General features: G+C 55.3%; 51 protein-coding genes, 2 tRNA genes and 1 pseudogene (2 of these 54 cut by a window edge). 35 read left to right on the top strand and 19 right to left on the bottom strand.

From position 1 onward, the window contains the following. The 5 genes from OB87_RS00490 to OB87_RS00470 all read left to right on the top strand — a co-directional run. On the top strand, positions 1-1,319 hold the 3' portion of the coding sequence (locus OB87_RS00490) for a M20 family metallopeptidase (RefSeq protein ID WP_033567489.1). 136 nt of this gene lie to the left of the window's left edge; 1,319 of the gene's 1,455 nt are visible here — the last part of the coding sequence; the start codon falls outside the window, past its left edge; the stop codon is at positions 1,317-1,319. A gap of 244 nt (positions 1,320-1,563) precedes the next feature. Continuing rightward, positions 1,564-3,087 (top strand): p-aminobenzoyl-glutamate transporter, encoded by a 1,524-nt coding sequence (gene abgT / locus OB87_RS00485; protein ID WP_033567488.1) that lies wholly within the window; start codon positions 1,564-1,566, stop codon positions 3,085-3,087. 197 nt (positions 3,088-3,284) lie between these two features. Further along, positions 3,285-3,755 carry a MarR family winged helix-turn-helix transcriptional regulator gene (locus OB87_RS00480; RefSeq protein WP_033567487.1) on the top strand — a complete coding sequence of 157 codons (471 nt, stop codon included), beginning with the start codon at positions 3,285-3,287 and terminating at the stop codon, positions 3,753-3,755. 130 nt (positions 3,756-3,885) lie between these two features. After that, a complete protein-coding gene (locus tag OB87_RS00475) occupies positions 3,886-4,311 on the top strand; it encodes an organic hydroperoxide resistance protein (protein WP_033567486.1) in 426 nt (141 codons plus the stop codon). Positions 4,312-4,380: 69 nt separating this feature from the next. Beyond that, positions 4,381-5,391, top strand: coding sequence for an alpha/beta hydrolase (locus OB87_RS00470; RefSeq protein WP_033567485.1), 1,011 nt, complete (start codon positions 4,381-4,383; stop codon positions 5,389-5,391). Positions 5,392-5,453: 62 nt separating this feature from the next. On the opposite strand, the gene OB87_RS00465 is transcribed toward OB87_RS00470, so the two are convergent. The 5 genes and pseudogenes from OB87_RS00465 to OB87_RS00445 all read right to left on the bottom strand — a co-directional run. Continuing rightward, complete coding sequence (locus OB87_RS00465) at positions 5,454-6,272, bottom strand: amino acid ABC transporter ATP-binding protein (protein WP_033567484.1); 819 nt, start codon at positions 6,270-6,272, stop codon at positions 5,454-5,456. An 18-nt stretch (positions 6,273-6,290) separates the two neighbouring features. Then, positions 6,291-7,232, bottom strand: a complete 942-nt coding sequence (locus tag OB87_RS00460; RefSeq protein WP_033567483.1) for an amino acid ABC transporter permease — start codon at positions 7,230-7,232, stop codon at positions 6,291-6,293. Between the two features lie 4 nt (positions 7,233-7,236). After that, positions 7,237-7,767 (bottom strand): GNAT family N-acetyltransferase, encoded by a 531-nt coding sequence (locus tag OB87_RS00455; RefSeq protein WP_033567482.1) that lies wholly within the window; start codon positions 7,765-7,767, stop codon positions 7,237-7,239. A gap of 28 nt (positions 7,768-7,795) precedes the next feature. After that, positions 7,796-8,716 (bottom strand): ABC transporter substrate-binding protein, encoded by a 921-nt coding sequence (locus tag OB87_RS00450; RefSeq protein ID WP_395856239.1) that lies wholly within the window; start codon positions 8,714-8,716, stop codon positions 7,796-7,798. 73 nt (positions 8,717-8,789) lie between these two features. After that, positions 8,790-10,110 (bottom strand): annotated as a pseudogene (locus OB87_RS00445) (LLM class flavin-dependent oxidoreductase); the annotation flags it as partial. A 425-nt stretch (positions 10,111-10,535) separates the two neighbouring features. Here OB87_RS00445 and OB87_RS00440 point away from each other — a divergent pair. Next, complete coding sequence (locus OB87_RS00440) at positions 10,536-11,531, top strand: MsnO8 family LLM class oxidoreductase (RefSeq protein WP_033567479.1); 996 nt, start codon at positions 10,536-10,538, stop codon at positions 11,529-11,531. Here OB87_RS00440 and OB87_RS00435 read toward each other — a convergent pair. Beyond that, on the bottom strand, positions 11,515-12,192 hold the full coding sequence (locus OB87_RS00435; RefSeq protein ID WP_033567478.1) for a hypothetical protein: 678 nt from the start codon (positions 12,190-12,192) through the stop codon (positions 11,515-11,517). The two genes, OB87_RS00440 and OB87_RS00435, sit on opposite strands and share 17 nt — an antisense overlap. A 603-nt stretch (positions 12,193-12,795) precedes the next feature. On the opposite strand from OB87_RS00435, the gene OB87_RS00430 reads away from it, so the two are divergent. The 3 genes from OB87_RS00430 to OB87_RS00420 all read left to right on the top strand — a co-directional run bounded on the left by OB87_RS00430 (position 12,796) and on the right by OB87_RS00420 (position 14,211). Beyond that, positions 12,796-12,871: transfer RNA gene (locus OB87_RS00430), tRNA-Gly, on the top strand. Between the two features lie 123 nt (positions 12,872-12,994). Continuing rightward, positions 12,995-13,921, top strand: coding sequence for a D-2-hydroxyacid dehydrogenase (locus OB87_RS00425; protein WP_033567512.1), 927 nt, complete (start codon positions 12,995-12,997; stop codon positions 13,919-13,921). Positions 13,922-14,135: 214 nt separating this feature from the next. After that, positions 14,136-14,211: transfer RNA gene (locus OB87_RS00420), tRNA-Gly, on the top strand. 284 nt (positions 14,212-14,495) lie between these two features. On the opposite strand, the gene queG is transcribed toward OB87_RS00420, so the two are convergent. After that, on the bottom strand, positions 14,496-15,650 hold the full coding sequence (gene queG / locus OB87_RS00415; protein WP_033567477.1) for a tRNA epoxyqueuosine(34) reductase QueG: 1,155 nt from the start codon (positions 15,648-15,650) through the stop codon (positions 14,496-14,498). Positions 15,651-15,807: 157 nt separating this feature from the next. On the opposite strand from queG, the gene nnr reads away from it, so the two are divergent. From nnr to OB87_RS00360, 11 genes are all read left to right on the top strand, one after another. After that, a complete protein-coding gene (nnr, locus tag OB87_RS00410; protein WP_033567476.1) occupies positions 15,808-17,349 on the top strand; it encodes a bifunctional ADP-dependent NAD(P)H-hydrate dehydratase/NAD(P)H-hydrate epimerase in 1,542 nt (513 codons plus the stop codon). After that, positions 17,346-17,828 (top strand): tRNA (adenosine(37)-N6)-threonylcarbamoyltransferase complex ATPase subunit type 1 TsaE, encoded by a 483-nt coding sequence (gene tsaE / locus OB87_RS00405; protein ID WP_033567475.1) that lies wholly within the window; start codon positions 17,346-17,348, stop codon positions 17,826-17,828. The genes nnr and tsaE overlap by 4 nt, the downstream gene beginning before the upstream one ends. Continuing rightward, positions 17,825-19,501: an N-acetylmuramoyl-L-alanine amidase AmiB gene (amiB, locus tag OB87_RS00400; RefSeq protein WP_033567474.1), complete on the top strand. Its 1,677-nt coding sequence runs from the start codon at positions 17,825-17,827 to the stop codon at positions 19,499-19,501. The genes tsaE and amiB overlap by 4 nt, the downstream gene beginning before the upstream one ends. A 26-nt stretch (positions 19,502-19,527) precedes the next feature. Next, the gene (mutL, locus tag OB87_RS00395) at positions 19,528-21,468 is read left to right on the top strand and encodes a DNA mismatch repair endonuclease MutL (RefSeq protein ID WP_033567473.1); all 1,941 of its coding nucleotides are present in this window, start codon (positions 19,528-19,530) and stop codon (positions 21,466-21,468) included. Next, positions 21,461-22,402 carry a tRNA (adenosine(37)-N6)-dimethylallyltransferase MiaA gene (miaA, locus tag OB87_RS00390; protein WP_033567472.1) on the top strand — a complete coding sequence of 314 codons (942 nt, stop codon included), beginning with the start codon at positions 21,461-21,463 and terminating at the stop codon, positions 22,400-22,402. Before mutL ends, miaA begins: the two co-directional genes overlap by 8 nt. A 126-nt stretch (positions 22,403-22,528) precedes the next feature. Then, on the top strand, positions 22,529-22,828 hold the full coding sequence (gene hfq, locus OB87_RS00385; protein ID WP_033567471.1) for an RNA chaperone Hfq: 300 nt from the start codon (positions 22,529-22,531) through the stop codon (positions 22,826-22,828). An 89-nt stretch (positions 22,829-22,917) separates the two neighbouring features. Next, on the top strand, positions 22,918-24,198 hold the full coding sequence (gene hflX / locus OB87_RS00380) for a ribosome rescue GTPase HflX (RefSeq protein WP_033567470.1): 1,281 nt from the start codon (positions 22,918-22,920) through the stop codon (positions 24,196-24,198). A 72-nt stretch (positions 24,199-24,270) separates the two neighbouring features. Further along, positions 24,271-25,536, top strand: coding sequence for an FtsH protease activity modulator HflK (gene hflK / locus OB87_RS00375; RefSeq protein WP_033567469.1), 1,266 nt, complete (start codon positions 24,271-24,273; stop codon positions 25,534-25,536). A 3-nt stretch (positions 25,537-25,539) separates the two neighbouring features. Continuing rightward, positions 25,540-26,535 carry a protease modulator HflC gene (gene hflC / locus OB87_RS00370; RefSeq protein ID WP_033567468.1) on the top strand — a complete coding sequence of 332 codons (996 nt, stop codon included), beginning with the start codon at positions 25,540-25,542 and terminating at the stop codon, positions 26,533-26,535. Between the two features lie 60 nt (positions 26,536-26,595). Beyond that, positions 26,596-26,796 (top strand): DUF2065 domain-containing protein, encoded by a 201-nt coding sequence (locus OB87_RS00365; RefSeq protein ID WP_033567467.1) that lies wholly within the window; start codon positions 26,596-26,598, stop codon positions 26,794-26,796. Positions 26,797-26,895: 99 nt separating this feature from the next. Beyond that, complete coding sequence (locus tag OB87_RS00360; RefSeq protein ID WP_033567466.1) at positions 26,896-28,194, top strand: adenylosuccinate synthase; 1,299 nt, start codon at positions 26,896-26,898, stop codon at positions 28,192-28,194. Positions 28,195-28,299: 105 nt separating this feature from the next. Here OB87_RS00360 and mpl read toward each other — a convergent pair whose 3' ends face one another. Continuing rightward, on the bottom strand, positions 28,300-29,682 hold the full coding sequence (gene mpl, locus OB87_RS00355) for a UDP-N-acetylmuramate:L-alanyl-gamma-D-glutamyl-meso-diaminopimelate ligase (RefSeq protein ID WP_033567465.1): 1,383 nt from the start codon (positions 29,680-29,682) through the stop codon (positions 28,300-28,302). Between the two features lie 170 nt (positions 29,683-29,852). Here mpl and fbp point away from each other — a divergent pair, with 170 nt between their 5' ends. Next, the gene (fbp, locus tag OB87_RS00350) at positions 29,853-30,857 is read left to right on the top strand and encodes a class 1 fructose-bisphosphatase (RefSeq protein WP_033567464.1); all 1,005 of its coding nucleotides are present in this window, start codon (positions 29,853-29,855) and stop codon (positions 30,855-30,857) included. Between the two features lie 101 nt (positions 30,858-30,958). Here fbp and ruvX read toward each other — a convergent pair whose 3' ends face one another. The 8 genes from ruvX to OB87_RS00310 all read right to left on the bottom strand — a co-directional run bounded on the left by ruvX (position 30,959) and on the right by OB87_RS00310 (position 36,924). Next, positions 30,959-31,390, bottom strand: a complete 432-nt coding sequence (gene ruvX, locus OB87_RS00345; protein WP_033567463.1) for a Holliday junction resolvase RuvX — start codon at positions 31,388-31,390, stop codon at positions 30,959-30,961. Then, the gene (locus OB87_RS00340; RefSeq protein WP_033567462.1) at positions 31,390-31,953 is read right to left on the bottom strand and encodes a YqgE/AlgH family protein; all 564 of its coding nucleotides are present in this window, start codon (positions 31,951-31,953) and stop codon (positions 31,390-31,392) included. Before OB87_RS00340 ends, ruvX begins: the two co-directional genes overlap by 1 nt. A 104-nt stretch (positions 31,954-32,057) precedes the next feature. Further along, positions 32,058-33,011 (bottom strand): glutathione synthase, encoded by a 954-nt coding sequence (gshB, locus tag OB87_RS00335; protein WP_033567461.1) that lies wholly within the window; start codon positions 33,009-33,011, stop codon positions 32,058-32,060. An 11-nt stretch (positions 33,012-33,022) separates the two neighbouring features. Further along, a complete protein-coding gene (rsmE, locus tag OB87_RS00330) occupies positions 33,023-33,757 on the bottom strand; it encodes a 16S rRNA (uracil(1498)-N(3))-methyltransferase (protein ID WP_033567460.1) in 735 nt (244 codons plus the stop codon). Positions 33,758-33,889: 132 nt separating this feature from the next. Further along, entirely contained in the window at positions 33,890-34,588 is a 699-nt protein-coding gene (gene endA / locus OB87_RS00325) for a deoxyribonuclease I (protein ID WP_033567459.1), read from the bottom strand. A 99-nt stretch (positions 34,589-34,687) separates the two neighbouring features. Continuing rightward, complete coding sequence (locus OB87_RS00320) at positions 34,688-35,200, bottom strand: SprT family zinc-dependent metalloprotease (protein ID WP_033567458.1); 513 nt, start codon at positions 35,198-35,200, stop codon at positions 34,688-34,690. 111 nt (positions 35,201-35,311) lie between these two features. Next, positions 35,312-36,466, bottom strand: coding sequence for a methionine adenosyltransferase (metK, locus tag OB87_RS00315; RefSeq protein WP_033567457.1), 1,155 nt, complete (start codon positions 36,464-36,466; stop codon positions 35,312-35,314). Positions 36,467-36,582: 116 nt separating this feature from the next. Then, complete coding sequence (locus tag OB87_RS00310; RefSeq protein WP_033567456.1) at positions 36,583-36,924, bottom strand: hypothetical protein; 342 nt, start codon at positions 36,922-36,924, stop codon at positions 36,583-36,585. Positions 36,925-37,100: 176 nt separating this feature from the next. On the opposite strand from OB87_RS00310, the gene OB87_RS20805 reads away from it, so the two are divergent. The 10 genes from OB87_RS20805 to OB87_RS00265 all read left to right on the top strand — a co-directional run bounded on the left by OB87_RS20805 (position 37,101) and on the right by OB87_RS00265 (position 49,691). Then, positions 37,101-37,259 carry a hypothetical protein gene (locus OB87_RS20805; RefSeq protein ID WP_161556312.1) on the top strand — a complete coding sequence of 53 codons (159 nt, stop codon included), beginning with the start codon at positions 37,101-37,103 and terminating at the stop codon, positions 37,257-37,259. Further along, positions 37,252-39,228, top strand: a complete 1,977-nt coding sequence (gene speA / locus OB87_RS00305; RefSeq protein WP_033567455.1) for a biosynthetic arginine decarboxylase — start codon at positions 37,252-37,254, stop codon at positions 39,226-39,228. Before OB87_RS20805 ends, speA begins: the two co-directional genes overlap by 8 nt. 219 nt (positions 39,229-39,447) lie before the next feature. Next, positions 39,448-40,641, top strand: coding sequence for an MFS transporter TsgA (tsgA, locus tag OB87_RS00300; RefSeq protein ID WP_033567454.1), 1,194 nt, complete (start codon positions 39,448-39,450; stop codon positions 40,639-40,641). A gap of 449 nt (positions 40,642-41,090) precedes the next feature. Beyond that, positions 41,091-43,085 carry a transketolase gene (gene tkt / locus OB87_RS00295; protein WP_033567453.1) on the top strand — a complete coding sequence of 665 codons (1,995 nt, stop codon included), beginning with the start codon at positions 41,091-41,093 and terminating at the stop codon, positions 43,083-43,085. A gap of 322 nt (positions 43,086-43,407) precedes the next feature. Next, a complete protein-coding gene (gene epd / locus OB87_RS00290) occupies positions 43,408-44,424 on the top strand; it encodes an erythrose-4-phosphate dehydrogenase (protein ID WP_033567452.1) in 1,017 nt (338 codons plus the stop codon). 67 nt (positions 44,425-44,491) lie between these two features. Further along, positions 44,492-45,655, top strand: a complete 1,164-nt coding sequence (gene pgk, locus OB87_RS00285) for a phosphoglycerate kinase (protein WP_033567451.1) — start codon at positions 44,492-44,494, stop codon at positions 45,653-45,655. Between the two features lie 186 nt (positions 45,656-45,841). Next, positions 45,842-46,918 (top strand): class II fructose-bisphosphate aldolase, encoded by a 1,077-nt coding sequence (gene fbaA / locus OB87_RS00280; RefSeq protein WP_033567450.1) that lies wholly within the window; start codon positions 45,842-45,844, stop codon positions 46,916-46,918. An 82-nt stretch (positions 46,919-47,000) separates the two neighbouring features. Beyond that, positions 47,001-47,882 (top strand): small-conductance mechanosensitive channel MscS, encoded by an 882-nt coding sequence (gene mscS / locus OB87_RS00275; RefSeq protein ID WP_033567449.1) that lies wholly within the window; start codon positions 47,001-47,003, stop codon positions 47,880-47,882. Between the two features lie 157 nt (positions 47,883-48,039). Beyond that, on the top strand, positions 48,040-48,840 hold the full coding sequence (locus OB87_RS00270) for an IclR family transcriptional regulator (protein ID WP_167334377.1): 801 nt from the start codon (positions 48,040-48,042) through the stop codon (positions 48,838-48,840). 122 nt (positions 48,841-48,962) lie between these two features. Next, on the top strand, positions 48,963-49,691 hold the full coding sequence (locus OB87_RS00265; protein WP_033567448.1) for an oxidative stress defense protein: 729 nt from the start codon (positions 48,963-48,965) through the stop codon (positions 49,689-49,691). 39 nt (positions 49,692-49,730) lie between these two features. Here OB87_RS00265 and OB87_RS00260 read toward each other — a convergent pair whose 3' ends face one another. Continuing rightward, positions 49,731-50,624, bottom strand: coding sequence for a LysR family transcriptional regulator ArgP (locus OB87_RS00260; RefSeq protein WP_033567447.1), 894 nt, complete (start codon positions 50,622-50,624; stop codon positions 49,731-49,733). Between the two features lie 195 nt (positions 50,625-50,819). Between OB87_RS00260 and rpiA the strand changes: the two genes are divergently transcribed. Continuing rightward, positions 50,820-51,482: a ribose-5-phosphate isomerase RpiA gene (gene rpiA, locus OB87_RS00255; protein WP_033567446.1), complete on the top strand. Its 663-nt coding sequence runs from the start codon at positions 50,820-50,822 to the stop codon at positions 51,480-51,482. A gap of 303 nt (positions 51,483-51,785) precedes the next feature. Then, positions 51,786-53,018, top strand: coding sequence for a phosphoglycerate dehydrogenase (gene serA, locus OB87_RS00250; protein WP_033567445.1), 1,233 nt, complete (start codon positions 51,786-51,788; stop codon positions 53,016-53,018). A 106-nt stretch (positions 53,019-53,124) separates the two neighbouring features. Here serA and OB87_RS00245 read toward each other — a convergent pair whose 3' ends face one another. Then, positions 53,125-54,126, bottom strand: coding sequence for a zinc-binding alcohol dehydrogenase family protein (locus OB87_RS00245; protein WP_033567444.1), 1,002 nt, complete (start codon positions 54,124-54,126; stop codon positions 53,125-53,127). Between the two features lie 110 nt (positions 54,127-54,236). Between OB87_RS00245 and OB87_RS00240 the strand changes: the two genes are divergently transcribed. Together OB87_RS00240 and OB87_RS00235 are read left to right on the top strand one after the other, a co-directional pair. After that, positions 54,237-55,133, top strand: coding sequence for a LysR family transcriptional regulator (locus tag OB87_RS00240; RefSeq protein ID WP_033567443.1), 897 nt, complete (start codon positions 54,237-54,239; stop codon positions 55,131-55,133). 462 nt (positions 55,134-55,595) lie between these two features. Then, a complete protein-coding gene (locus OB87_RS00235; protein WP_033567442.1) occupies positions 55,596-57,302 on the top strand; it encodes a methyl-accepting chemotaxis protein in 1,707 nt (568 codons plus the stop codon). 182 nt (positions 57,303-57,484) lie between these two features. Here the strand turns inward: OB87_RS00235 and ettA are convergent, their stop codons facing one another. Then, positions 57,485-57,671, bottom strand: partial view of an energy-dependent translational throttle protein EttA gene (gene ettA / locus OB87_RS00230; protein ID WP_033567441.1) — the end only. The gene runs 1,478 nt beyond the window's last position; the window shows 187 of its 1,665 coding nt (coding positions 1,479-1,665); the start codon falls outside the window, past its right edge; its stop codon occupies positions 57,485-57,487.

Here is a 57,671-nt window from a genome sequence, read left to right as displayed (position 1 = left end):
CCAGTGCGTTGGAAGCGGAGGGGTTTTGCGTGCAGCGCGGCATCGCGGATATTGATACCGCATTCGTCGCCAGTTTTGGCCGTGGTCAGCCGGTGATAGCTCTGCTGGGCGAGTTCGACGCGCTGGCTGGGTTGAGCCAGCAGGCCGGTTGCGCTGCGCCATCGCCGCTAGCCGCGGGTGGTAATGGACACGGCTGCGGCCACAACCTGCTCGGCACCGCTGGGTTGGGTGGCGTGCTGGCGGTGAAGGCCTGGCTGGAGCAGCATCCACAGTCAGGCACCATTCGTTTTTATGGCTGCCCCGGTGAGGAGGGCGGTTCCGGCAAAACCTTCATGGCGCGCGAAGGCGTGTTTGATGACGTGGATGCGGCGCTGACCTGGCATCCGGAAACCTTCAGCGGCATGTTTTGTACCCCGACGCTGGCCAACATTCAGGCCGCTTTTCGTTTCAAAGGCGTGGCGGCGCACGCGGCGGCTGCGCCGCATCTGGGGCGCAGCGCGCTGGATGCGGTCACGTTGATGAACACCGGCGCTAATTTCCTGCGCGAACACATCATTCCCGACGCACGGCTGCATTACGCCGTGACTGACACCGGCGGCCATTCGCCCAATGTAGTGCAGGCAGACGCCGAAGTGCTGTATCTGGTGCGCGCGCCGCAGATCGATCAGGCGCAGGCCATCTACGAGCGGGTAGTGAATATCGCCCGCGGCGCGGCGCTGATGACCGACACCACCCTGACGGTGCGCTTTGACAAAGCCTGTTCCAACTATGTGCCGAACCGGACGCTGGAACAGGCGATGTATGGCTTTGTCACGGCGTTTGGCGTGCCGACGTACAGCGCACAGGAGCAGGAGTACGCCGCTGAGATAGCCCGGACGCTGAGCGCCGAGGATATCGCCAGCAGTCTGGCGACCATTGTCCGCACCGGCGGCGCGGACGGCCAGGCGTTCAGCCACACGCTGAAAGGCCAGGTGCTGACCTCGCAGGTTGCGCCCTATGCGCCGACCGAATCGTTGCTTTCCGGTTCCACCGATGTGGGGGATGTCAGTTGGCTGGTGCCGACCGCTCAGTGCTTTAGCCCCTGCTACGCGCTCGGCACGCCGCTGCATACCTGGCAGGCGGTGGCACAGGGCCGCACTTCGCTGGCACACAAGGGCATGGTACTGGCAGCGAAGGTGATGTCCGCCACCGCGCTGGCGCTGTTGACCGATAGCGCGTTGCTGCAAGCCAGTCAGCAGGAGTGGCGGCAGCAACGGCAGGAAACGCCGTACCGTTGTCCGATCCCGGCCGGTATCCAGCCATCGCCGTTGCAAGGCTAATGCTCCCGGTTTGTTGACCGTAGTCCGGCAATCGTTTGCTGCCGTTGCGCCGTTCCCGCAACCGCCGCAAACGTCGGAGAAACCGAGCAGGGGAGGGTCGCTATTACCCGACGGCAGGGTTTGGGGGCGAGTCAACGATGTGTTCAGAGAGATACACGTGAATCACCGCCCGATACCTGACCGTGTTTTACCTATAAATCACAACAAAACAACCACATAAGAATTCAGTACAGAGGGGAAAACCATGAGTGTGACCGCGGAAAACCGCCAGCCGCCGCCGAGCGGGCTATTTCAGTGGGTAGAGCGGGTGGGAAATAAAATCCCCAATCCGTTTCTGCTGTTTGTATACCTGATTGCTGCGCTGATGGTAGCCAGCGCGCTATTTTCCTGGTTTGGTATTACCGCCACCAACCCAGCTAACGGTGACGTCGTGCGGGTGAAAAACCTGCTCAGCGTAGAAGGGCTGCAATGGATGTTGCCCAACATCATCAGGAATTTCAGCGCCTTTACCCCGCTAGGTGCCATTCTGGCACTGGTGCTGGGAGCCGGGCTGGCGGAGCGCGTTGGCCTGCTACAAACGTTGATGTACAAGATGGCCTCGCGCGTCAGCGCCCGTTACGCCAGCTACATGGTGCTGTTTATTGCGTTTTTTAGCCACATCTCGTCGGATGCCGCGCTGGTGGTGATGCCGCCGCTGGGGGCGCTGATTTTTCTGGCGGTCGGCCGTCATCCGGTGGCCGGTCTGTTGGCGGCGATCGCTGGCGTCGGTTCCGGTTTTACCGCCAACCTGCTGATCGTCACCACCGATGTGTTGTTGTCCGGGTTGAGTACCGAATCGGCCAAGGTCATCAATCCGGCGGTACATGTCAGCGTGATTGATAACTGGTTTTTCATGGCCGCGTCGGTGGTTGTGCTGACCATTACCGGGGCGTTGCTGACGGACAAATTCATCGAGCCGCGTCTGCCGCCTTATCAGGGCGAGCGTAACGAACATCTGTCCCAACTGACGCCGGAACAACAGCGCGGCCTGCGCGCCAGTGGTATCGCCGCGCTGGTGTTCATCGCTATCGTCGCGTTGCTGGTGGTGCCGGAATGGGGGCCGCTGCGCGATCCGGTCAAGCATACCGTGATGCCGTCGCCGTTTATTCAGGGCATCGTGCCGTTGATCATTGCGTTTTTCTTTGTGGTGTCGATTCCTTACGGCATGGTGACCGGCCAAATCAAATCCCAGAACGATCTGCCGCAGTTGATGGTCGACCCGATGAAGGGCATGGCCGGTTTCATCGTCATGGTGTTTCCGTTGTCGCAGTTCGTGGCGTTTTTCAACTGGAGCAACATGGGCAAGTTTATCGCCATCGGGCTGACCGACGTGCTGGAGGCGCTGGGGATGACCGGGATACCAGCGTTTGTCGGGCTGATCTTCCTGTCGGCGTTTCTGTGCATGTTTATCGCCAGCGGGTCGGCCATCTGGTCGATTCTGGCACCGATTTTCGTGCCGATGTTCATGTTGCTGGGCTTTCATCCGGCCTTTGCCCAGATCGTATTTCGGGTAGCGGACTCGTCAGTGATCCCGCTGGCACCGGTGTCGCCGTTCGTTCCGCTCTTCCTCGGCTTTCTACAGCGCTATAACAAAGAGGCGCGGCTGGGCACCTATTACTCGCTGGTGCTGCCGTATCCGCTGGTGTTTTTTACTGTCTGGCTGGCGTTGTTGCTGGTGTGGTATCTGCTGGGCCTGCCGATCGGGCCGGGTGTTTACCCGCATTTATAATCGCCACGGCATAACGTTGGCTGTAACCGGAGTTGGCTGTAACCAATGTTGGCTGTCACCATATCTGACGGTAAACCGGTGGTGTTATCCACCGGTTTTCTTTTTTATCAATACATTAGGTTTTTTTCTTCAGGTCTTTGTCATTTTTTAATCTAAATCGTTTGCTATTTAATTTTGAGCGATGTAGAGTGGCGTCCATGAACAGAAAAGATACCGACACCAAACCGACACTGAGTGATGACGCCCTCCGGCTGGACGGCCAACTCTGCTTTGCGCTCTACTCGGCGAATCTGGCGATGAACAAGTTGTATCGCCGCTTGCTGACTGAGCTGAACCTCACCTATCCCCAATATTTGGTGATGCTGGTGTTATGGGAGCGCGACGGGGTAACGGTATCTGAACTGGGTGAACGTCTGTTCCTGGACTCCGCCACCCTGACGCCGCTGCTCAAGCGCCTGCAAACCGCAGGGCTGGTGACGCGCCGCCGCGGTACTGAAGACGAACGTCAGGTGTTGATTGAACTGACCGATGACGGTCGTGAATTGCAGAATAAGGCGAAAGCGGTGCCGGAAGGCGTGTTCTGCGCGGCGGAATGCAATATCGAGCAGTTACGCGCCATCAAAACGGATCTGGAAACGCTGCGTGCCAGCCTCATCAGACATATTTGATGATGGATAGGGCGTGTGTTTGTTGACGATGTTTTTTTATATCCAATTAAGTAGTGTGCGATTTAATTTTTGACGATTTAAATTGCTCAATCAATCCACTCAAAACGATCGACTCAAAAGGAGTTACACCATGTCTATTGAAAACGTTCTCTATGTTGCTCATGCCCAGGCTAACGGCGGTCGTGACGGACGTGCCGTCTCTTCCGACCAGCAACTGGATGTCAAACTGACTACCCCGCGTGAGCTGGGTGGCGCAGGTGGTGAAGGCACCAATCCGGAGCAACTGTTTGCCGCCGGTTACTCTGCCTGTTTCCTGGGGGCGCTGAAGTTCGTCGGTGCGCGCGACAAAGTATCGATTCCGGCGGCGACCACCATCAATGGCAGCGTGGGGATCGGCGCGATTCCGAACGGTTTCGGTATCGAAGTTGAACTGAAAATCTCTCTGCCGGGTCTGGACCGTGCGGTAGCGGAAGATCTGGTACAGAAAGCGCACATCGTTTGCCCGTATTCCAACGCCACGCGCGGCAATATCGATGTAACACTGACCGTTATCTGAGTCAGTGCGAAGTAAGTGTAAATAAATAAAAAATAAATTCTTTTTCGCTTAGCACCAGGGTAATTCATCATGAGAAAGTATCTTGTCGCGGCCTTGCTGGCCGCTATAACAGGCCATGCCGCCGCTGCGGATAACAACGCGCCGTATGCCGAACGTCATGTACGGGCGTTTCTGGACAAACTAAACGCGGGCGGTGGCAAGCCGATTGAACAGCTGTCGCCGGCGGAAGCACGCGAGGTGTTGGTGGCCGCACAAGCAGGCGCAAAGCTACCGGCGGCTGACGTCACCCAAAAAACCATTACTGTCGATGGTCAGAAAATACCGCTGATTATCGTGAAACCGGCGGGCAGCACGGGTGTGCTGCCAGTGTTCATGTTCTTCCACGGCGGCGGCTGGATTCTGGGGGATTACCAGACGCATGAGCGTTTCGTGCGGGATCTGGTGGTACAGTCCGGTGCGGCGGCGGTGTTCGTCGATTATTCGCCATCGCCGGAAGTGCATTATCCGGTGGCGATTCGTCAGGCGTATGCCGCGACCCGCTGGGTGGCAGAGCATGGTAAAGACATTGGCGTTGATGGTTCTCGCCTGGCGCTGGCGGGCAACAGCGTGGGCGGCAACATGGTGGCGGCAGTGGCGCAGCAGGCCAAACAGGCGGGTACGCCGCGTATTCGTTATCAGGTGCTGTTCTGGCCGGTGACCGACGCCAATTTTAACACGGCGTCTTACCAGCAGTTCCAGAATGGCTACTTCCTGAGCCGCAACATGATGGAATGGTTCTGGGACGCCTACACCACCGACAGCAAGCAGCGCCGTGATATTCTTGCCTCGCCGCTGCAGGCGACCCGCGAACAACTGACCGGTTTGCCGCCTGCGCTGATTCAAACCGCTGAACTGGACGTGCTGCGCGACGAAGGCGAAGCCTACGGCCGTAAGCTGGACGCTGCCGGGGTGGATGTGACCGTCACACGCTATAACGGCATGATCCATGACTTCGGTCTGCTCAATGCGCTGAGCGATGTACCGGCCACCCGTGCCGCGCTGTTACAGGCGTCCACCGAACTGCGTGAACGACTGAAATAACCCTCTCTCCCCCGGCGTCTGCCGGGGAATCGGGACACAATCTATAGCACCTTGTTTTAAAGCTAGAGCACCTTGTTTAAAAAGCTGGCGGTGCGCGGATGGGCCGGATGGTTCAGCACCTGATGCGCGTCGCCGCTTTCCACGATTTTGCCGTCCACCATAAACACCACCCGATCCGCCACTTCGCGCGCGAAGCCGATCTCATGGGTAACGATCACCATCGTGACGCCCGATCGTGCCAGATCCTTGATCACGTCCAGCACTTCGCCCACCAGTTCCGGGTCCAGCGCCGAGGTCGGTTCGTCAAACAGCATCACCTTGGGGTTCAGCGCCAGCGCGCGGGCGATGGCGATGCGTTGTTGCTGCCCGCCGGACAGGTGGCGTGGGTAAGCATTCGCTTTGTGGCGTAACCCAACCCGGTCCAACAGTGCCAGCGCCACGCTCTGAGCCTGCGCGTGGCGATACAACCGGTGTACCCGCGGCGCTTCGATGATGTTCTCCAGCACCGTCAGGTGCGGGAACAGGTTGAAGTTCTGGAATACGTAGCCGACGCCGAGGCGCTGGCGCAGGATCTCCCGTTCTTTCAGTTCGTACAGCGTATCGCCTTCGCGGCGGTAGCCAATGTAGTCGCCGTCGATGCGGATGGTGCCTTCGTCCACCCGCTCCAGATGGTTGATGGCGCGTAGCAAGGTGGATTTGCCGGAACCGGACGGCCCGATAATCACCGTGACCGAACCGGGCGGCAGCGTCAGGCTGATGTTATCCAGCGCCCGGTGCGCGCCGAACCACTTGCCGACCCCCTGAATATCGATCCGGCCTTGTTCGGTCACGGCGCGGGGCGCGGTACGCGGGATGGAATAGAGATCAATGGCTTCAGACATGGTGCTTCTCCCGGAAAATCAGTGTTGGCGGCGTGTGCTCAGGTGCCGGAATAGCCGTTGCAGCGGATGAGGCGCTATTTCCCGCACCGCACCGCGGGCGACGTAACGCTCCACGAAATACTGCAGCACCGACAGTACGCTGGTGATCACCAGATACCAGACGGTGGCGACCATCAGTAGCGGAATCACCTGCTGGGTGCGGTTGTAAATCACCTGCACGGTGTAAAACAGCTCTGGCAGCGCCAGCACGTACACCACCGAGGTGCCCTTAGCCAGGCTGATAATTTCGTTGAAACCGGTCGGCAGAATTGAACGCAACGCCTGCGGCAGAATAATCCGCCAGGTGCGGCGGTAGCCCGGCAGGCCGAGCGCGGCGGCGGCTTCAAATTGTCCGGCGTCGACGCCGAGGATGCCGCCGCGGATGATTTCGGCGGTATAGGCCGATTGCACCAGCGTCAGCCCCAGCACCGCCACGGCGAATGGGCCGAACACATCAATGGTCGGATAACGGAAAAACTCGACGGATGTGAAGGGGATGCCCAGCGCCAGCGCGTCGTACAGGTATGAAAAGTTGTAGAGGATAATCAGCACCAGAATCAGCGGTAGTGATCGGAACAGCCAGATGTACAGCCAGGCCAGCGTGCTGAGTAACGTGGACGATGACAGCCGCGCCAGCGCCAGCCCGGTGCCAGCGATAATGCTGAACAGGGTGCCAAGCAGCGTCAGCAGCAGCGTGCGCACCAGCCCTTCCAGAATCACCGGATTAAAGAAATAGCTGGCGAACACCGGCCATTCCCAGCGGCTGTTGAGCGCTACCGACTCGGCGATACCGGCGAAAATAAATAGCGAAAACAGCGCGCCTGCGATACGCAGCGGATAACGCGCTGGCACCACGCGCAGCGGTGCGGCGGGGACATCGGCCGGATGCTGGGACAATGAAGAAGGGATGGATGGCGTCATAAACTTATACCTTTACCTGTTCCTGTTGCGCCGTTCGGTTAGACAGCAGGCCATACAAGGGTTTGCGAAACGGCAAGCGTCCATCGTGCGGCGGCAGGCTGTAGTATTCCGGGTCGACCTGGGTATCGAACTGCGGTTGATAGCCTTCGCTCAGATACAGGCCGACCGCTTCCGGCTGGCGGAAACCGGTGGTCAGGAATAAATCCCGGTAGCCCAGCCGACGGGCGTGCTGTTCCAGCTCACGCAGTACCCGTTTAGCTAACCCCTGACGGCGCAGGGTTTTGTCGGTCCAGATCCGTTTAAGTTCGGCGGTCGTCGCGTCATAACGCTTGAACGCGCCGGTGGCGATTGGCTGCTCGTTACTCAGCAGCACAATGAAGATACCGTCCGGCTGCAAATAGAGTCCTTCCGGTTCTGGATCATGATGGGCGAAGTAATCGCCGTAGCGTTGGCGGTACTCGGCAAATAAACCGTCCAGTACCGGCGCAATGCGGGCGTCTTCCGGGTCAGTGATAATGAAGCGTTCGTCAGACATGTGTCCTCCCTGTTCAGCCAGATACGGGTTACAGCGATGCATCACCCAGGCCCGGCGGGTTAATCTCCGAGCGGCTGATGCGTTCTACGCTTTCTCCCCAGCGGTTTAGCACCTGGTCGTACTCGCCGCCCTGAATCACGCCGTTGAGCGCGGTATTGAGGGCGCTCACCAGCCCGTTACCTTTACGAGTGGTCACCGCGATGTGCGCCACCTGCGGCCAGCCGCCGTTGACCGTGCCCACCAGCCGGGTTTGGCCGTCCAGTGCGGCTTTATACGCGCCGGTGACGTTCGGGCCGAACGTGGCGTCGGCGCGACCGGACTGAATGCTCAGGTTGGCGGCGGCGGCATCGGTGACGTAGACCGGTTGAAACGGGGGCAGGCCGACGGCGTGATTCTGTTTGTCCCAGTCGAGCAGGATAGCCTCCTGATTGGTGCCGGAGCCGACGATGATCCGCAGCCCGGCGATGTCTTTCGCGTTTTGGATCGATTGGATCTTGCTGCTGGATTTCACGTAGAAGCCCAGCGTGTCGGCGCGGTAGGTGGCAAAGTCAAAACGTGCTTTGCGCGCTTTGGTCACCGTCACGTTGGTGATGGCGACATCGTACTTGCCTGAAGCGACGCCCAGCGGCCAGTCTTCCCACGACGTCGACACCAACTTCAGCTCCAGCCCGAGGCTGTCGGCGACCAGCCGGGCGATGTCCGGCTCACTGCCGATGACGCTTTTGTTGTCGTCCGCCAGAAAGGCCAACGGCGGCGAGGAACCCAATGCCGCGACCGCGACGGTGAGTTTGCCGGGTTCGGCAAAGGTAAACCCGGCCGGGATCTCGGCGATGGCCTGTGGATTTTTGGGCGCATGGATCGGTTGCTGATTAGCCTTCAGGTCGATGCGCCCGCCGGTGGCGGGTTCGGTGTGCCCGACAGAGCTGAACAGCAGTGCGGCAAGCAACAGCGTGGTGTGGCGCGCGTTCACGGTGTCGTTTCCTCTGTCGGCTGGTGGGAGATGGCGTAACGATGGGTCGGATAATCCAACGCCAGGCTTTCCCGCAGCGTGTAGCCGGGGTATTCCCGGCGGAACAGGCCACGCTGTTGCAGTAACGGCACCACCTGATCGACAAACCGGGTGAAGTTATCCGGCGTGGCACTCTGGATGATGAAGCCATCGGCGGCGTGCTGCTCAAACCACCCTTGCAATCCATCCGCCACCTGTTGTGGTGTGCCGCTGAATAACGGTCGCGGGGTGGTGGCTTCCAGCGCCGCCTGGCGCAGCGTCAGCCCGCGTTCTCGGGCGTTGCGCTTGATTTCATCCGTGGTGCTGCGAAAACTGTTCTGGCCCAGCGTGCCGATATCCGGGAAGGGGGCGTCCAGCGGGTGCTGTGAGAAGTCGTAGTGTTCGAAGTAGCGGCCGAGGTAATTCAGCGCGTCTTTTATGGTGACCAGCGCGGCGGTGTCCTGATACTGGCGCTCCACGTCTTCTGCGCTGTCGCCCACCAGCACGCTGACGCCCTGAAAAATGTGCAACTGGTCTTCGCGCCGCCCTTGTTCCACCAACTGCTGTTTGACGTCGCGGTAAAACGCCTGCGCTTCCGCCAGTGTGTGCTGGTGGGTGAAGATGGCATCAGCGTGGCTGGCGGCCAGTTTCTTGCCGTCATCCGATGCACCGGCCTGAAAGATAATCGGGCGGCCCTGCGGCGTGCGGCCGATGTTTAGCGGTCCGGCGACCGAGAAAAATTCCCCTTGATGATTCAGGGGATGCAGTTTCTGCGGGTCGAAGAAGCGACCGCTGGCCTTGTCGCGGATAAACGCGTCGTCTTCCCAGGAGTCCCACAGTCCTTTCACCACCTGCAGAAATTCATCGGCGATGCGATAGCGCAGGGCGTGTTCCGGGTGCTGGGCGCGCGAGAAGTTTTTCGCCGAACCTTCCAGCGGCGAGGTCACCACGTTCCAGCCAGCGCGGCCGTGGCTCAGGTGGTCGAGGCTGGCGAATTGCCGCGCGGTGGTGAACGGCTCGCTATAGGAGGTGGACAGGGTGCCGACCAGGCCGATGTGGTGGGTTGACGCCGCCAGCGCCGACAGCAGCGTCAGCGGTTCAAATCGGTTGAGAAAATGGGGAATGGACTTTTCGTTGATGTATAGGCCGTCAGCCACAAAGGCGAAGTCGAATTTCCCCTGTTCGGCTTTTTTCACGGTATCCAGTACGAACCCGAAGTTGATGCTGGCGTCCGGCACCACACTACGGTGTCGCCAGGCCGACATGTTTCCGGCTGCACCTTGCAATATCACCCCCAAACGTAGTTGGCGTTGGTCTGGACGGGTCTTTGGTCGGGGAATCGTTTTTTCACTCATTAGTCTGCTCCCTACAGCGAATTTAGCGAAAAGAAGCTTGTCTCCGGCACGCTAAGGTGCTGGAGAAATCTCATGCTCAGATGGTTAATAGCGAGTTAGGAAAACTGAAAAGTACTATTGATGAGGGGCTACGGGATGTAAAACAACAAAATTGAATATGCCAAAGCCAAAAAATGTCTCAGGGAGTTTTGTGATTTGTTTATTCAGAAGATGGAATTGAAACCTATGGCAGCTAGTTATTTTTAGAAATAGTTCAGGATGTAAATAAGTCGAAAAACCATGCAATTAATTACGTTGATTATTGTGATTCTCATTTTGTTTATAGTGTGAATTTGTGCTAACCAAATCCTGTTTTGTTATTTATGGTTTTTTCCTGTCTATGAAAATATGCGGGAAGTTTAGGTTGGATCACAGAAGGGAAATATATGGGTTATCGTCTTGGCTTGTTGGATCAAAGCCCGATTGCGCAGGGGATGACTGCCGCTGATGCGCTGGCCCGGACCGTCGAGCTAGCTTGCCTCGCCGAAGCGTCGGGGTATTCCCGTTTCTGGGTGTCTGAGCACCACAACGCCGATGTACTGGCGGGATCGTCGCCGGAAGTGTTGATTGCCTGGCTGCTGGCCCATACTCGACATATCCGGATTGGTTCCGGCGGGGTGATGTTGCAACATTACAGTCCCTATAAGGTGGCGGAGAATTTCCATGTACTGTCGTCGCTGGCACCGGGTCGGGTCGATCTGGGTGTTGGCAAGGCACCGGGCGGTTTTCCCCTGTCGACTCGTGCGTTGCAACAGGAGGTTGACCCCGCGCGTCAGGTGTCGTTTGCCGATAAGCTGCGGCAATTGCACGAGCTGCTGGAGCCGGGAACAGCACAGAATGCCGACTTGCGCGCAACGCCGTTACCACCCGCACCACCGGCGCGTTTCCTGCTGGGGGCCAGTGCGGAAAGTGCCCGTCTGGCGGCGTCGCTGGGCTGGAATTTTGTGTTCGCCGGGTTTATCCAGCCCAGTGAAACGCTGCTGACGGAAGCACTGTTGACCTGGCGAGAGTACCAGCCTGAGCAGACGGAGGCATTGTTGTCGTTGTCGGTGATCGTGGCGGACAGCCATGATGAGGCGAAAGCGCTGGCGGGTGAGCGGTATAACTACAAGGTATATATCGGGGACCGGGCACCGCTGAACGTGCTGTCGCAGGAGCAGGCGGATACGCTGGTGCAGCAGTCTGGCGGCGCGCCGTTTCGTATCGAGAAACAGGCGCAGAACATCCTGTATGGCACGGCGGCGGAGGTCCACCGCCAACTGCAGCATTACCATCGGCGCTTTGGCGTCAGCGAGTTCATTATTCACACCCCAGTTAACGACCCGGCCGCAAGGGTTGCGTCGATCAGCGGACTGGCTAGCGGGTTTAAAGCACAGGATTGACGGTAGCCGACGACACTTCCCTTCTGGAGCTGTCCTGCCGGATGGCAAGCAGCATTTCCAGCAGGCTTGGGCAATCGGCAAGGCCGGAAAAGTCGAAGGGGTGAGTGCCGTCGCGGTGAGGCAGCAGGTGACATTGTAATTCCCGTTCGTAGTAACGCGGGTATTGCGCTTTTTCAATTGCCGACAGCGCCCGATAATTTTTCAAAACCTCGGTAAAAAAGCGTATTTGCCACTGAGGATGGCAGTAGTTCAGGCGGGCTTGCGTGACGATGTGCTGTCTCCAGGCTTGATCCTGGGCGTAAGCTTCGCTCCAGGCGGCCCGGCGTTCATTCAGGGTAAACACGCCGCTTTCATCGTAGACAATCAGCGATAGTTGCTGATAAGTCAGACCGTTGAACGGGTTTCCGCCGTTATTGTTGACGAAGGCGGAAGCCTGCCGGGCGCGTGCCAGACGTTCCGGAGTGCCGTCTGCAAGGGTGCTGGAGTGGTCACCCTGATAACGCCTGTCGCTGTTGATCCCGGTGAGCTGGTCAAGCAGCGCGCGGGCTTTCTGATGCAATTCCTGACGGCTCAACGCTACCTCACGGGCACGGGCGCGCCTGGCTGCATCGTGTAATTGCCGTTCGAGTAGGGAAGAGCAAAATATATTGATATCTGGCATACGCGTTCTCTCCAGAAATGAGCCAGCAACCTGCTTCTCAAAATCCAGCATAAAGAAGAATGAAATAGTGGTTGTGGTGTTGTCGAGTAATAACGCTATTTGAATTTAACGGCTTTATTTTTAATCTATGACATCAACAGTGATTGATGCGCCATTGGTGCTGATTTAATTTGCCAGAATGATAGCGCGTGCTCAATCTGATTTTATAGCTACAGCATATTATTTATTTTCTTCGTCGGTCATAGCCGATAAAACAGGTGTGATGACCGGCGTTATAAAATGACAATTATTCCTTGGTGATATTATGACGCTGTGCAATAGATGATTATTTCAAGTTGCAGGTGCGTTGGTCGATTCTGAACGATGTGGATAGCGAGGAAAAAGGGACGGGGAAGGATAGTGGCACCGCGCCGCTAACCTCGGGGGAGCATGGTTGTCGATATTATAAGCAAACAAAACAACGGGTATGAAAAAGCACTTGCCAGAGTAAGTAAAGCGGTCCATAATCAGCGCCATTCCAAACGCCTTAAAGTGTTAAAGCCTTTATAATCAATTGGTTACAAAGAATTAGATGCTTCTAGGCGCTTTGAATAACCTTCCTATGCGGGAATAGCTCAGTTGGTAGAGCACGACCTTGCCAAGGTCGGGGTCGCGAGTTCGAGTCTCGTTTCCCGCTCCAAGTTTTCTTTCTTTATCTTTTATTCTCCTTATTTCCAATATCGACTCAGCCATAAGCTACCGTTATTTGGCGTTATGCTGATTTCATATATTATCGTCGCATGATTTTCCATTGATGACGAACATGACACCTATTCTGTTGTTGGACTCCCGTGCGGATGAGCTACGTGATGTACTGCATGACGCGGCACCTGACTTACCGTTGCTGATCGGCTCAGGTGAGGTTGCTCAGGCTGCGGCCTGTGATATTTGGGTGGGTGAGCCAGACCGGGTTGCACTGTTGCTGGGGCAAGGGGTAAAACCGCGCTGGTTACAATCGACCTGGGCCGGTTATAAACCTTTACTTGCCGCAGGATTACCACGTGATTATCGGCTGAGTCGGGCCGTCGGGGTATTTGGGCAACCTATTGCTGAGTACGTGCTGGCTTACTTGTTGCAACATGAGCTTCATTTAGCGCAACGCTTGCAGAGTCAGCAAAGCGGAGAGTGGAAAAAGATATTGCCGGGGTCGTTGTTCGGGCGTCGGGTATTGATTGTTGGTGCGGGGGATATTGGCCGGGAGGTGGCGACCTTTTTGCAGCCGTTTGGCGTGGAGCTGTCCGGGGTTGCTTATTCACCGCGTGAGATGCCGATGTTTGCACGGGTAGAAGGGCTGTCATCGCTTGAACAGGCGGTAGCGTCTGCGGATTACGTCATTAACATTTTGCCGGATACGCCAGCGACAACGGATATCTATCACGCCGACGTGTTTGCAGCGATGAAGCCTTCAGCGTTGTTTATCAACGTTGGCCGTGGCACCGCGGTGGTGGATGCGGATTTGTGCGCCGCTTTGCACGAGGGAAAGATTGCCGGAGCCGTGCTGGATGTGTTTCGGCAGGAGCCTCTGCCGGGTGATCATCCGTTCTGGCGGACGCCAAACCTCACCATCACGGCACATGTTGCCGGGCCGCTGGTGCCTGCCCGGCTGGGTAAACTGTTTTTGGACAACCTGCCGCGCTTCCGACAAGGGCTGGCGTTAGCAGGAGAAGTGGATTTTTCTCAGCCTTATTGAGAATAAAATGTTCGCTTTCGACGAAAACAATAAAATTGTTTATCTCCCCTTGTCAGAATGGGCAGATTGGTTCATAATGCTGCCCTCTTTGCAATACAGCTTTCAAAATACAGTCAAATCAATGACTTATCTGTAATGCGAAAAAAGAAGCGCAAAATGTGATCACATCAGTTTGCGTTTGGCGAAAAAACGTCGATACTTAGGCGTTGCGTGTGCGGGAATAGCTCAGTTGGTAGAGCACGACCTTGCCAAGGTCGGGGTCGCGAGTTCGAGTCTCGTTTCCCGCTCCAGTTTTTTACACTTCTCCGTCTCTTCATTGTCATACAGTTTTTCTGCATGTGTTCATACTTTTCTGAACAGACTTATCCACAGCCTGACTATGAGCTATCTCCGGTTTCCTGAAAAAATCATTGAAAAGACATCATTTCAAGATATTGAAATAAAAAGATAAATTTATGATAAAAAACGCTATCCGGATCACTTGTACTTTTTGTGATGATTGATTGACAACGTTTTTTTAAAATTATCCACAGCCAAATGGTTCAGGATCTTCAAACAATCACCGGGTAAAATTTCAGGCGTCTCTTGGTAAACCTTTCTCGATTGCGCGGATGAGGCGCTTTTTTTGCGGGGGCTGAACGTCAATCGTCTGAACGTTAATCGATTGCTGGCTGCGCCGGGTTAGCTGTTGGTCGATGGCCCAATAAATATGCTCGTCCAGCAAGGTGCTTTCTCCCAACCGGCCCTGTAGTGCCAGGACGATCCTGTCTTCATAGGGCGCGTTGCCCAGTGCAACAGCGATATTCCGCAGCCAGCGCTCGTGACCGATGCGCCGGATGGCAGAGCCTTCGGTTATTCGCAAAAAACGGCTTTCATCCCAACCAAATAGCGCCAGTAACTCCGGTGCATGTAATGCGACACGAGGACTGAAATCGGGTTCGTCGGTAAGCTGCGAGAAGCGGTTCCAGGGGCAAATCAACTGACAATCATCACAGCCGTAGATGCGGTTTCCCATCAACGGGCGCAGAGGTTCCGGAATGGCACCTTCCAGCTCAATGGTCAGATAGGAAATGCAGCGGCGGGCATCAACAGTGTAAGGCTCGACAATGGCGCCGGTCGGGCAAGTGGTCATACAGGCTACACATTTCCCACACTGCTCAGCGAGTGGCTGATCTACCGGTAAGGGCAGGTCAATAAGCAGTTCCCCCAGGAAAAACCAGGAACCGGCTTCCCGATTCAAAATCAGTGAGTGCTTGCCAACCCAGCCAATCCCGGCTTTCGCGGCTAGAGGCCGTTCCATGATGGGGGCAGAATCGACAAAGGGACGAAACTGCAACTCACCGCAGTGCGCTTGAATTCGGTCGCCCAGCTTTTTCAGACGTTGACGCAGTAACTTATGATAGTCGCGCCCCAGGGCGTAGCGGCTGACATACCCGAGGTGCGGGTTTTTCAGCGTACTGGCAAATGCGGCTTTGGCTGGCAGATAGTTCATGCGCACGCTGATGACGCGTAACGTGCCGGGCAACAGCTCATGCGGACGGGCTCGCATCATGCCGTGGCGCGCCATCCATTCCATTTCGCCGTGATATTGCTTGTCGAGCCATGCCTGAAGACGGGGTTCTTCATGAGACAAATCCGTGTCGCAAACCCCTACTTGCTGGAAACCTAATTCAAGCCCCCATTGTTTGATGAGCTGAGCGAGTTCGTTGAGGTCGTAGGGGTATGTCATGCGTAACCATTGAGAAGAAACCGGGCGTCTGATTTTATCACATTGTTCCAGTGTCGTTCGCGGCGAGTCGGTGAGCCAGGATTTCTCCACATATGGCGCTTCCCGGCAGACCTTGCTAAGTTGAGGCGCACAATCCTGCTACCGATGGAGGGATGACATGCATCAAGACCATCGTGTGTACCAGCCTGGCGGATCATTACCCGACCTGCCTCATACTGTTTTTTTACCCGACTGGCTGCGCCGTGAGGAGCCTCACGCCGCGAACTATGCCGGTGTTTCATTGAATACGCTTATGCAGCGTGCGGGTGATGCGGCTTTTCGTATAGCGCAACAGCAATACCCGACTGCCCGGCACTGGCTGATTCTGTGCGGACATGGCAACAACGGCGGTGACGGCTATGTGGTCGCCGCTCTGGCGCGTGCCGCAGGGATTGCGGTCACGGTGGTGGCGGGAATTATCGAACGACCGCTGCCAACAGAAGCGCATCTGGCGCGTCAGGCATGGTTCGATGCCGGGGGGCGTGAGCAGCCTGTCGATGTGCCGTGGCCTGATGATGTTGACCTGATCATCGACGGCCTGCTGGGAACCGGGCTGACGTCCGCTCCTCGCGCGCCTTATGACGCCCTGATCGCTCAGGCCAACCGCCACGCGGCACCGATTATCGCGCTCGATATTCCTTCCGGATTGAATGCACTAACCGGCGCTTGTGCCGGGGCGGCGATCCACGCTGCTCACACGGTGACGTTTATTGCGCTCAAGCCCGGTTTATTAACCGGGCAGGCGCGGGATGTTGTCGGACGGCTTCATTACCATGATTTGGGGCTTAGTGACTGGCTGGCGCAACAATCAGCACCGATTGCGCGTTTGACCGCAGCGTCGCTAACGCAATGGTTGAAACCACGACGTCCGGGAGCGCATAAAGGCGACCACGGTCGTTTATTGATTATCGGCGGCGATGAAGGCACCGGCGGTGCGATTTTTATGGCAGGAGAGGCGGCACTACGCAGTGGTACAGGGCTGGTGCGAGTGCTTACTCACAAAAGCTATCTGGCCGCTTTGCTGGTGGCTCGTCCGGAGCTGATGGTGCAGGAACTGACCACCGATTCGGTTAAGGCTGGCGTTGAATGGGCGGATGTCGTGGTGATCGGGCCGGGGCTTGGGCAGCGCGAATGGGGGAAAAACGCACTGCGAATCGCAGAAAATTGTAACAAATCCATCTTATGGGATGCTGATGCGCTCAACCTGCTAGCAATCAGCCCGCATAAACGTCAGAATCGCGTGTTAACGCCTCATCCCGGCGAGGCCGCCCGTCTGTTGAACTGTCGGATTGCTGATATTGAAAGTGATCGCTTACTTGCTGCACAACGTCTGGTGAAACGCTATGGCGGCGTGGTGGTGCTAAAAGGTGCCGGTACGGTGCTGGCAAGCGAGCAGGGCGAATTAGCGATCGCCGATGTGGGAAATCCCGGCATGGCGACCGGCGGTATGGGCGACGTGCTGGCAGGCATGATCGGGGCGATGCTGGCACAAGGGCTGTCGTTGTATGACGCCGCCTGTGCAGGTTGTGTGGCCCACGGTGCAGCAGCGGACTGGCTGGCGCAGCGGCAGGGCACACGCGGGATGTTGGCAACCGATTTGATGGCGGTATTGCCGCAGTACGTAAATCCTGAGCGGATATCCTTAGAAAACACAGAATGAAGACGCTTTTGTTACCTTTGCCGGACGAGGCAGCCACGATTGCGCTGGGCGCGGCGTTAGCCCGCGCCTGTGAGCACACCACCATTATTTATCTGCTGGGCGATCTGGGGGCTGGGAAAACCACGCTGAGCCGTGGATTCCTGCAAGCGTTGGGGCATCAGGGCAATGTGAAAAGCCCGACCTATACGCTGGTAGAACCCTATGCGCTGCTGCCGCGCCCGGTATATCACTTCGACCTTTATCGCCTGGCGGATCCTGAAGAACTGGAGTTCATGGGGATTCGTGACTATTTGTCGCAGGATGCTCTCTGCCTGATTGAATGGCCGCAACAAGGCACCGGCTTTTTGCCACAAGCGGATGTTGAATTGCATCTTGGCTATCAGGGCATGGGCAGACGGGCAGAAATCAACGCCCGTACACCGCAGGGTGAGCAGATTGTAGCGGCGCTGGCCGCCCAGCCAAAGCAGGACGCACCATGACTGTGTGGTTGAAGCAGGCCCTGCTGGGGCTATTACTGATGCTGTCATGGCCGCTGTGGGCGAGCAACCTGACCGATATCCGGGTGAATAATGCTGCCAGCGAGGCGGTTGTTACGCTGAGTTTTGGCGGACAACCGGTGTATGAATACTTTTCGCTGAGTAACCCAAACCGGGTAGTAATTGATATTACCCAGTCCGGTGTGATGAAAGGACTGCCGCTCGCCTTTAACGGCCAGAATCTGATCGCCCGCATTCGCACCAGCAACGCCAAAGACCCGAAAAGCCTGCGGCTGGTGCTGGACCTGACCCAAAAGGTACAGGTGCAGGCGGTGAAAGACGGTAATAGCGCCGTCTTTACGCTGACGGGCGAGCGCAAACCGGTGGTCCGCAAACCAGTGGCCCAGCCCGTACAACCCTCGGCGCAGAGCGGGCGCAATCCTCTCGTTCCCCAGACTGCGGCGGTAGCGGCTGCGCCGACTCGGGTATCGGGGCGGGCGGGCAACGGTGAGAAAATCATTGTGGCGATTGACGCCGGTCACGGCGGTCAGGACCCTGGGGCGACCGGGCCGGGCGGGCTACATGAAAAAAATGTCACCATCTCGATAGCCCGTAAACTGCGGGCCATCATGAGTGCCGATCCAGCGTTTAAGCCGGTGCTGACCCGTGACGGCGACTACTTTATTTCGGTGATGGGGCGTTCCGACGTCGCGCGTAAACAAGGGGCTAACCTGCTGGTATCCATCCATGCGGACGCTGCGCCTAACCGTGGGGCAACGGGCGCATCCGTATGGGTACTGTCCAACCGACGCGCCAACAGTGAAATGGCCAATTGGCTGGAACAGCATGAAAAACAATCCGAGTTGTTGGGCGGCGCTGGTGATCTGCTGGCGAATAGCGCGGCTGATCCGTATCTGAGTCAGGCGGTACTGGATTTGCAGTTCGGGCATTCACAGCGGGTGGGATATGATGTGGCGGTGAAAGTACTACGCGAATTGCAGCGTGTCGGCAGGCTGCATAAGCGGCGACCGGAACACGCCAGTCTGGGCGTATTACGTTCACCGGATATTCCGTCTTTGTTGGTAGAAACCGGGTTTATTTCTAATCCGAGCGAGGAGCGGCTGCTGGGCAGCAACGAGTATCAGGAAAAGATTGCGAACGCCATTTATCAGGGGTTGCGCAGCTATTTCCAGACTCATCCGTTACAAAATATCCCAAAGCAGGAAAACCGTCCGCTCGGCTCGCAGACGGTGAAAAACGCAGCAGCCACTGAGCCCGCTCAGATCGCAACAGGAGCAACGGTACGTCATACCGTCGCGACCGGCGAAACATTATCGGGGATTGCCGCGCATTATGGCGTCAGCATGGACGCCATTCGTGAAACCAATCGCCTGAAAAAAGATGTGGTCTGGGTAGGACAGCGGCTGAGGATCCCGTCCGGTGCTTCACCGACAGCCAGGGCGGCCTTGGCGACGAAGGCTAAACCTGTTGTGGCCGCACGCACGTCGGGCGTGAAGAAAAGCGCAACCGTGATAAAACACAAGGTGGTGCGGGGCGATACGCTGAGTGCCATTGCCAGCCGCTATGGCGTGAGTATGAAAGCGATCCAGCAGGCGAACAACATGTCTTCCGGAAATGTACAGTTGGGGCAGACGTTGATTATCCCTTCTGCCTGATCCGGGCGATAAAACGAGGAGAGTCCATGCCGATTCAGGTGCTGCCACCCCAGTTGGCGAACCAGATCGCCGCCGGTGAGGTGGTGGAGCGGCCTGCTTCCGTCGTTAAGGAGCTGGTTGAGAACAGTCTGGATGCGGGTGCGACGCGCATCGATATTGAAATCGAGCGTGGCGGCGCAAAGCTGATTCGTATTCGGGATAACGGCTGTGGCATTGGTAAGACGGAGCTGGCGTTGGCGCTGGCTCGTCACGCTACCAGCAAGATCGCCACACTTGATGATCTGGAAGCGATCGTCAGCCTGGGATTTCGAGGGGAAGCGCTGGCCAGTATCAGTTCGGTTTCACGCCTGACGCTGACTTCCCGTACCGAGGCTCAGGCAGAAGCGTGGCAGGCTTACGCGGAAGGGCGAGAGATGGCGGTGACGGTCAAACCGGCGGCGCATCCGGTTGGCACTACGCTGGAAGTCCTGGATCTGTTTTACAACACCCCAGCCAGACGCAAGTTTCTGCGCACTGAAAAAACGGAATTCATGCACATCGATGAAGTGGTGCGACGCATTGCACTGGCGCGCTTCGATGTGGCGATCACACTGCATCACAACGGTAAGCTTATCCGGCAATATCGTGCCGTGTCGGAGTCAAGTCAGCGAGAAAGGCGGCTTGGCAGTATCTGTGGCGCGGCATTTTTGCAACATGCGCTGGCGGTTTCCTGGCAACATGGTGATCTGAACATTCACGGTTGGGTGGCAGATCCGGCCGGGTCGCGCCAGTTGCCGGAAATGCAGTATTGCTACGTTAATCAGCGCATGATGCGTGACCGCTTAATCAACCATGCAATTCGTCAGGCTTATCAGGATCAACTGCGTGATGAACAGCAGCCAGCCTATGTGTTGTATCTGGACGTTGACCCCCACCAGGTGGATGTCAATGTGCACCCGGCCAAGCATGAGGTTCGCTTCCATCAGGCCCGGCTGGTGCACGATTTTATCTATCAGGCGGTGATAACGGTATTACAGCAGGCGGCATCGCCGGGCCTCAATGGTGTTAGTGATACGCCAGCGACGGCATGGCAGCCGGAAAACCGGACTGCTGCAGGTGAAAACCAGTTTGCCCGACCAGCAGGGACCGCACCGCAGACACCGAGAACGGTATTGTCGGGGAATTCGGGGCAGCAGCTTCAGGTAGACAGTTACCGTGCTCGGGAACGCCAGCCAGCGCGAAACGAGGCGACGGGTTATCAAAAGAAACAAGGCGAGCTGTACCAGCAATTACTCGATACTGAATCATCGCAGCAGCCCACGGTTGCTCGGGAAACGCCGCCGCTCAGGGACGTACCGGCGGGGCAGCACGATGTGACAGTAAACGCTGCGGTGGTAGTTGGTGAAGCGCCGTTGGAGAGTCATGCTCTGGGGCTGGGACGTGTGTTGACGGTGTATCCGCCCAGTTATGCGCTGGTGGAGTATCAGCATGGCCTGGCATTGTTGTCGTTGACCGTGGCGGAACGTTACCTTCGGCAAGCTCAGTTAACGCCGTTGGAGGCTGGAGAAGGCTTACGACCACAGCCGTTGTTGATTCCGCAACGACTGACGTTGAACTCATCCGAGCTGGCGGTGATGCAGCAGCAACAACCGTTATTGACGCGTATGGGGATAGAGGTAGAACTGGCACCGCCGCGCGCTACGCTGCGGGCTGTACCTTTACCATTGAGACAACAAAATTTACAAAACTTGATTTCTGACCTGCTAGGCTATCTCGCTGATTCTCATGACGTGAAGCCTGATGCGGTGGCGGCGTGGATAGCAGGGCGACTTGGCAGCGAGCGTGAAAACTGGACGCTGGCTCAGGCCGTGCAACTGCTGTCTGATGTGGAGCGTTTATGTCCTTTGCACGTAAAAACGCCGCCGTCAGAATTGTTATATGTGATGGATATTGAATCCGCCATCAGGGCGTTGAAGAAACATGAATGAGTTTGAAACGGCGCAGCATCCGCCCGCTATTTTTATCATGGGGCCGACGGCATCCGGGAAGACCGCGCTGGCGATGGCATTGCGTGAGCAACTTCCTGTAGAGCTGATTAGCGTGGATTCGGCGCTGGTCTATCGCGGTATGGATATTGGCACCGCCAAGCCGGGTCCGGAAGAGCTGGTGCGGGCTCCACATCGCCTGCTCGATATTCTTGACCCGGCAGAGGCTTATTCCGCTGCGGATTTCCGGCGTGATGCGTTGCAGGCGATGGCGGAAATCACTGCCGCCGGGCGCATTCCGCTGCTGGTGGGCGGCACCATGCTATATTTCAAGGCGCTGCTGGAAGGGTTGTCGCCGCTACCCTCGGCGGATGTGCAGGTACGGCGGGAAATCGAAGAACGTGCGCGGACCGAGGGATGGGATGCGTTGCATCGTCAGTTGAGTGCCATCGATCCGGTATCGGCGGCTCGGATTCATCCAAATGATCCGCAGAGACTGTCTCGGGCACTGGAAGTTTTTTTCGTTTCAGGTAACACTTTAACCGAGTTGACAAAGACATCCGGTGAAGCATTGCCCTATCGTGTTCATCAGTTTGCGATTGCTCCGGCAACGCGTGAGTTGTTGCATGAACGGATAGCGTTGCGTTTCCGGCAGATGTTGGAATCGGGTTTTGAAACAGAGGCTCGGGCGCTGTTCGCCCGGCCGGATTTGAATCCTGCGTTGCCGTCAATCCGTTGTGTTGGGTATCGCCAGATGTGGTCATATTTGTCGGGCGAGATCGATTACGATGAGATGGTGTATCGTGGCATTTGCGCCACCCGGCAACTGGCAAAGCGCCAGATGACCTGGTTGCGTGGCTGGGACGATGTTTGCTGGCTTGACAGCGATCAGCCCGGAGAGGCGTTACGCAAGGTGATTCAGGTTGTTAGTGCATAGGTTAGACGATTGTGTACAATTGCCTGTGTCTACAATTGACTGATTCTCGGCACAAATTTTTATAACGTTATTTTAGGGCCGCAGGGTTCTTTGTTACAAATAACAAGCAAATAAGGAAAATATAGAATGGCTAAGGGGCAATCTTTGCAAGATCCGTTCTTGAACGCTTTGCGTCGTGAACGTGTTCCGGTTTCGATTTATTTGGTTAATGGCATCAAACTGCAAGGTCAGATTGAGTCTTTCGATCAGTTTGTGATTCTGCTGAAAAACACAGTTAGCCAGATGGTGTACAAACACGCCATTTCTACGGTAGTTCCGTCTCGCCCGGTATCGCATCATAGCAATAACCCTGGCTCAAATAACTACCATGCCAATAACCAGTCTGCGCAGCAACAGCCGCAGCAGGAAAGTGATGACGCTGAATAAGGCGTCCTTACCCGTTTACCACGGTGGGAAAAGCGCTGAGTGCAGCGGCTTTCACTGCCGTGGTTGCTTTTTTCTGAGAGGGTGCCCGGTTGTTTGACCGTTATGAAGCCGGTGAACAGGCCATACTAGTTCATATTTACTTTTCGCAAGAGAAAGATACTGAGGATCTGCTGGAGTTTGAGTCTCTGGTGTCTTCAGCCGGAATAGACGCGTTGCAGGTAATTACCGGCAGCCGCAAGGCACCGCACTCTAAATATTTTGTCGGTGAAGGCAAGGCGGAAGAGATCGCTGCGGCGGTCAAAGCAACCGGTGCCTTTGTCGTGTTGTTCAATCATGCGTTGACGCCTGCCCAGGAGCGTAATCTGGAACGGCTGTGCGAATGCCGGGTTATCGACCGAACCGGGTTGATTTTGGATATCTTTGCTCAGCGTGCTCGTACCCATGAGGGGAAATTGCAGGTTGAGCTGGCGCAGTTGCGCCACCTGGCAACGCGTTTGGTGCGTGGCTGGACCCATCTTGAAAGACAGAAGGGCGGGATCGGTTTGCGCGGGCCGGGTGAAACCCAGTTGGAAACCGACCGGCGCTTGCTGCGTAACCGCATCAGTCAGATCTTGTCCCGCCTGGAAAGGGTGGAAAAGCAGCGTGAGCAGGGGCGTCGGGCGCGAACCCGAGCCGAAGTGCCGACGGTTTCGCTGGTGGGATACACCAACGCCGGGAAATCGACCCTGTTCAACCATATGACATCGGCAGATGTCTATGCCGCCGACCAACTGTTTGCCACGCTGGATCCGACCTTGCGACGCATCAATGTGGATGATGTCGGTGACACCGTACTGGCGGATACCGTCGGTTTTATCCGTGAGCTGCCGCATGATCTGGTCGCGGCATTTAAAGCGACGTTGCAGGAAACCCGCGAAGCGACGTTGCTGTTGCATGTGGTGGATGCTTCTGACGCTCGCATCGATGAAAACATTGATGCGGTGAATGACGTATTGGCTGAAATTGAAGCAGACGACATTCCGTTCCTGCTGGTCATGAACAAGATAGACCGGCTGGAAAACATTGAACCGCGTATCGACCGTGATGAAGAGAACCGACCGATCAGGGTATGGCTTTCAGCCCAGACCGGAGAAGGGATTCCATTATTATTCCAGGCGTTGACTGAACGGCTTTCCGGAGAGATTGCGCATTATTCTCTGCATCTTCCGCCGCAGGCCGGGCGCCTGAGAAGCCGTTTCTACCAGCTTCAGGCAATAGAAAAAGAATGGATTGAGGAAGACGGCAGCGTAGGGTTGGTGGTCAGAATGCCCATTATCGACTGGCGGCGCCTGTGTAAACAGGAGCAAAAATTGCAGGATTATATTGTCTGAGCGACACAGACAGTCTCATAACTCTGGGACATTGACCCCGAAAAATACCTATCATAATGAATGGAGCTAAACATGGCGTGGAATCAGCCCGGTAACAACGGACAGGACCGCGACCCGTGGGGGAGCAGCAATAACAATAGCGGCAACTCTGGCGGAAACAATAAAGGCGGACGAGATCAGGGGCCGCCTGATCTTGATGATATCTTCCGTAAGTTGAGCAAAAAGCTCGGCGAACTGGGTGGCAAGTCGTCTGGTTCCGGTACGGGTTCTCAGGGAGGCGGTGGCAACAATGGCCGTATTCTGGGACTGGTCGTGGCGGCGGCTGTGGTGGTTTGGGGCGTCAGCGGTTTCTATACCATCAAGGAAGCCGAGCGCGGCGTGGTCACCCGTTTTGGTAAGTTCAGTCATCTGGTTGGTCCGGGCCTGAACTGGAAACCGACCTTTGTTGATTCGGTACGTGCCGTCAACGTGGAGTCCGTCCGCGAATTGGCGACGTCTGGCGTTATGTTGACCTCCGATGAGAATGTGGTGCGGGTGGAGATGAACGTCCAGTACCGCGTCACCCAGCCGGACAAGTATCTGTTTAGCGTCACCAATGCTGATGACAGCCTGCGTCAGGCCACCGACAGCGCGCTGCGTGGGGTGATCGGCAAATACACCATGGATAAAATCCTCACTGAAGGGCGCACCATTGTGCGTACGGATACCCAGCGCGTGCTGGAAGAAACCGTGCGTCCTTATGACATGGGGATTACCCTGCTGGACGTGAACTTCCAGACCGCTCGTCCGCCTGAGGAAGTTAAAGCGGCGTTCGACGATGCGATCGCCGCTCGTGAAAACGAGCAGCAGTACATTCGTGAGGCGGAAGCTTACGCCAACGAAGTCCAGCCGCGTGCCAATGGTCAGGCACAACGCATTCTGGAGGAATCCCGCGCTTATAAAGATCGTACCGTGCTGGAAGCGCAGGGCGAAGTTTCTCGTTTCTCGCGTCTGTTGCCGGAATACAAAGCCGCACCGGAAATTACTCGTGAGCGCCTCTACATTGAGACGATGGAACGCGTGCTGAGCCACACCAACAAAGTGTTGGTGAGCGACAAGAGCAACAATCTGATGGTGCTGCCACTTGATCAAATCATGCGTGGTCAGGGAGGCGTTGCAGCCGGTGCACCGACGAGCGGCAATGCTGCCAACCCAGCTCCGTTGCGCCTGCCGTCAATCTCATCAAACAGTAGTGGTGTCGGCTATGCGCCGCGTTCTTCCGGCAGCAACGGCAACATTATGGATCAACGCCGCGCCAACGCGCAGCGTGACGAGAACATTCGCGTAGGGAGAGAATAATCAATGCGTAAGTCAGTCCTCTTTATTCTTGTCCTGTTACTGCTGGTGGTCTATGCCTCACTGTTTGTGGTGCAGGAAGGTCAGCGCGGTATCGTGATGCGCTTTGGCAAGGTTCTGCGCGACAATGAAAACAAGCCACTGGTGTATTTACCTGGCTTGCATGTGAAAATTCCGTTTCTGGAGTCGGTAAAAATGCTGGATGCCCGCATCCAGACCATGGAAAACCAGGCTGATCGCTTTATTACCAAAGAGCAGAAAGACCTGATTGTCGACTCTTATATCAAATGGCGTATCAGCGATTTCAGCCGTTACTACCTGGCTACCGGTGGTGGCGATGTATCTCAGGCGGAAGTCCTGTTGAAACGTAAGTTCAGTGACCGTCTGCGTTCCGAGATCGGTCGTCTGGATGTGAAAGGTATCGTGACCGATTCTCGCGGTCAGTTGATGTCTGATGTGCGTGAAGCGCTGAACGCCGGTACGGGCGAAACCACGGAAGCGGATAACGCGATTGCTTCAGCAGCAGCGCGCGTGGAACGCGAGACATCCAGCGGTGGTCCACGGGTTAACCCTAACAGTATGGCGGCGCTCGGGATCGAGGTGATCGACGTGCGTATCAAGCAGATCAACCTGCCAACTGAAGTATCGGACGCGATCTTCCAGCGTATGCGTGCGGAGCGTGAAGCGGTTGCTCGCCGTCATCGTTCTCAGGGTCAGGAGCAGGCCGAGAAAATCAAGGCAGCAGCCGATTATGAGGTTACTCGTACACTGGCGGAAGCTGAGCGTCAGGGGCGAATCCTGCGCGGTGAAGGGGATGCTGATGCAGCCAAACTGTTCGCCGGTGCGTTTAGCCAGGATCCGGCATTTTATGGCTTTATCCGTAGCCTGCGAGCTTATGAGAATAGCTTTAACAGCACCAATCAGGATGTGCTGGTGCTGAGCCCCGATAGTGATTTCTTCCGTTATATGAAATCGCCCGAGAAAAGCCTCTCTACTCGTTAAACGTATTTATCGCCATTACCAAGCCCGTGTTTACGGGCTTTTTTCTGTCTGGAGTTTTTTATGAATGTGAGCATCTGGCTGGCGTTGGGATTGGTGCTAATCATGGAAGGGTTGGGGCCGTTGCTGTTTCCACGTATTTGGCGGCGGATGATCCTGACCATGGCACAATTGCCCGATAATGTATTACGTCGGTTTGGTGGTGGGATTGTGGTTGCAGGCTGTGTGATCTACTACATGTTGCGTAGTCGGGCAGGCGGCTGAAACTTCCGCTAAAAATGTGCGCAAACGTGTGCTAAAAGTACTGAAAGCCGAAAGATGAGATGCTAGAATCCATTTTTAACCAATCTGGTGATTCTTGAGATGGGTAAGAACGTTGTCGTACTGGGCACCCAATGGGGTGACGAAGGTAAAGGCAAGGTCGTAGACCTGCTGACTGAACGGGCCAAATATGTTGTGCGCTACCAGGGTGGTCACAATGCTGGTCACACGCTGGTTATCAACGGTGAAAAAACCGTTCTCCATTTAATTCCCTCAGGTATTCTGCGCGAAAATGTCGTCAGCATCATCGGTAACGGTGTCGTGCTGGCACCGGATGCGCTTCTGAAAGAAATGACCGCACTTGAAGCACGTGGCGTGCCGGTGCGTGAGCGTCTGTTGCTTTCCGAAGCCTGCCCGCTGATTCTGCCGTACCATGTGGCGCTGGATAATGCCCGTGAAAAAGCGCGCGGTGCTAAAGCTATCGGCACCACCGGTCGTGGTATCGGCCCGGCATATGAAGATAAGGTTGCGCGTCGTGGTTTGCGTGTTGGCGACCTGTTCGATCGGGAAAGTTTTGCCGCCAAGCTGAAAGAAATTATGGAATACCATAACTTCCAACTGGTGCATTACTACAAAGCTGATGCGGTGGATTACCAGAAAACACTGAGCGACGTGCTGGCGGTTGCTGACATCCTGACCGCGATGGTTGTGGATGTGTCCGATCTGCTGCATAAAGCGCATCAACGTGGTGATCTGGTGATGTTTGAAGGCGCGCAGGGCACGCTGCTGGACATCGACCACGGTACTTATCCGTATGTAACCTCTTCCAACACCACCGCTGGTGGCGTGGCGACCGGTTCTGGTCTGGGGCCGCGTTATGTAGATTACGTGCTGGGTATCGTTAAAGCCTATTCCACCCGTGTTGGTGCAGGCCCGTTCCCGACCGAGCTGTTCGATGACGTTGGCGAGCACCTGTCGCAGAAAGGCAACGAATTTGGCGCAACGACTGGCCGCCGCCGCCGTACCGGCTGGTTGGATGCGGTTGCAGTGCGTCGTGCGGTGCAGATTAACTCTCTGTCGGGTTTCTGCCTGACCAAGCTGGACGTTCTGGATGGCTTGAAAGAAGTGAAAATCTGCATTGGCTACCGTATGCCTGATGGCAGCGAAGTCGATGTGACCCCGCTGGCTGCCGATGGCTGGGAAGGCATTGAACCGATTTATGAAACGCTGCCGGGTTGGTCTGAAAGCACCTTTGGTGTGAAAGAGTACAGCAAATTGCCGCAGGCTGCGTTGAACTACATTAAACGCATTGAAGAAGTAACCGGTGTGCCGGTGGATATCATTTCTACAGGCCCAGACCGTGAAGAAACCATGATTCTGCGCGATCCTTTCGACGCGTAATATCGATGGTCGCTGCATGAAAAAGGACGGGCTTGCCCGTCCTTTTTGCTATCTGCTCGCCGACAAACAGGTTGTCGGCGATGCACGCAGCCTGCAATAACCCCGTTAGTCCGCGTTGTCTGTTGCCTGCGCTTTGGCGTTCAACGCATCCAGCAGTTTGTTGTGAATATTGCCGAAGCCACCGTTGCTCATTACCAGTATATGGTCGCCAGGCTGAGCGGTTTTGCTGATCATCTCCACCAGTGTGTCGATATCTGCGCTCCAGTAAGCTGGTTGAACGCAGGCATCAGCCACTTCAGCCACCTGCCAGGGAATATGCTGGGGCTGGAACAGGAAGACACCGTCAGCGCGGCCCAGCGCCGGTGCTAACTCGTTTTTGCAATGACCCATTTTCATGGTGTTGGAGCGAGGTTCCAGCACGGCGAGAATCCGCGCGGTGCCTCCCACCTTGCTGCGTAAGGCGGCCAGCGTAGCGAGGATCGCGGTTGGGTGGTGGGCAAAATCGTCATAGACCGACACGCCGTGCGCGCTGCCACGCAGTTCCAGCCGCCGACGGGCGTTAATGAAACCGCTCAGTGCGCGGCAGGCTTCTTCTGGCGGGACGCCAACATGACGCGCTGCGGCAATCGCCATCAGGCCGTTATGCATGTTGTGTTCGCCCACCATATTCCAGGTGACTTCCCCAACCAGTTGCTCGTTGAGATACACCTGAAACACACTGGCGTCGGTGGTGACTTTTTTCGCTTTCCAGATGCCTTCTTCCCCGACCAGCTCTTGCTCGCTCCAGCATCCCATGCTCATCACCTGTTTCAAATGCAGGTCGTGAGACGGAACGATGATGCGGCCCTTGCCTGGAACCAAGCGCACCAGATGGTGGAACTGTTTCTGGATGGCCTTGAGGTCGTCGAAGATATCCGCGTGGTCAAATTCCAGATTATTCAGAATTAACGTGCGCGGACTGTAGTGCACGAATTTGGAACGCTTGTCGAAGAAGGCGCAGTCATACTCGTCCGCTTCGACCACGAAGAACGGGCTTTCACCCAGGCGCGCAGAGACGGTGAAGTTGCCCGGTACGCCGCCGATGACGAATCCCGGCTGGTAGCCGCAGTCTTCCAGAATCCAGGTCACCATACCCGCAGTAGTGGTTTTGCCGTGAGTACCGGCAACGGCGATCACCCAGCGTTCGCGCAGAACGTGATCATGAAGCCATTGCGGACCGGACATATACGGGATATTTTGTTCCAGCACCGCCTCAACGCAGGGGTTGCCACGGGTCATGGCATTGCCAATGATGACCAGATCCGGAGCCGGGTCCAACTGCGCTGGGTCGTATCCCTGGATAAGGGTAATCCCTTGTTCTTCCAGTAAGGTACTCATTGGCGGATAGACGTTAGCATCCGAACCGGTTACCTGATGTCCTTGTGATCGGGCCAGCAACGCCAGTCCTCCCATGAAGGTGCCACAGATTCCTAAAATATGAATACGCATACGTTTTCCATCTATATTCAGAGAGTCTGCCGTCCATTCTAACGCCTGGAATACGTCATAAGAAATGGATTTGCTAGGTACTCGCTTTCTCTTTGGGCTACACTGCAGACGCAAACGCTGGCGGTACAAAAATGAAACCGCTTTTCATTCGTAGATTCTGGAATAGTGTTATGAAAACGTTAGGCGAATTTATCGTCGAAAAACAGCACGATTTCTCTCACGCCACTGGTGAGCTGACTGCGTTGCTGTCGGCCATCAAACTGGGTGCGAAGATTATCCACCGCGACATCAACAAAGCTGGTCTGGTGGATATTCTGGGCACCAGCGGCGTTTCCAACGTTCAGGGCGAAGTGCAGATGAAGCTCGATCTGTACGCCAATGAAAAGCTGAAAGCGGCGCTGAAAGCACGTGGCGAGGTAGCAGGGATTGCTTCCGAAGAAGAAGACGAAATTGTTATCTTCGACGGTGAGCGCGCTGAAAACGCCAAATACGTGGTATTGATGGACCCGCTGGACGGTTCTTCCAATATTGACGTTAACGTCTCTGTCGGAACCATTTTCTCCATTTACCGCCGCATCACCCCGCTGGGTATGCCGGTGCGCGAAGAGGATTTCCTCCAGCCTGGCCACAAACAGGTGGCTGCCGGTTATATCGTGTATGGCTCTTCTACTATGCTGGTGTACACCACCGGTCACGGTGTTCATGCCTTCACTTATGACCCGTCGCTGGGGGTATTCTGCCTGTCTCACGAACGTGTATGTTTCCCAGAGAAAGGCAACATGTACTCCATCAACGAAGGGAACTACATTAAATTCCCGCAAGGTGTGAAGAAGTACATCAAATACTGTCAGGAGCAGGATGAGGCGACTCAGCGTCCGTATACCACCCGTTATATCGGTTCGCTGGTGGCAGACTTCCACCGTAACCTGTTGAAAGGCGGTATTTATCTCTATCCGAGTACGGCCAGCTACCCGGAAGGGAAACTGCGTTTGCTGTACGAATGCAACCCGATGGCGTTTTTGGCTGAACAGGCGGGCGGTAAAGCCAGCGACGGCAAAAACCGTATTCTGGATATCATGCCGCAGAAACTGCATCAGCGTGCGCCGTTCTTCGTCGGCAATACGTCGATGGTGGAAGATCTGGAAGGATTCCTGCGCGACTACCCGGACGCGTAAATTCACGCCAGCAGTTAATTCAGGCCCGCGAATGCGGGCCTGAATCGTTTATGGCATTGGTAGCATTAGGAAAGGGCGTGGTGTGAACCACGGTGTCTGATTTATTGCGGTCTGTCGAGTTGCTGCTCGAACCAGCTTTCCAGAATAATCACAGCGGAGGCAGCATCCACACTGCTTTTGTCCAGCGCCCGAAACCCGCCACGTTCGAACAAATCCGCCCGCGCTTCCACCGTGCTGAGTCGCTCATCGTGCAGCTCAACCTTGACGCCGAAACGGCCATGCAGGCGTTGGGAAAATTTGCGCGCCCGAGCGGTCAGCGGTTGCTCGGTGCCGTCCATGTTCAGCGGCAAGCCGACGATAATCAGCGAGGGCTGCCACTCGTTGAGCAACTTTTCCACTTTCTGCCAGTCGGGCACGCCATCCTGCGCTTTCAGTGAGGTTAGCGGGCGGGCAGTGCCAGTGATTTCCTGGCCGATAGCGACGCCAATGCTACGGGTGCCGAAGTCGAAGGCCAGTAAAGTTCGATTTCCCATCAGGCGTGCCCCGCTTCGGCGGCGATATTATGAATATCTATGCCCAGTTTTTTGGCGGCGGCGCGCCAACGCTCGGCTATCGGGGTGTGGAACAGCAGATGATGATCTGCCTGTACCGTTAGCCAGGCATTTTCCAGCAGCTCGTTTTCCAACTGACCACTTTCCCAGGCGGAATACCCCAGCGCTACCAGTGTATTGCTCGGTTGTTCCGGTGTCCCAAGCGTTTCCAGCACATCCTTTGAGGTGGTGATCATGGTTTCGTCGGAAATGCTGATGCTGGATGCGAAACCAGGGTGTGGCGTATGCAGGATAAAACCACGGTCGTCCGCCAGCGGACCGCCGGAAAAGACCGGCTTGTCGAGCCGAATGGCCATATCCCGTGGATTAGGCGTGATTTTCAGTTTTTTGAGGATATTTTCGACGGTGAACTGTTCCATTGGCTTGTTGATGATAAGGCCCATGGCGCCGTCCTCATTGTGCTCGCAGATGTAAATCACCGTCCGCTTGAACACGGGGTCCAGCAGAGAGGGCATCGCAATCAGAAAATGGTGCTGTAAATTCATTGTCTTATTATCGCTTCTCTGTCGGATTGGATGTTTCTGGTTCGCTGCCGGGCAGCGAACCAGGTAGGGATACATCACCGACCGGGATACGGTCCATGTATCAGTTAACGCTGAGCTAGTCGGCGTTCAATGGCGTCCATCAGCATACCGGTAATAGAAACATCCGAGTAAGCCGCTTCGATTTCACGCACGCAGGTCGGGCTGGTGACGTTGATTTCAGTCAGGCGGTCGCCAATGATGTCCAGTCCGACGAAGATCAATCCCTTCTGTTTCAGCACTGGGGCTACAGTCCGGGCAATCTGCCAGTCACTTTCGCTGAGCGGGCGGGCTTCGCCACGACCACCGGCTGCCAGGTTACCGCGGGTTTCACCGCTTTTCGGGATACGGGCCAGGCAGTAAGGCACTGGCTCGCCATCCACCACCAGCACGCGCTTGTCACCGTCTTTGATGGCAGGCAGGTAATTCTGTGCCATGCAGTAACGGCTACCGTGTTCGGTCAGGGTTTCGATGATCACGGATACGTTGGCGTCTTCCGGTTTCAGGCGGAAAATTGATGCGCCGCCCATGCCGTCGAGCGGTTTGAGGATCACGTCGCTATGGTGCTGGTGGAACGCACGCAGTCGGTCGGCGTTGCGAGTTACCAATGTATCCGGTGTGAGTTGCGGGAACCAGGCGGTGAACAGTTTCTCGTTGCAGTCGCGCAGGCTCTGTGGCTTATTGACGATGAGTGTCCCTTTCTCTTCCGCACGCTCCAGAATATAGGTGGCGTAGATAAATTCGGTGTCGAACGGCGGGTCTTTACGCATCAGCACCACGTCCAGTTCATGCAGGGCGATGTCCTGCGTCGTACCGAAGTCATACCAGCCGTTGTAGTCGTACTGAACGCTCAGCGTGCGGGTGGTGGCGCGAGCTTCGCCCGCATGTAGGTAGAGGTCACCCATTTCCATATAGTGCAGTTCCCAGCCACGACGCTGCGCTTCCTGCAACATTGCAAAGCTGGTGTCTTTCTTGATATTGATGGACGAGATTGGGTCCATCACGATACCGAGTTTAATCATTGTTATCTCCTTTACCCCAGATCGCCGAATCGTACCTGTAGCGCGGTGATTGCGGTGAGCGCGGTGGTTTCTGTTCGCAGAACGCGAGGCCCCAGCAGAATATCAGTAAAACCCTGGGTTGCAGTCATGGCGATTTCGTCTGTCGACAGCCCGCCTTCCGGGCCAATCAGCAGCCGGATGCGCGAGACCGGCAACGGTAGCGTGTTGATACTGTTCGCTGCCCGTGGATGTAGATTCAGTTTTAACCCATTGTCTGGTTCTGCGCACCAGCTTTCCAGTGTCTGAACGGGGCGAATTTCTGGCACGCGATTTCTGCCGCATTGTTCACAGGCGGCAATGGCGATTTTCTGCCACTGCGCGATTTTCTTCTCCAGCCGTTCGCCGTCCAGTTTGACGCCGCAGCGTTCGGAGAGCAGCGGGGTGATGACATTCACCCCCAGCTCAATGGATTTTTGGATGGTGAACTCCATTTTCTCGCCACGCGACATCACCTGGCCCAGGTGCAGGTGTAACGGCGATTCCCGGTTTTCGGCCTGCCCAGCGGCATAGCGGACCCGCACACTTTTTTTCCCTGCCTGCAAAATCTCGGCGTCAAAGACCTGGTTGCTGTCGTCGAACAATTGCAACGTCTGCCCGGCACTCATGCGGAGCACCCGGCCCACATGGTTGGCGGCGTCTTCGCTCAAATCCGTTTCTCCCCCCTGCGGGGCAAGCGTGTCGGGATGAAAAATGCGCGGTATTCGCATGAATAATCTGGCCTTACGTGGTTATCAGTCGGATGGCGAATGGCCCGGCGTGCGTCAGCCACCGTGCGGCGACGGTGGCGACAACGGCAGGCAATCATTATAAGAGACAAGCCGTTATAGTAGGGAGCGGCGTCAGGGCTGGCAAGCCTGTTGCACGTATGGGTTATGGTTGCCCTGTACGGCGGCGATGCGTTTTTCGCGGGTGCACTCCCACGTCGTGACCGGATACTGCTTGTTCCAGACGTCAAACAGCTGGGTTTGCTGGCGGGACAGGTTCAGGTTGTAACGGTCACGCATATAGAAGTAGGTGCGGGCGATCGCGCCACGGGCACGTTCGGGCGGCTCCGCCAACTGATTTTTAAAATCAATTTTCATCTCGCATTGACCGTACTGACGTTCGCCGCCATTCCACTGGCTGTACATAAAGTTGCCGCGATCGCCGTTCACTTCGCCAATCGCTGGCTGCAGGTTGTGCAAGTCGGTTTCTATCTGGCGGTAAACGTCGTCTTTGGTGCAGTTTTTGCGCCCACCGTCCTGCCAGCACTGGCGCTGGTGACCAAACTGCCACGCTGGCACCACGTGTTCCCACTCGATACGGCTGGCACGGTTGGCGTCTTTACGTACCTGATAACCGCAGGAAGCCAGGTCCGGCGTCCCTTTTTTGCCCTGCCAGTTGATCTTACAGCCGCAATAGAAGGTGCCGGGTGCATCCTGATGGATTTTAGCGGCAGCAGCCTTGGCCTGCGTAAAATTGTTGATGTTCTGACCGGCGGCGGCCAGCGTTGTCAGGCCTGCGCCTAACACTGCGAAAATGACAAGATTGCGAAGCATATTCCAGAATCACCAGCAGGGTTGAAAGTGGGCAGCGTACCTGAAGAACACCATGCAGGCAAACGTAAAAAAGACAGCATGAAACGCTGGATTTCTGGTTTAAACAGAGTTTGTTACGATGGCGCGTAACCGCTCGCCGCAAGACCGGCAACGGTATTCCGACTCGCCCCGAACGACGCGATTATGGCGGCGCAGCGTGAGTTCATGTCGGCGGCAGGCGCACTGATAAGGGAACGTTTTGCCCTGCACCGAGGCGAGCGCAAATTGATGGGTCCGGCGGGCGGGTACGTTCAGTACGTTTTCCATCATCCAGCGCCATTCCCGGCCATGCGGCGCGGTTTTGCCGAAACGGGCGTATACCAGCAGATGCGCCAGCTCATGCGGGACCACTTCATCAATGAATGCCTGCTGGTTTTCCTGCAACAAGACCGGATTAAGGCGGATTTCCCACGTTGTTAGCCAGGCGCTACCCGCAGTGGAGCCGCGTTGCTGATAGTTGATGACGGGTTCGGGATAATTACAGCCTAATACCCTGTTGGCCTGTTGGAGTTTTTCCCGCAGACAGCGCATCACCGCTTGCTGCAGGGCGATAGAGAGTCGTGGCGTGTTCATGCTGGCAGCTTACGGTCTGGGCGGGCCGGATGCAATAACGCCTGTCGGCGGCCTGGCAATAAAAAACGGCGAAGCAGAGGCTTCGCCGTTTGGCATGACAGCGCAGGGCGATTATTTCAGGCCAGCGGCATCACGCAGTTTTTCTGCCACGTCGGTTTTTTCCCACGGGAATTCCGCACGACCGAAGTGGCCGTAAGCCGCGGTTTTCTGATAAATCGGGTGCAGCAGGTCCAGCATCTGGATCAGGCCATATGGGCGCAGATCGAAGAACTGGCGCACCAAATCGACCAGACGATCGCTGGGCACTTTCTCGGTGCCGAAGGTTTCCACCATGATGGAGGTTGGCTCCGCTACGCCGATAGCGTAGGACACCTGAATTTCACAGCGATCCGCCAGACCGGCGGCAACGATGTTTTTTGCCACATAGCGGGCGGCGTAGGCAGCGGAACGGTCCACTTTGGACGGGTCCTTGCCGGAGAACGCGCCGCCACCGTGACGGGCGGCACCGCCGTAGGTATCGACGATGATTTTACGACCGGTCAGGCCGCAGTCACCCATCGGCCCACCGATCACGAAACGACCGGTCGGGTTGATGAAGTATTTGGTATTGGCGGAGAGCCACTCAGACGGCAGAACCGGTTTGATGATCTCTTCCATCACCGCTTCTTGCAGATCTTTCTGCGCGATGGATTCCGAATGCTGGGTAGACAGCACGACCGCATCGATACCGACGATCTTGCCGTCGTCGTAGGCGAAGGTCACCTGGCTTTTGGCGTCCGGGCGCAGCCACGGCAGGGTGCCGTTTTTACGCACTTCAGACTGACGCTGTACCAGACGGTGCGCGTAAGTGATCGGTGCTGGCATCAGCACGTCGGTTTCGTTAGTCGCGTAACCGAACATCAGGCCCTGATCGCCTGCGCCTTGTTCCAACGGGTCTTTACGGTCAACACCTTGATTAATATCCGGCGATTGTTTGCCAATCGCGCTCAGTACGGCGCAGGAGTTGGCATCAAAACCCATCTCGGAGTTGACATAACCAATTTCGCGGACGGTGCGGCGCGTGATTTCTTCGATATCAACCCAGGCGCTGGTGGTAATTTCACCACCCACTAACACCATACCGGTTTTTACGTAAGTTTCGCAGGCAACCCGCGCTTTGGGATCCTGTTCCAGAATCGCGTCAAGGACGGCGTCAGAAATCTGGTCAGCGATTTTATCAGGATGTCCTTCGGAAACCGACTCGGACGTAAAAAGGTGTTTAGCCATGAGTTTCTTTACCTTATAAGCTAAAGCCGTTAAGCAATATATCAGTTAATCAGTATAGATGGATTAACATCTGGACGGCTATTCTAGGTCACACTGTAGCCCCATGCCAGCAGTTTTTATGCCGCACGGGCCGGTTGAAGATGTTCATCGGCATTTTTTGCAGAAATGATAGGGTTTTTTACCATTTTCATTTTGCTTTTCCGGGGCCGGATAGGTATAAACGGCGGGCGGTTTTGTTGTCCGTAATTCGGGCGATTCCGGCACGCTGCGCGACGCTTATCCAGGGTGATATGTGAGTGATGGCGACGGGGTTCAGCCCGATACTGTTTGACCATTTTCCTGATGGTTTTTCGTGATAGCCTGACCGCATCATCTGCGGCGAGCGTGGAGGTGATAGGATTAATGATCCGTTGTTTATTGAGTGAGTTGCGCCCGCTGCGCTTTTCTTCTGACGCCATCGCGTCACTGACTCAATCCTTTCCGACATTTGCCCGAAGTTGCCTGTCCCGCAGCGCAACGCAGGACTCCCGAGCTGGCTAACCTGCTTTTTTCTCCGCGCCAGTGAATGCGTTTGCATTCTTCCTGGTGATGTTTTCCCTGGTTTTCACCGACCCGAACCTCGGAGTCTGACATCGTGTTTTACACTAATAAGAGTCATAAAACGGCGGCATACTACTGCCCGTCGGGTTTTTCACTGCCGACGTCGCACGTTTTTGCTGTGCCGCCGGTGCTTGTTGCGGGAAAAAATGTGATTATTCATCAAGAAGTGGAAGAAGGGGATCGCCATGTCTGACGATATGATTCAACCGTACTCGTCAGCGGCGGGTAAACACGATCATCTGCGCTCCATGCAGGAGGTAGCCATGAATGACCGCGATGCCAGCGAGATGCTGAGAACCTATAATATTGCCTGGTGGGGCAACAACTATTACGACGTCAACGAGCTGGGGCACATCAGCGTCTGCCCGGATCCGGATGTGCCGGAAGCGCGCGTTGACCTGGCAAAACTGGTGAAAACCCGTCAACAGGGGAACCAGCGCCTGCCCGCGTTATTCTGCTTCCCGCAGATTCTGCAGCACCGTCTGCGCTCCATCAACGCGGCGTTTAAACGTGCGCGTGAGTCCTTCGGCTATGAAGGCGGCTATTTCCTGGTATATCCCATCAAAGTTAACCAGCATCGCCGCGTGATTGAATCGCTGATCAATTCCGGCGAGCCGCTGGGGCTGGAGGCAGGTTCCAAAGCCGAACTGATGGCGGTGCTGGCCCACGCGGGTATGACCCGCTCCGTCATCGTCTGCAACGGTTATAAAGATCGCGAGTACATCCGTCTGGCGCTGATCGGCGAAAAGCTGGGCCACAAGGTGTATCTGGTCATCGAAAAGATGTCAGAAATCAACATGGTGCTGGAAGAAGCCGAGCGGCTGAACGTGGTGCCGCGTTTGGGTGTGCGTGCCCGTCTGGCATCGCAGGGCTCTGGCAAATGGCAGTCGAGTGGTGGTGAAAAATCCAAGTTCGGCCTGGCGGCGACGCAGGTACTGCAACTGGTGGAACTGCTGCGCAAGGCCAATCGCCTCGATAGCCTGCAATTGCTGCACTTCCATCTTGGCTCACAGTTGGCGAACATCCGTGATATCGCGACTGGCGTGCGTGAATCGGCGCGTTTCTACGTCGAACTGCACAAGCTGGGCGTCAATATCCAGTGCTTTGACGTGGGCGGCGGTCTGGGTGTCGATTATGAAGGAACCCGCTCGCAGTCCGACTGTTCGGTCAACTACGGCCTGAACGAATACGCCAACAACGTCATCTGGGGTATCGGCGACGCCTGTAACGAATACGGCCTGCCGCACCCGACGGTGATCACCGAATCTGGACGCGCCGTCACTGCGCATCACACCGTACTGGTGTCCAACATCATCGGGGTGGAGCGCAACGAATTCAGCGAACCGGTCGCGCCGGATGAAGACGCGCCGCGCGCGCTGGAAAGTTTGTGGAATACCTGGCAGGAAATCAAGGAACCGGGCAACCGTCGTTCATTGCGCGAGTGGCTGCACGACAGCCAGATGGACCTGCACGATATCCACACTCAATACACCCACGGCATGTTGGATTTGACCCAACGTGCGCAGGCAGAGCAACTGTACCTTAATATCTGTCAGCAGATTCAACAGCAGCTTGATCCGAGCAACCGTGCCCACCGGCCGATTATCGATGAACTGCAGGAGCGCATGGCAGACAAGCTGTACGTCAACTTCTCGCTGTTCCAGTCGATGCCGGATGCCTGGGGTATCGACCAGTTGTTCCCGGTGTTGCCGCTGGAAGGGCTGGACAAGCCGCCGCAGCGTCGCGCGGTGTTGCTGGATATCACCTGTGATTCCGATGGTGCCATCGACCACTATGTTGACGGCGACGGCGTTGCCACCACCATGCCGATGCCGCCATATGACCCGGAAAATCCGCCGCTGTTAGGCTTTTTCATGGTCGGCGCTTATCAGGAAATTCTCGGCAACATGCATAACCTGTTCGGCGATACCTCCACCGTGGATGTGTTCGTATTCCAGGACGGCAGCGTTGAACTGGAAGAGTCGGATGAAGGCAATACCGTGGCCGATATGCTGGAATACGTGCAGTTGGACCCGAATGTGCTGATGTCCCGCTTCCGCGATCAGGTCAAGGAAACCGATCTGGCACCGGAGCTACAAGCACAATTCCTTGAAGAATTTGAAACCGGCTTGTACGGTTATACGTATCTGGAAGACGAATAATATTTCGTACGGAAAGGTTGAGTACTGATGAGGTACTCAACCTTTTTCTTTTTCAGGGTGACAGAACAGCCGGTTCTGATTGCTCTGCGGAATCGGGTTCCAGTTGGTCTGTTGTTGCATACGGCTTATAAATACTTTGATGATAACGTTGTGGCGCAATACTGATACTCAATGAGGTATGGCATTGCGCTTTTCATATTTGATGACAGGAAAGGGTATATGTCTGATCTGAATCGTCAGCGGCTATTTTTCACCAGCTGCTTTTCCTATGCGTTGACCGGTGCGCTGGTTATCGTGACCGGTATGGTCATGGGTGATATCGCCCAGTACTTTAATGTGCCGATTGCCAACATGAGCAATACCTTTACGTTTCTGAACGCCGGTATTTTGCTGTCCATTTTCCTCAATGTGTGGCTGATGGATATTTTCCCGCTGAAAAAACAGCTGGTCTTCGGTTTTATCCTGATCGTGCTGTCTGTCATTGGGCTGTTCGTGGGTAAATCGCTGGCGGTATTTTCTGCCTGTATGTTTACGTTGGGCGTGGTCAGCGGCATTACCATGTCGATCGGCACCTTCCTGATTACACAACTGTATTCCGGCCGTCAGCGCGGTGCTCGCCTGCTGTTTACCGATTCGTTTTTCAGTATGGCCGGTATGATTTTCCCGATTGTGGCCGCGGCGCTGTTATCTCGTCATTTTGGCTGGTACTGGATTTACGCCTGTATCGGGCTGCTGTACGTGGCGATTCTGGTGTTGACGCTGTTGTCTGACTTCCCTGCCATCGGCACAGATAAAACCAGCGCTCAGAAAACGGCTGTCGAGTCGGAAAAATGGGGCATGGGTGTGGTATTCCTGTCGATCGCCGCACTGTGCTACATTCTGGGTCAGTTGGCGTTTATCCAGTGGGTGCCGGAATATGTGACCAAATCCTTTGGTATGAGCATCGGCGATGCCGGTGAACTGGTCAGCAGTTTCTGGACGTCATATATGATCGGCATGTGGGTGTTTAGCTTTGTGCTCAAATTCTTTGATTTGCAGCGCGTCGTTACCGTACTGGCTATTCTGGCCGCTGGGGCGATGTACCTGTTCGTGAGCAGTGATCAGCCTCAACTGCTGAAATACTTCATCTTTGGCCTGGGCTTTATTTCCAGCGCCATCTACACCACGCTGATTACGCTGGGATCCCAACAGACTAAAGTGCCGTCGCCGAAACTGGTGAACTTCATTCTGACCTGCGGAACGGTCGGGACCATGCTGACCTTTATCGTCACCGGGCCGATCGTACAGCACTTTGGCGTTCATGCTGCGTTAGTGACCGCCAATGGCCTGTATTTCGTCGTGTTTGTCATGTGTTTATTGCTGGGTCTGGTTACCCGTCATCGTCTGCATGGGCATGAAGCCGCAGCGCATTAAGCGGGGATAAACGCCGACCAGTAACACTCAAAAGGCATCCTCAGGGATGCCTTTTTACCCGTCTTTCTGATCAATTCAATGCTGTGTGATTAGTTAACCAATACGCCTACTCGTGTGCCATGCGTTCAACCGCTCCGTTGAGTGCTGTGGTCATCTCCGTTCAGCATCATACCGCCCAAAATGTAATGAAAAATCGTGGGCGTAAACAGGTAAAGCTGCTACATCGTGTGAGCTGGAGCGAATAAAACCACCCTGATAAAACGAAAAGCCTGCCATCCGGCCTACAGGTCAGCAGATTCGTGCGTTTTTTCCGCTTGCTGTTCCATGTGCAATCGGCCGGGTTTTCATGTACATTTGTGGATATCTTTTCTTTGCCTTTTTGAGCTAACACATTGATTAATATGTATTATGTTCGACAGGCAACTGTTCAATCCGATCTGGAGTAAAGCATGTCCTCTCGTAAAGAACTTGCCAATGCTATCCGTGCGTTGAGTATGGATGGTGTGCAGAAGGCCAAATCTGGTCATCCGGGCGCACCGATGGGTATGGCGGATATCGCCGAAGTCCTGTGGCGTGACCATTTGAACCACAACCCGGCCAACCCACATTGGGCCAACCGCGACCGCTTCGTGCTGTCCAACGGTCATGCCTCTATGCTGATCTACAGCCTGCTGCACCTGACCGGTTACGATTTGCCGATTGAAGAACTGAAAAACTTCCGCCAGCTGCACTCCAGAACGCCGGGTCACCCGGAAGTGGGTTATACGCCGGGCGTAGAAACCACCACCGGCCCGTTGGGCCAGGGGATCGCCAATGCTGTCGGTATGGCGATTGCTGAGCGCACGTTGGCTGCACAGTTCAACCGTCCTGGTCATGACATTGTTGACCACCACACCTATGTGTTCCTGGGTGACGGTTGCATGATGGAAGGGATTTCCCATGAAGTCTGTTCGCTGGCCGGGACCCTGAAACTGGGCAAACTGGTCGCCTTCTACGATGACAACGGTATTTCCATCGACGGCCACATCGAAGGCTGGTTTACCGATGACACCGCCGCTCGTTTCGAATCCTACGGCTGGCACGTGGTACGCGGTGTTGATGGTCACGATGCTGACGCTATCCAGCGAGCTATCAAAGAAGCGCAGAGCGTGACCGACAAACCGTCACTGCTGCTGTGCAAAACCGTGATCGGTTTCGGTTCGCCGAACAAAGCTGGCACCCACGACTCCCACGGTGCCCCGCTGGGTGATGCCGAAGTCGCTGCCACCCGCGAACAGCTGGGCTGGAAATACGGTCCGTTTGAAATCCCGGCTGATATTTATGCCGCCTGGGATGCCCGCCAAGCCGGTCAGAGCAAAGAAGCTGCCTGGCAGCAGGCGTTCAATGCCTATGCCAGCGCTTATCCGGAACTGGCAGCCGAATTTACCCGTCGCGTGAACGGCGAACTGCCAGCTAACTGGCAGGCTGAGTCGACTAAAGTTGTCGAGCAATTGCAGGCCAACCCGGCCAAGATCGCCAGCCGTAAAGCCTCGCAAAACGCACTGGAAGCCTATGGCAAGCTGTTACCGGAATTCCTGGGTGGTTCTGCCGACCTGGCACCAAGCAACCTGACCATTTGGTCCGGCTCCAAAGCGCTGAATGAAGACCCGGCGGGCAACTACATCCATTATGGCGTGCGCGAATTCGGTATGACTGCTATCGCCAACGGTATCTCGCTGCACGGTGGCTTCGTGCCGTACACCGCGACCTTCCTGATGTTCGTTGAATATGCCCGTAACGCGGTGCGTATGGCGGCGTTGATGAAAGTGCGCAGCATCTATGTCTATACCCACGACTCTATCGGTCTGGGCGAAGACGGCCCGACCCACCAGCCGGTGGAACAGTTGGCCAGCCTGCGCGTGACGCCGAACATGAGCACCTGGCGCCCGGCGGATCAGGTAGAAACCGCGGTGGCCTGGAAATACGCCATTGAGCGTAAAGACGGCCCGACGGCGCTGATCCTGTCTCGTCAGAACCTGGCGCAGCAGGATCGTACCGCCCAGCAGTTGGCGGACGTCGCTAAAGGCGCTTATGTGCTGAAAGACAGCGGCGGCCAGCCGCAGCTGATTCTGATCGCCACCGGCTCCGAAGTGGAATTGGCGGTTACCGCCTGGCAGAAACTGACCGACGAAGGCGTTAAGGCGCGCGTGGTGTCCATGCCGTCTACCGATGCGTTCGACAAGCAGGATGCGGCTTACCGTGAAGCGGTGCTGCCGTCTGCGGTGTCTGCCCGTGTGGCGATTGAGGCTGGCATTGCCGACTACTGGTACAAATATGTCGGTCTGAATGGTGCGATTGTTGGTATGGAAAGCTTTGGCGAATCCGCACCGGCAGAAAAACTGTTCGACGTATTTGGCTTCACTACCGACAACGTGGTAGCGAAGGCGAAAGCGCTGCTGAAATAAGCACGTCGCTTCGTTCGCTTCTCTTGCAAAGCCGGGATCGTCTCCCGGCTTTTTTGATCCCGTCTGCTTTTCTGTAGCAAACCGTGCGGTAATTTTTTGACGCAGATCACTCTTCTGGTATCCGACCTGTCGCCATATTTCCTTTGACCAGCAATTCGTTTATTCTAGCTGAAGCGTTTCAGTTGCTGGTGTGACAGCACCTGGCAGTTGGGATCCCACTGGGATCAGGTTCGCAGCCTACCGTGCGCAACAAGCGGTTTATTCCTGACGACGTACTGATTATTCTATGATGCGCGATGCTTATCACTACACAGGGAATTTCATGACAATCCGTATTGCGATAAACGGTTTTGGTCGCATTGGTCGTAGCGTACTGCGCGCGTTGTACGAGTCTGGTCGGCGGGCTGAGATTGCGGTGGTGGCGATTAATGAACTGGCCAACGCCGAAGGGGTTGCTCATCTGCTTAAATATGACAGCAGTCATGGCCGCTTTTCGTGGGATGTACGTCAGGAGTGTGATCGCTTGTCGGTAGGGGATGACACTATTCGCCTGTTGCATGAGCCGGACCTTCGTTCCCTGCCGTGGGGGGAGCTTGGCGTTGATATCGTGCTGGATTGCAGTGGGGTATACGGCAGTCGCGCCGATGGCGAAGCCCATCTGGCGGCGGGGGCGAAGAAAGTGCTGTTCTCCCACCCTGGCGCGCCGGATCTCGACGCCACCATCGTGTACGGCGTCAACCATCCGGATTTGCAAGCGGTGCACCGTCTGGTGTCCAACGCCTCCTGCACCACCAACTGTATTATTCCGATTATCAAGCTGCTGGACGATGCGTATGGCATCGAGAGTGGCACCGTCACCACGATCCATGCGTCGATGAACGACCAACCGGTGATCGACGCTTATCACCATGACCTGAGGCGTACCCGTGCGGCCAGTCAGTCGATCATCCCGGTGGATACCAAACTGGCGGTCGGTATTACCCGTTTCTTTCCGAAATTTGAAGACCGTTTTGAGGCGATTTCGGTGCGGGTGCCAACCATCAATGTGACGGCCATTGACCTGAGCGTCAGTGTGAAAAACGCGGTAAACGTAAGTGAAATCAATACGCTGTTTCGTCAATCAGCGCAGAATACATTTCGTGGTATAGTTGACTATACCGATTTACCGTTGGTTTCCGTGGACTTCAACCATGACCCGCATAGTGCGATTGTGGATGGAACGCAAACCCGGGTCAGCGGAGGGCATCTGATCAAGACGTTGGTCTGGTGCGATAACGAATGGGGCTTTGCCAACCGAATGTTGGATACAACTCGGGCGATGGCAGCCTGCGGTTTCTGATAGGCGGCGTCGGGAAACCGGCGCCTCACTCAAGCAACTTTAAAGAGAATCAACAAGAGGATTCACCATGGCTGTAATTAAGATGACCGACCTGGATCTGGCTGGCAAACGCGTGCTGATCCGTGCGGATCTGAACGTGCCGGTTAAAGATGGCAAAGTGACGTCTGATGCCCGTATCCGCGCTTCCCTGCCGACCATTGAAATCGCCCTGAAGCAGGGTGCTCGCGTGATGGTGACATCCCACCTGGGTCGTCCGACCGAAGGCGAGTACAACGAAGAATTCTCCCTGCTGCCAGTTGTTAACTACCTGAAAGATCGCCTGTCTGCACCGGTGCGTCTGGCGAAAGATTACCTGGACGGCGTTGACGTAGCGGAAGGTGAACTGGTCGTGCTGGAAAACGTTCGCTTTAACAAAGGCGAGAAGAAAGACGACGAAGTCCTGTCCAAAAAATATGCCGCACTGTGCGACGTGTTCGTAATGGATGCGTTCGGTACTGCGCACCGTGCCCAGGCTTCTACCCATGGTGTGGGTAAATTTGCACCGATCGCTTGTGCTGGCCCGCTGCTGTCTGACGAACTGGAAGCGCTGGGTAAAGCACTGGGCAACCCGGCTCGCCCGATGGTCGCCATCGTCGGTGGTTCTAAAGTTTCCACTAAACTGACCGTGCTGGATTCGCTGTCTAAAATCGCTGACCAGCTGATCGTCGGCGGCGGTATCGCCAATACCTTCGTGGCTGCTCAAGGCCATAACGTCGGTAAATCACTGTATGAAGCTGAACTGATTCCGGAAGCGAAAAAGCTGCTGGAAACCTGCGATATTCCTGTACCGAGCGATGTTCGCGTAGCTACGGAATTCTCCGAAACTGCCACGGCAACATTGAAATCCGTTGCCGCCATTAAAGATGATGAGCAGATTCTGGACTTGGGTGATGTATCCGCAGAGCGTCTGGCTGAAATTCTGAAGAATGCCAAAACCATTCTGTGGAATGGCCCGGTCGGCGTATTCGAATTCCCGAACTTCCGCAAGGGTACAGAAGTGATTGCCAATGCCATCGCCAACAGCGACGCGTTCTCCATTGCAGGTGGCGGTGATACGCTGGCGGCGATCGACCTGTTCGGCATTGCCGACAAGATCTCCTATATTTCTACCGGTGGCGGCGCTTTCCTGGAGTTCGTGGAAGGCAAAAAACTGCCTGCGGTGGTCATGCTGGAAGAGCGTGCTCGTCAGTAAGCCGTTTTAATCCGTTATTCGAAGCGGGCGCGTTTCCCGCTTCCGGTTACCCGGTCAGTGGCCGGGTAACCAGCAAGTAATCGTGCAGTAAAGCGTGATGATGCCGACACAATCACAGTTGTATCGGTAAACGTAGTAACAGACAAATCTCTAACCCTCCACGGCCAACGAAACAGGACACGTGACATGTCTAAAATCTTTGATTTCGTAAAACCTGGTGTCATCACAGGTGATGACGTTCAGAAAGTATTCGCAATTGCCAAAGAAAATCACTTTGCATTGCCGGCGGTTAACTGTGTCGGTACTGACTCTATTAACGCCGTTCTGGAAGCCGCAGCCAAAGTGCGCGCGCCGGTAATCGTTCAGTTCTCCAACGGTGGCGCTGCGTTTACCGCTGGTAAAGGTCTGAAAGCTGAAGGTCAGCAGGCGGCAATTCTGGGTGCGATTTCTGGCGCTCACCACGTACATCAGTTGGCCGAGCATTATGGCGTTCCGGTGATTCTGCACACCGACCATTGCGCGAAGAAACTGCTGCCGTGGCTGGACGGCCTGCTGGACGCTGGCGAGAAGCATTATGCTGCTACCGGTAAACCGCTGTTCTCTTCCCACATGATTGACCTGTCTGAAGAGTCTCTGGAAGAAAACATCGAGATTTGCAGCAAGTATCTGGCGCGCATGGCGAAACTGGACATGACGCTGGAAATCGAACTGGGCTGCACCGGCGGTGAAGAAGACGGTGTGGATAACAGCCACCTGGACAACTCCGCGCTGTATACCCAGCCGGAAGATGTGGCTTACGCCTACGAAAAACTGAACGCCATCAGCCCGCGTTTCACCATTGCGGCGTCCTTCGGTAACGTACACGGCGTGTACAAGCCGGGTAACGTTCAGCTGACGCCGAAAATCCTGCGCAACTCTCAGGAATTCGTATCCAAGAAATTCAACCTGCCGCACAACAGCCTGGACTTCGTATTCCACGGCGGTTCAGGTTCTTCTGCGGAAGAAATCGCCGAAGCGGTCAGCTACGGTGTGGTGAAGATGAACATCGACACCGACACCCAGTGGGCAACCTGGGAAGGCATCCTGAACTACTACAAGAAAAACGAAGGCTATCTGCAGGGCCAGCTGGGTAACCCGGAAGGCAGCGACAAGCCGAACAAGAAATACTATGACCCGCGTGTCTGGCTGCGTGCCGGTCAGGCAAGCATGGTAGCGCGTCTGGAAAAAGCGTTTAAAGAACTGAACGCAATCGACGTACTGTAATTTTCTCAGTATGGTTTGACTAAGGCTCCTACGGGAGCCTTAATTTTATCTGCGCCCAAAGCAACCCAACAGGAGTGAAAGGATGGAAGAACTTAACGTCACTGAGAGTATGAGCCGTCTGCAAACCTGGCTGGTAGATAATCAGCATGTGCTGCTGCAGTACGCGGTGAATCTTATCGCGTCTCTGGTCATCTTGTTTGTCGGGATGATCGTGGCGCGTATTATGTCGAATACGCTAAATCGTTTGATGACTGGTCGTGGTATTGATGCCACGGTCGCTGACTTTTTGTCGGCGCTGGTGCGCTACGGCGTGATTGCTTTTACTCTGATTGCGGCGCTAAGCCGGGTAGGGGTACAAACCACGTCAATTATTGCCGTATTGGGTGCCGCTGGTCTGGCAGTCGGTTTGGCATTGCAAGGCTCACTGTCCAACTTTGCCGCTGGCGTACTGTTGGTGGTGTTTCGACCGTTTCGCACCGGTGAATTTGTCGACCTGGGTGGTATCAGCGGAACGGTGATTCAGATTCAGATTTTTTCCACCACGTTACGTACGGCAGATGGAAAAATCATTGTCGTGCCGAACGGTAAGATTATTTCTGGCAATATTATCAACAGTTCCCGTGAGCCGGATCGCCGCACCGAGATTATCGTTGGCGTAGCCTATGATGCCGACATTGATGTCGTGAAAAAGGTGCTGGGTGATATCGTGGCCGCAGATAACCGCATCCAGCGTGAGAAGGATGTGACCATTCGGCTCAATGAAATGGGCGCGTCTTCTCTTAATTTTGTGGTCAGAGTCTGGACCACTAATGGTGATGCCATGCCGGTGTACTGGGACCTGCTGGAAAACTTCAAGCGAGCGCTTGATGAGCACCGTATCGGCATTCCCTACCCGCAGATGGACGTGCATCTGCATCATGCTTCTGCTGCACAGACTGGCTCCCAGGGGGCACCTACGCTGTAGCAACACGCCTCCGGGTGACACCCGACGGCAGTGCGGCGGCGGTTTCCTCTATTGCATCACATAAAATGCTGTTTCATGATGGTCCCCGTCCCGTCAGAGTTTGATGTCCTGGCGGGCGTTATGATGAGGAAGATCAGACGTGATAAATGAACATAGCATTGATGACGAGGGGAAGGCGGAAAAGCCGCTGGGTAGCCAAAGCCTGTTTCGCGGTTTGCAGTTGATCGAAATACTGAGCGATTACCCCAATGGGTGCCCACTGGCGCGAATTGCCGAGTTGTCCGGCATGAACAAAAGCACCGTCCACCGTTTGCTGCAAGGGCTAGCCGGATGCGGTTATGTCGTACCGGCACGCCAGCCGGGCAGTTATCGCCTGACCACCAAGTTCATCGCTATCGGCCAGAAGGCGCTTTCGTCGTTGAATGTCCTGCATGTAGCGGCACCGCATCTGGAGGCTCTCAACCTGACGGTGGGCGAAACCGTCAATTTTTCCACCCGTGAAGATGATCATGCCATCCTGATTTATAAGCTGGAACCCACCACCGGCATGATGCGCACCCGTGCGTATATCGGCCAGCATATGTCTTTACATAGTTCGGCGATGGGCAAAATCTTCATGGCTTATGGCGCAGATGACTACCCGGCCGAATATTGGCACACCCATCAGGACAGTATCTGTCCGCTGACCGACAACACCATCATCGAACTGGCAAGCATGGAGCGGGAGCTGGCGGACATTCGTCACCAGGGGCTGGCAATGGATCGGGAAGAGAATGAGCTGGGTGTTTCCTGCATTTCCGCACCTGTGTTTGATATTCAGCACCGGGTGGTTTATGCCGTTTCTGTTTCGCTGTCGATGGCGCGTTTGCAGCAGATCGGCATCGACACGCTGGTCGCGCCGTTGCAGGAAACTGCCCGAAACATTTCTCACGAGCTGGGTTTTACGCCATCGGTGTAAGTGTTTTTATCATATTTTCATGTGGTTACGCCATATTTCACCGGTATTCAGACATTCGCCTATATTGAATGGAGCCTGCCCAGGGTAGGCTTTGTCATTCACTCACACGCAAGGGGGATAACGTGAAGCTGAAAGTTCTGGCCTTGGTCACTCTGCTTGGGATGGGCCTGTCGTCGATGACGGTTCAGGCGGGTAATGAATTACCTGGCGGGCCTCACATCGTCACTTCCGGCACAGCCAGTGTCGATGCGACACCGGATATCGCCCGGCTGGCGATAGAAGTCAGTGTTTCATCCAAGGATGTGGCCGATGCTAAAAAACAGGTGGATGAACGTGTCGCGCAATACTTTGCTTTTCTTGATAAAAACGGTATCGATAAGAAAGATGTCAACGCAGCCAACCTGCGCACGCAGCCGGAGTATGACTACCTGAAGAATGGCGGTTCGGTGCTGAAAGGCTACCGGGCGGTGCGTCAGGTGGAAGTGACATTACGCCAGTTGGACAAACTCAACGAGTTGCTGGACGGTGCACTCAAGTCTGGCCTGAACGAGATTCGGGCGGTGGAGCTGGGTGTATCCAATCCAGATGCGTACCGCGAGCAGGCGCGTAAAAAAGCGATAGAGCAGGCAACGCAGCAGGCGCAGTCGTTGGCGACCGGATTTAACGCTGCGCTGGGGCCTGTCTACAGTATCCGCTATCACGTCGCCAACTATCAGCCAGTGCCGGTCGCGCGCATGTTCAAAACGGCAGATATGGTGGCACAAAGTGAAGTCACTCAGACCTACGAACAACAGACCATTCACTTTGACGATCAGGTAGATGTGGTGTTTGAACTGCAACGCGCGCCCTGAAGCGGGCGCGGTACAGTCCTGAGATTGCGGTTTTTAACGTCAGGACTGGCGCAGAACCTGACGCCCATGCGTGAGCAGGGCGTCGGTGACCTGTCGCATCATTCGGCTTTCCGGCGCGAAGCGATGCCAGTACAACATGCGGCGTTGGAACAGCCCCGGCGTCAGGTCGATCAACTCACCGTTGGCCAGTTCTCTCTCGATTTGCAAATGAGGGATCATACAGCAGGTCGTGCCCTGACGAGCGAGCTGAACGAAAGCTTCCGATGAATTAACAATGTGGCAAGGTACGCTGCCGGGTGGCAAGTCGAAGTTCTGCTGCAAAAACGCCTGATGCATGTCGTCCAGATGGTCAAACGCCACCACCGGCGCGCGCAGTAATGCGGAACGGGTCACACCGTTCGGGAAATAACGATTGGCGAACCCTGGTGACGCGACGAACAGGTAATCCAGCGCACCCAGTTTATCCACCAGACAGCTTGGCAGCGGCTGAGGCTGAATACTCACGGCACCCACCACTTCACCTCGGCGTAGGCGTTCCTGAGTGCGGGTTTCATCTTCCACCTGCAGATTCAAGCGGATCGGTGAGTCCACCAGTACGGGTTGCAGCGCGGGCAGCAGCCAGGTTGCCAGACTGTCAGCGTTGACTGCAAGCGACAGTAGCAGCGGCGTTTCACTGCCATTTTCGTTACCGAGCCACTCTTCTTCCAGCAACTCTACCTGATGCAACAGCGCCAGCAGCTTCTGCCCTTGCTCGGTCGGCCGCGGCGGAATCGTTCTCACCAATAGCGGCTGGCCGAATAGATTCTCCAGCTGTTTGATGCGCTGCGAGACGGCGGACTGTGTAATACAGAGTTTTTGTGCAGCGCGTTCAAAACCTCGCTCACGGATCACGGCGTCCAGCGCCTGAAGGGTGCGATAGTCCGGGCGTTTCATGGAGATGAAAATTCCTTTGCGTAAAAACCATTTTGGCAATATGCCACATTTTTGTGATGTAAAGCCGAAAAAGATCGCCTGACTCTGAGTGCAGAGACTGAAATATTACCGCGCGCAGGGTACAACCCTCTCCTTTTGAGTATGCCATGCCCTATAATACGCACACGTTTTCGTAGCTACAGGCACAAGCACACCATGACGCAGGATGAACTGAAAAAAGCCGTTGGCTGGGCCGCACTCGACTATGTTCGCCCCGGTACTATTGTTGGCGTGGGCACCGGCTCCACCGCCGCCCACTTTATTGATGCGCTGGGTTCAGTCAAGCATCAGATCGAAGGCGCTGTTTCCAGCTCGGACGCTTCCACCGCCAAGCTTAAAAGCCTGGGTATCCCGGTCTTTGACTGCAATGACGTGGATGTGCTCGATGTCTACGTGGATGGTGCGGATGAAATCAACCCACACATGCAGATGATCAAGGGCGGCGGCGCGGCGCTGACCCGGGAAAAAATCGTAGCGGCTATCGCTCGTCAGTTTGTGTGTATTGTCGATGCGTCCAAACAGGTGGATGTACTGGGGCGTTTCCCGCTGCCGGTAGAAGTGATTCCGATGGCGCGTGCCTACGTGGCCCGCGAACTGGTCAAACTGGGTGGGCAGCCGGTATACCGCGACGGCGTAATTACCGACAACGGCAACATCATTCTGGACGTGCACAACATGGATCTGTCCGATGCGGTAGCGATGGAGGACCGTATTAATGGGCTTGCCGGTGTGGTAACGGTAGGGTTGTTCGCCAATCGCGGCGCGGATGTCGCGTTGGTGGGCACGTCCGATGGGGTGAAAACGGTTCGTCTAAAATAAATCGTTGTTGCTTCTTGCCAACATCCGGTGACGCTAACGGCGGCCGGATTTTTTTATCTAAAAAATCCAGCTATTCTTAACGGCTCATTTTTGGTACTTAATATCAGTTTTTCTTATTTCGCATCATCCCTGTGTGGTTCGTCTGGTGGTTGGCAGTATTTTTTGCCATGAAACCGTCTGAGTGAGGTGACGCGAAAAAATGGGTAGGCAATCGTTTGTATTGCCGCTTGCGTATTTTTTGTTATGTTTGCACAGACCGGTTTGCAAACCGTCATATCTGAAGTCTGAAAATAAGGTCGGGAAATGGCAAAGGTATCACTGGAAAAAGACAAGATTAAGTTTCTGCTGCTGGAGGGTGTACACCCAAATGCGCTGGAGAATCTGCGCGCCGCAGGTTACACCAATATTGAATACCATAAGGGGGCGCTTGACCCGGAAGCGCTGAAAGCATCGATTCGTGATGCGCACTTTGTGGGGATTCGATCGCGCACGCATCTGACGGAAGAGATTTTCGCTGCTGCCGAGAAACTGGTGGCCGTGGGTTGTTTCTGTATCGGCACCAATCAGGTTGAACTATCGGCTGCGACCAAACGCGGTATTCCGGTCTTCAACGCGCCTTTTTCCAATACCCGCTCCGTGGCCGAACTGGTGATCGGCGAATTGCTGCTGCTGCTGCGCGGCATTCCGACCGCCAACGCCAAAGCTCACCGCGGTATTTGGCACAAACAAGCGGTTGGCTGTTTTGAAGCGCGTGGTAAGAAACTGGGCATTATTGGTTACGGTCACATCGGAACCCAACTGGGTATTCTGGCCGAAAGCCTGGGGATGCACGTTTATTTCTACGATATCGAAAGCAAATTGCCGCTGGGTAACGCCCAACAGGTACGTCATTTGTCTGATCTGCTGAACATGAGCGATGTGGTCAGCCTGCATGTGCCGGAAACCGACAGCACCCAGAATATGATTGGTGCTGAAGAACTGGCGCTGATGAAGCCGGGTTCTATCCTGATCAACGCCTCGCGCGGCACGGTAGTGGACATTTCGGCACTGAGCAATGCGCTTGCCAGCAAACACCTCTCCGGTGCGGCTATCGACGTGTTCCCGCAGGAACCGGCAACCAATAGCGATCCGTTCCTGTCGCCGCTGTGCGAGTTCGATAACGTGCTCCTGACACCGCATATTGGCGGTTCCACCGAGGAAGCGCAGGAGAACATTGGTGATGAAGTCGCCGGTAAGCTGGTGAAGTATTCCGACAATGGCTCCACGTTGTCTGCTGTCAATTTCCCGGAAGTGTCGTTGCCGACGCACAGCGACCGTGCCAGCCGTCTGCTGCACATTCATGAAAACCGTCCAGGCATCATGACGCAGATTAACCACATTTTTGCCGAGCAGGGCATCAACATTGCGGCGCAGTATCTGCAAACCAGCCCGGAAATCGGTTATGTGGTTATCGATGTAGAAACCGACGGTGCCGATACCGCGTTGCAACTGATGAAATCCATCCCTGGCACCATTCGCGCCCGCTTGCTGTACTAAGTACGTGTGCAAACCAGTTGTTGTAACCGATAATTCGGTGTGATGAAAAAGCGCCAGCCCATCCGGCTGGCGTTTTTACATTAACGTCGTGCTAGTCAATGTTGTGCTAGAGCGTAATCACGATTTTACCGCGCATATGACCAGCCAATACGGCGTCGTGTGCCTGCTTTAAGCTTGTCGTTGTCAGTCCGTTAAGCGTCTGGCTGAGGGTGCCCTGCAATTTCCCGCTATCCACTTGTTGCGCCACCTCGCGCAGGATTTCTCCCTGACGTGCGATGTCCGGTGTACTGAACATGCTGCGGGTAAACATGAATTCCCAGTGTAGTGCCGCGCTTTTCAGTTTAAGTTGGTTCTGGTCCAACGGCCGGGTGTTTTCCACGATAGTGCAGATGTGTCCCATTGGGGCGACTAACCGGCTGATGGCATCCCAGTGACCGTCGGTATCATTCAGGCAGAAAATGTAATCGACTTGCGCAATATTCTGCTTTTTCAATTCATCCACCAGATGACGATAATCCACCACCAGATGTGCGCCCCGGTCGCGGCACCATTGTGCGGAATCGGGACGGGAAGCGGTAGCGATGATCGTCACTTCGCTGCGCTGTGCCGCCAGAGAAATAGCCAGCGAACCGACGCCGCCAGCTCCGCCGATAATCAGCAGCGTTTTGCCTTTAGCCGCGTCCTGAATTTTCAGATGCTCAAATAATCCTTCCCAGGCGGTCAGTGCTGTCAGCGGCAGGGCCGCCGCTTCAGCCCAGTCCAGTGTGGCGGGTTTATGCGCGGCGATACGCGCATCGACCAGTTGGTGCGTGCTGTTGCTGCCGGGGCGCGTGATATCGCCCGCATACCATACTTCGTCCCCCGGTTTAAAACCGCTAACTGCTGAGCCGGTGTTGATCACCACGCCGCTGGCGTCCCACCCAAGAATGCGCGGATGCTGCAGGCCGTCCCGACGCAACCCAGCATGAACTTTGGTATCTACCGGGTTAACCGATACCGCTTTTACGGCGACCAACAGGTCGTGCTCGCCGGGTTGCGGCAATTCGGCGGTGATTTCTACGAAGTTCTCAGGTTGTCTGGGGTCAACGGCTATTGCTTTTACTGTCATGATGCATTTTTCCATTGTTGCGTGTTGGACTGCATAACAGTGTAGAACCTGTCGATAGTGCTGATAAGATGGACAATCACTAACGACGTGTTCGGCTATGAAGAACAATCATGTTCAAACAATTACAGGATATGGCGCTATTTACGCTGGTGGCGGAATGCGGCAGTTTTACCGAAGCCGCCAGACAGGCGGGCATGGCCAAGTCGAGCCTTAGCTTGCGAATCAGTCAGTTGGAGCAGTCACTGGGGCTGCGGCTGTTTAACCGCACCACCCGTAAGCTCAACCTGACCTTTGCTGGTGAACGCTATCTGGTGCATTGCCGGGAGATGCGTCAAGCCAGCGAACGCGCCGAGATGGCGATGCAGCATTTGCGCGATAACCCCAGCGGGCGTTTGCGAATTACCAGTCCGGCCGGATTGGGGGCGACGCTACTGGCGCGACTGACCGCGGAGTTTCAGACGCGCTTTCCAGCGGTTTCACTGGATATCGTTGTTGCCGATCGGGTCATCGATCTGGTGGAGGAAGGATTTGATGCCGCACTGCGTACCGGCAAGCCGCAGGATTCTTCTCTGATTGGCCGCTCACTGGGGCGGGTGCCACATTATCTGGTCGCTTCGGCCGGGTATCTGGCAAGTGCTGCACCGATCACGCATCCGCGTGAATTGCAGTCGCACCGGTGTATTGCGCATCGAGCCTGGCCGGAGTGGGGGTTTCACCATGAAGCGGAGTATTTCCTTTGGCGGCTACCGCAATCACATATGACCGATAATTTGCTGTATGCCCGAGCCTGTGCGTTGGCCGACGGTGGCATTACGCTGTTGCCGGAGTTTCTGTGCCAAGAGCTGTTGGACAGTGGTGAGCTGGTTTGCCTGTTATCTGGGTGGCGTGCAGACACCAACGAGCTGTATTTGATTTATCCTGGGCGTAAACTGAACTCACCTGCTCTCAATTGCTTCATTGATTTCGCCCTGAGCTTTGAGGCATTGCGCGACTATTCTGCCCGCTAAGCTGTACTGCGTGCTCCACGGAGTCGGAGATTCTGCCCACGTGTTATTACACGCCGTCCGTCTGCTTCGTCAAGGAACGTTCTCGCTTGCCTCAATGGCTTTCAAACCTTAATAGCGTTAACCCTTGCGTGTTTTGGTTGAAAACGCGTTTTTCGGGGCATATCTCATGTTATGCGTGGATGATGTAGTCAGAAAAAGGAACTTGATCGTTTCTGTTGACCACTTATCAGCGGAGCATGTTACAGTCGTCACGGTTTTTCTTTTTTAAAGAAACAACAATGCAATTAAAGTAAAATCTCGTTTTATTTTCCTGCTCCTGTGTGACGTCTGTCGCCTTCCTGGGTACTTATGTGCAGTGGTCAGTGTTTGTCAGGAAATAATGAATGGCGCAAAGCTATACGTGCTTCTGCTGCTGGCGCAGCGGGGGTGATCAGCATCCTGTAGTGAAAGTGAGAAACCGGAATGGCAGAACAAAAAGGGAATATCTCTTCCATAAATAACATTCGTCTTGTGACGCTTTTTATCACGCTGTTAACTATTATTCTGATTCTATTTGCTCTCTCAATTGGTACTGCTAGTTATTTTCTCAAACAGAGTAATGCCTTTCTGGAGCGGGCTAATCTTGTTTCTGATATTCGGGCTGGGATCAGTAGCAGCATGGACCAGCTTCGTGTTTCCCGTCAGTTGCTGGTGCAAGCTGTAGCGGCATCACGTATTGGTGATAAAGATTCCTATAATCAGGCCTTCAATGAAGGTGTAGAACGCATCAAAAGCTCACAGAAGCGCTTTGATGAATATATGGCTCGTACCGATAAATCGGATACAGAGAAGGCGTTTGATGCTGACTTGAACACCAATTACACCGTCTATCGGGACAAGGTCATGGTGCCAATGGTGGAGTTTGTGCGTAACGGCGAGTTCGAAAGCACCATTGAACTGGAAACGACACTGGCGCGGCGGTTGGATATCAATTATGCCTTGCAGGTACGAAAGGAAGTCAAATACCTGACGGACCATGCGAACAATATTAATACGCTGGCTGCTCATAATGCTCGCCTGGGAAATATCCTGATGGGCGTATCGTTCATTCTGGCTATTCTGCTGGCGGCATTGACTTATCTGGTGATCCGTCGGGCGATTCTGGTGCCGGTCAATGTGCTGATGACTCGTATCCAAAAAATTGCACAGGGCGACCTGACGCAGCCAGCTGAAAATTTGGGTCGTAACGAAATCGGTATTCTGGGCCAAAACCTGCAACACATGCAGGAGTCGTTAACCAATACTGTGACAGTAGTTCGTGAAGGTGCCGACTCTATTTATCAGGGCGCTTCCGAAATCAGCGTCGGTAACGTCGATCTTTCTTCTCGCACGGAGCAACAGGCGGCAGCGCTAGAGCAGACGGCTGCCAGCATGGAAGAACTGACCTCCACAGTGAAACAGAACTCGGATAACGCCAACCACGCTAGCCAGCTGGCGCGTAACGCCTCCGGCAAGGCGGAGCAGGGTGGCAATATCGTGCAGGATGTGGTGAAAACCATGGGGGACATCTCATCCAGTTCGAAGAAAATTTCTGAGATCACCAGTGTTATCAATAGCATTGCTTTCCAGACCAATATTCTGGCACTGAACGCTGCTGTAGAAGCGGCCCGTGCTGGCGAACAGGGGAGGGGGTTCGCGGTGGTTGCCGGAGAGGTCCGCAGTCTGGCACAGCGTAGTGCGCAGGCGGCGAAAGAGATCGAATCTCTGATTGGTGAATCCAGCCGGTTGGTGGATACCGGCTCGGAGCTGGTTGCCAGAGCCGGTAGCACGATGGAAGAGATTGTGAAAGCCGTCGTGAGTGTGACAGATATCATGGGCGAAATTGCTTCAGCATCTGATGAGCAAAGCCGGGGAATCGGTCAGGTCAATCAGGCTGTGCTGGAGATGGAGGGCACAACTCAGCAAAACGCCGCGTTGGTGCAGGAGGCTTCGGCTGCTGCTGTCTCACTGGAATCTCAGGCTGAACGTTTGACTCAGGCGGTGGCGGTCTTCAAATTGCGCCATCACAAGGACATCGAGGTAGCTCGTGCTTCATTGCCATCCCGACCCATCGCGCAACCTATCCCAGCGGTAGCCGCTATTGGTGCGGGCAGATCAAGCCGTAACGACCAGAACTGGGAAACATTTTGATAGCTGCGAGGTGTGGTGGTCATTGGGCCACACCTGATTGAGTCAACGACGGTCGAGTGGAAATGGTTAAAGCCATGACGACCTCACAGGATATGGTGTTACGTTGACCATAAAAAAAGCCCGCCGGTTGGCGGGCTTTTGCTGTTGCGGCGAAGACGCCGCAACAGCGGGCTGACGCAATGTCACGCCATTTTCTTGTACTTGATACGATGCGGCTCCAGTGCTTCCGCACCCAGAGTACGCTTCTTGTACTCTTCGTATTCTGTGAAGTTGCCTTCAAAGAATTCCACCTTGCCTTCATCCTGATAGTCGATGATGTGGGTAGCGATACGGTCCAGGAACCAGCGGTCATGGGAAATCACCATAGCG

The sequence above is a fragment of the Dickeya undicola genome (assembly GCF_000784735.1).
Classification (GTDB): Bacteria; Pseudomonadota; Gammaproteobacteria; order Enterobacterales; family Enterobacteriaceae; genus Dickeya; species Dickeya undicola.
This window is presented reverse-complemented; position numbering and strand designations above follow the sequence as displayed.

Excerpts from the sequence above, each read along its gene's own strand:
- OB87_RS00235 (WP_033567442.1), top strand. The coding sequence starts at position 55,596 with ATGGCAGAACAAAAAGGGAATATCTCTTCCATAAATAACATTCGTCTT.
- fbp (WP_033567464.1), top strand. The coding sequence starts at position 29,853 with ATGAAAACGTTAGGCGAATTTATCGTCGAAAAACAGCACGATTTCTCT.
- epd (WP_033567452.1), top strand. The coding sequence starts at position 43,408 with ATGACAATCCGTATTGCGATAAACGGTTTTGGTCGCATTGGTCGTAGC.
- queG (WP_033567477.1), bottom strand. The coding sequence starts at position 15,650 with ATGACATACCCCTACGACCTCAACGAACTCGCTCAGCTCATCAAACAA.
- OB87_RS00365 (WP_033567467.1), top strand. The coding sequence starts at position 26,596 with ATGAATGTGAGCATCTGGCTGGCGTTGGGATTGGTGCTAATCATGGAA.
- abgT (WP_033567488.1), top strand. The coding sequence starts at position 1,564 with ATGAGTGTGACCGCGGAAAACCGCCAGCCGCCGCCGAGCGGGCTATTT.
- hfq (WP_033567471.1), top strand. The coding sequence starts at position 22,529 with ATGGCTAAGGGGCAATCTTTGCAAGATCCGTTCTTGAACGCTTTGCGT.
- speA (WP_033567455.1), top strand. The coding sequence starts at position 37,252 with ATGTCTGACGATATGATTCAACCGTACTCGTCAGCGGCGGGTAAACAC.
- OB87_RS00360 (WP_033567466.1), top strand. The coding sequence starts at position 26,896 with ATGGGTAAGAACGTTGTCGTACTGGGCACCCAATGGGGTGACGAAGGT.
- rpiA (WP_033567446.1), top strand. The coding sequence starts at position 50,820 with ATGACGCAGGATGAACTGAAAAAAGCCGTTGGCTGGGCCGCACTCGAC.
- OB87_RS00240 (WP_033567443.1), top strand. The coding sequence starts at position 54,237 with ATGTTCAAACAATTACAGGATATGGCGCTATTTACGCTGGTGGCGGAA.
- hflK (WP_033567469.1), top strand. The coding sequence starts at position 24,271 with ATGGCGTGGAATCAGCCCGGTAACAACGGACAGGACCGCGACCCGTGG.
- tsaE (WP_033567475.1), top strand. The coding sequence starts at position 17,346 with ATGAAGACGCTTTTGTTACCTTTGCCGGACGAGGCAGCCACGATTGCG.
- metK (WP_033567457.1), bottom strand. The coding sequence starts at position 36,466 with ATGGCTAAACACCTTTTTACGTCCGAGTCGGTTTCCGAAGGACATCCT.
- serA (WP_033567445.1), top strand. The coding sequence starts at position 51,786 with ATGGCAAAGGTATCACTGGAAAAAGACAAGATTAAGTTTCTGCTGCTG.
- tkt (WP_033567453.1), top strand. The coding sequence starts at position 41,091 with ATGTCCTCTCGTAAAGAACTTGCCAATGCTATCCGTGCGTTGAGTATG.
- nnr (WP_033567476.1), top strand. The coding sequence starts at position 15,808 with ATGCATCAAGACCATCGTGTGTACCAGCCTGGCGGATCATTACCCGAC.
- OB87_RS00465 (WP_033567484.1), bottom strand. The coding sequence starts at position 6,272 with ATGTCTGAAGCCATTGATCTCTATTCCATCCCGCGTACCGCGCCCCGC.
- OB87_RS00480 (WP_033567487.1), top strand. The coding sequence starts at position 3,285 with ATGAACAGAAAAGATACCGACACCAAACCGACACTGAGTGATGACGCC.
- ruvX (WP_033567463.1), bottom strand. The coding sequence starts at position 31,390 with ATGGGAAATCGAACTTTACTGGCCTTCGACTTCGGCACCCGTAGCATT.
- OB87_RS00310 (WP_033567456.1), bottom strand. The coding sequence starts at position 36,924 with ATGGCGTCAGAAGAAAAGCGCAGCGGGCGCAACTCACTCAATAAACAA.
- mpl (WP_033567465.1), bottom strand. The coding sequence starts at position 29,682 with ATGCGTATTCATATTTTAGGAATCTGTGGCACCTTCATGGGAGGACTG.
- OB87_RS00340 (WP_033567462.1), bottom strand. The coding sequence starts at position 31,953 with ATGAATTTACAGCACCATTTTCTGATTGCGATGCCCTCTCTGCTGGAC.
- OB87_RS00440 (WP_033567479.1), top strand. The coding sequence starts at position 10,536 with ATGGGTTATCGTCTTGGCTTGTTGGATCAAAGCCCGATTGCGCAGGGG.
- endA (WP_033567459.1), bottom strand. The coding sequence starts at position 34,588 with ATGCTTCGCAATCTTGTCATTTTCGCAGTGTTAGGCGCAGGCCTGACA.
- pgk (WP_033567451.1), top strand. The coding sequence starts at position 44,492 with ATGGCTGTAATTAAGATGACCGACCTGGATCTGGCTGGCAAACGCGTG.
- hflC (WP_033567468.1), top strand. The coding sequence starts at position 25,540 with ATGCGTAAGTCAGTCCTCTTTATTCTTGTCCTGTTACTGCTGGTGGTC.
- OB87_RS00260 (WP_033567447.1), bottom strand. The coding sequence starts at position 50,624 with ATGAAACGCCCGGACTATCGCACCCTTCAGGCGCTGGACGCCGTGATC.
- OB87_RS00475 (WP_033567486.1), top strand. The coding sequence starts at position 3,886 with ATGTCTATTGAAAACGTTCTCTATGTTGCTCATGCCCAGGCTAACGGC.
- OB87_RS00455 (WP_033567482.1), bottom strand. The coding sequence starts at position 7,767 with ATGTCTGACGAACGCTTCATTATCACTGACCCGGAAGACGCCCGCATT.
- tsgA (WP_033567454.1), top strand. The coding sequence starts at position 39,448 with ATGTCTGATCTGAATCGTCAGCGGCTATTTTTCACCAGCTGCTTTTCC.
- gshB (WP_033567461.1), bottom strand. The coding sequence starts at position 33,011 with ATGATTAAACTCGGTATCGTGATGGACCCAATCTCGTCCATCAATATC.
- rsmE (WP_033567460.1), bottom strand. The coding sequence starts at position 33,757 with ATGCGAATACCGCGCATTTTTCATCCCGACACGCTTGCCCCGCAGGGG.
- OB87_RS00245 (WP_033567444.1), bottom strand. The coding sequence starts at position 54,126 with ATGACAGTAAAAGCAATAGCCGTTGACCCCAGACAACCTGAGAACTTC.
- mscS (WP_033567449.1), top strand. The coding sequence starts at position 47,001 with ATGGAAGAACTTAACGTCACTGAGAGTATGAGCCGTCTGCAAACCTGG.
- OB87_RS00435 (WP_033567478.1), bottom strand. The coding sequence starts at position 12,192 with ATGCCAGATATCAATATATTTTGCTCTTCCCTACTCGAACGGCAATTA.
- OB87_RS00320 (WP_033567458.1), bottom strand. The coding sequence starts at position 35,200 with ATGAACACGCCACGACTCTCTATCGCCCTGCAGCAAGCGGTGATGCGC.
- OB87_RS00425 (WP_033567512.1), top strand. The coding sequence starts at position 12,995 with ATGACACCTATTCTGTTGTTGGACTCCCGTGCGGATGAGCTACGTGAT.
- OB87_RS00470 (WP_033567485.1), top strand. The coding sequence starts at position 4,381 with ATGAGAAAGTATCTTGTCGCGGCCTTGCTGGCCGCTATAACAGGCCAT.
- OB87_RS00460 (WP_033567483.1), bottom strand. The coding sequence starts at position 7,232 with ATGACGCCATCCATCCCTTCTTCATTGTCCCAGCATCCGGCCGATGTC.
- amiB (WP_033567474.1), top strand. The coding sequence starts at position 17,825 with ATGACTGTGTGGTTGAAGCAGGCCCTGCTGGGGCTATTACTGATGCTG.
- mutL (WP_033567473.1), top strand. The coding sequence starts at position 19,528 with ATGCCGATTCAGGTGCTGCCACCCCAGTTGGCGAACCAGATCGCCGCC.
- miaA (WP_033567472.1), top strand. The coding sequence starts at position 21,461 with ATGAATGAGTTTGAAACGGCGCAGCATCCGCCCGCTATTTTTATCATG.
- fbaA (WP_033567450.1), top strand. The coding sequence starts at position 45,842 with ATGTCTAAAATCTTTGATTTCGTAAAACCTGGTGTCATCACAGGTGAT.